Raw genomic sequence first — 42,117 nt, forward strand, 5'->3', positions numbered from 1 at the left:
GGGCTGCCCGCTCGGCATCGCTGAAATAGGGCGAGTCGCGCCAGGCGCCGATGGCAAAGAGCCTTTCGTCGGTTTCGCCGAGCTTCTTTGCAATGCGGGGATGACCGTCGACACAGACGCTGCAGCCGTTGATCTGGCTGGCGCGCAGGTTGACGAGTTCGAGCAGCTTCGGTGAAAGACCGGTTTCGGCCGGCACCTTGCTGAGAGCATTGAGCGCCTGCATGGCTGCGGGAAGAACCAGGGCGGGATTTCCCATTCGCTCCTGCATGACCATTTTTTCCTGCATGGTATGTCTCCTTGATGCGTTTATGGTTCGACGATCCGCCGGCGCTGTCACATCGGCCGGGTTTCATTCGTCATGGCCTTGACGGAACGCAGCGGAGGAATGTGACAAATGGACGAGAAAAAATGGCTGGCCGATGAGTTCGAGGCGAACAGAGCGCATCTGAGGGCCGCAGCCTATCGCATGCTCGGCTCGCGCAGCGAGGCGGAGGATGCTGTTCAGGAGGCCTGGCTGCGGCTCAGCCGCACGGACACGACAGGGGTCGGCAATCTCGGCGGCTGGCTGACGACGGTGGTGGCGCGCATCTGCCTCGACATCCTGCGCACCCGCAAGACCCGGCGCGAGGAGCCGCTGGAGGCGCCGGTTCATGGCGGGATCGCCGATCCCGCGAACGATCCCGAGCGCGAAGCCGCCTTTGCCGATTCGGTCGGTCTGGCGCTGCTCGTCGTGCTGCAGACGCTGGCGCCCGCCGAACGTGTCGCCTTCGTGCTGCATGACATGTTCGATCTGCCCTTCGACGAGATCGCGCCGATCATCGGCCGTTCGTCCGGTGCCACCCGTCAGCTCGCAAGCCGCGCCCGCCGCCGGGTGCAGGGGGTGGACGAAGCGCCTGATGTCGATTTCGGCCGCAAGCGGACGATCGCCGAGGCCTTTCTGACGGCCTCGCGCAACGGCGATCTGGAAGGGTTGCTCGCGGTGCTTGCCCCTGATGTCGTCTTCCGGCCGGATGCGACGGCGGCCCGCTTCGGCACCATTGGCGAAACCCGCGGCGCGGCTCACGTGGCCGAAGCCTTCAAGGGTCGGGCGCAGGCGGCAGAAATCGCCATCGTCGACGGCGATCTCGGATTCGTCGTGCAGATCAAGGGCCAGCTCCGCGTCGTGGTGGCGCTGACGATCGCCGATGGCAGGATTGCCGCGATCGACGCCATCGCCGATCCGGATCACCTGGAACGGCTTGACTATTCGATTCTTCGGGATTGAAAACAAACAGGAATTTATCGGATCTTCGAGACAGGTGCGCTTCGCAAGGAGCGTGCCGTTTACGTTTCCTCGATGGCGACGACCGCGTCATTTTCCTTGACAGCTTCGTCTTCGGCTTTATTCTATTATAAAGCCTTATGTATCATAGTTATGGAATTTCCGGTACGGCGCCCTGAGAGGCCATCTCTAGCTTCCCCATTACTCTTCCATAATGACCCGCAGACGGATGGCCGAGGCGTGATCCCGGTCCGAGACTTCGAAAGGAATGCATGTCATGCCCGGCGACCAGACGAAGAAGCCGCTTCTCCTCACCAATGTCAAACCGATGGCTTTTGGTGCGGGCACACAAGAGGGGGCAATCGACATTCTCGTCAATGCCGACGGTAGGATCGCCGAGATCGGTCCGTCGCTCGCGGTTTCGCAGGATGTTGCGCGCATCGACGGCAAGGGCGCCTTCATTTCGCCGGGCTGGGTCGATCTGCACGTGCATATCTGGCACGGCGGCACCGATATTTCCATCCGTCCGTCCGAATGCGGCGTCGAGCGCGGCGTCACCACGCTGGTCGATGCCGGTTCGGCCGGCGAGGCGAACTTCCATGGCTTCCGGGAATATATCATCGAGCCCTCGCGCGAACGCATCAAGGCCTTCCTCAATCTCGGCTCGATCGGTCTTGTGGCCTGCAACCGGGTTGCGGAATTGCGGGATATCCGCGATATCGATCTCGACCGCATCCTTGAAGTCTATGCCGAAAACAGCGAGCACATCGTCGGCATCAAGGTGCGCGCCAGCCATGTCATCACCGGGTCCTGGGGCGTCACCCCGGTCAAGCTCGGCAAGAAGATCGCCAAGATCTTGAAAGTGCCGATGATGGTGCATGTCGGCGAGCCGCCGGCGCTCTATGACGAAGTGCTTGAGATCCTCGGCCCCGGCGACGTCGTCACCCACTGCTTCAACGGCAAGGCCGGTTCGAGCATCATGGAAGACGAGGACCTCTTTGCTCTCGCAGAGCGCTGCGCCTCCGAAGGCATCCGCCTCGACATCGGCCACGGCGGCGCCTCCTTCTCGTTCAAGGTCGCCGAGGCGGCGATCGCGCGCGGGCTTCTACCGTTCTCGATCTCGACCGACCTGCACGGCCATTCGATGAATTTCCCGGTCTGGCGACGACGATGTCGAAGCTGCTCAGCGTCGGCATGCCCTTCGACAAGGTGGTGGAGGCCGTCACCCATGCGCCGGCATCCGTCATCAAGCTGTCGATGGAGAACCGGCTTTCGGTCGGCTCGCAAGCGGAATTCACCATTTTCGACCTGGTCGATTCCGATCTCGAGGCGACGGATTCCAACGGCGACGTCTCGGTCCTCAACAAGCTGTTCGAGCCGCGCTATGCAGTGATGGGCGCCGATGCCTTCACCGCCAGCCGTTACGTGCCGCGGGCGCGTAAGCTGGTGCGCCACAGCCACGGCTATTCCTACAGGTAGGATCGGCTGACGCGGCAAGCGTCAGCGGTTGCGCCAGCCCATCAGCTTTTCGATCCGTTCCGCTGAACTGCGCACATGCGCCGTATAGTGGTTCTCGTCGGAAAAGGCCTTCTGTTCCGGCAGCACGATGGAAATGGTGGCGATGCACTGGCCGTCGCGATCGCAGATGGGCGAGGCGATGCAGGCAACCGCGTAATCCGATTCCCCCGCCTGAATCGACAGGCGCGACTCGAAGGCCTTGCCGGCGGCTTCCGACAGCGTGCCCGGATCGATCTCGGCGCGGCCGGTCGGTGAAGAGCGGGCACAGCGCTTGAACAGTTCGATGCGCTCCTCCTCCGCCAGGTGGCCGACGAGCAGGCGACCGGAGGCCGTCCAGTTCAGCGGCACCCTTGTGCCGACGCGGGACGCCACCTGAAAATGGCTCGGGCCGTCGGCCATGGCCAATACCAGCATATAGTCCCCGTCGCGGCCGCAGACCTGCACGGTTTCGCCAGCCTGGCGGCAGAGATCGTGCATTTCGTGGGTGGCGATGCTCATGAAATCCAGGGACCTGGCATAGGCAAGGCCGTAATGGTAGAGCCGCGCGCCGAGCCAGATCGAGCCGTCCGCCTGACGTGCCAGCATGTTCTTCTCGACGAGATCGTCGACGATGACGTAAACGGTCGATAGCGGCGCCTTCACCGCCTTGGCGATGGCATAGACGCCGGCAGGCGATCCGGTCTCGTAAAGATGGTCGATCACTTGAAGCGCCCGGTCGATACCGCTGACACGCGCGCGGCGCGCGCCCTTGCCAGCAGCCTCGTCGGCAACGCCCTCATCTTCGGAGTAAACCGCGGGGGATGTCTTTCCGTCCAATTCCACGCACCTCATGAAAAATGCCATTATGTTACATTACTATGGCATAGTTGTCGCTGTGGCAAATCGCAACATCTTGTAGGTTGATCGTGTGGGCTAATGTGACGGCGGTTGAATCCCGGAGGCTGTGTGATACCCACGACACCGTCCATTTCATAACAACCGATGATATGCGCCGGCGATGCCGCAAGCTTTTGCCAGCCCCTTGTCCAGGGTGACGAGCGTGGCGTCGCTGCCGATCGCGACAGCGAGATGCAGAGCATCACCGGCGCGAAGACCGATATTAAATTGATCGGTCATTCGTGCCGCTTCGACAAAGTGCGACCGCGATATCGGCAGAAGTTCGAAGGTCGTCGAACATAGTTCCTTGAACAGCGCCAAAGCCTTGCAGCGATCGTCCGGATCGATCTGTCCGTTTCTCGCCTTAAGCGCGATGGCGCTCGAAAACTCGGTGATCGTCCAGCCGCTGACCGCGATTTCTTCGGATCGAAGCGTTGCCAGCCATTGCTGCACGTCGTCCGTGCGGGTTTCGATCGTCCAGGCGGCGACGAGGACTGACGTGTCGATATAAAGCATCAGTAACGATCAGTGTCGCGCATGTCGCGTATGAAGGTCGCGGAATCGACCGGTTTGGCCGGCTTCATCGAGGCGGTTAATGCCTTCAGCTGCTCGACATCGATCGGTTTTTTGCGCGTCTTGACAGGCACGAGCTGCGCCACCGGTTTGCCATGCCGCAAAATCTCGACGGTCTCGCCGGCTTCGACGCGATTGAGCAACTCGCTTAGATGAGCCTTGGCTTCCGCTAGATTGACACTTGCCATCACGGCCTCTCGATGACCAATTTCTAGTCATTTTAATCTGAAAACCAAACTGCCGCAAGACCGCTGGAACAACAAGTCCTGGACCGAGTTTGACCCCCTGAACCCAGGAGGTCATGATGCCAAATTATCCCACACCACCTTTCCCCTCTCAGAAACAGCCGATGCCGGGTTTCACGGCACAGATGGACCCCGTTCCCGATCATGGCGAAAAAAGTTATCGCGGTTCCGAGCGGCTGAAGGGCAAACGTGCGATCATCACTGGCGGCGATAGCGGTATCGGCCGGGCCGTGGCGATCGCCTATGCCCGTGAAGGGGCCGATCTGGTGATCTCCTACCTCGACGAGGACGAGGATGCCGACGAGACCAAGCGGCTCGTCGAGCAGGCCGGGCGCAAGGCCATTCTCGTCAGCGGCGACATCCAGGATCCCGCCCACTGCAGGCAGATCGTCGAGACGGCGGTCAAGGAGCTCGGCGGTATCGACATTCTCGTCAACAACGCCGCGCATCAGGCGAGTTTCAAGAGCATCGACGAGATCAGCGACGAGGAATGGGAATTGACCTTCAAGGTCAACATCCATGCGATGTTCTATCTGACCAAGGCAGCCGTCGCCCACATGAAGCCCGGCAGCGCCATCATCAACACGGCCTCGATCAATTCGGACAATCCGAACCCGACGCTGCTTGCCTATGCGACGACCAAGGGCGCGATCCAGAATTTCACCGCCGGCCTTGCCCAGCTTCTGGCCGAGAAAGGCATTCGTGCCAATGCGGTGGCGCCAGGGCCAATCTGGACGCCGCTCATCCCTTCGACACTGCCTGAAGAAAGCGTCAGCAATTTCGGCAAGCAGGTGCCGATGAAACGGCCGGGCCAGCCGGCCGAGCTTGCGACAGCCTACGTGATGCTGGCCGATCCTTTGTCGAGCTATGTCTCCGGCACGACAATCGCGGTCACCGGCGGCAAGCCGATCCTCTAAAGCGCGTCGCGGTCGTTCAGATTCGCTGGCTGCACACTTTTGCGCGACATGCTTTAAAGCGGCAAGGGCCGCCGTCTGGTTGTGACGGCAGCCCTTGACGGGGGCAGGGAGAGATCCCCAAGCTGTTCAGGCGGCTTCTTCAGCCAAAGCAGGGCATTGCCGGTAGATTGGCGCGGCTTGCAAGTGCTCCGATCATATTGCCCACCGAAGTCGAGCGCGGTTCGCGTTTGCGGGCGGCCGTCTCCAGGAGTTGCTTGAAGTCTTCAAGCTTTACGCCGTCGGCGCGCAACACCATGGCGATCAGGGGGTCGTGAAGGGCTTCGGATATCGTCAGGTCGTCTCTGGTCTTTCTCATGGTGGTCCTCCTTTCGTGGGCGGTCGCCCGTGTTCCACTTTCCGCCGCCATGCCCTCGGCATTGACTTTCGCGTTTCGTGGTGTTACCGGTAAGTAACAATGCATTTGTTACCGATCGGTCACATTGATGTCAAGGACTACGTCCGCAAAAAAATCAGAAACTTCGAATGAAATCTCCGCAGCCGTTCCAGAAGATCGCATCCCGCCGCGGGAGCGTATCGTCTCGACCGCCTCGGAGCTTTTCCGCGAACGCGGCATCCGCGGCATCGGCGTCGATGCCATTGCCGACGCGGCTCTGACCAACAAGATGACGCTCTACCGGCACTTCGGCTCGAAGGACGAGCTGGTCTGCGAAACGCTGCGCCGGGCCTCCGAAAAGGCGGGTGCCATCTGGCGCGATCTGGAAGCGGCCTATCCCGGCAATCCGCGCGCCCAGCTGGACGCGTGGGTGGAGCTGCGGGCGCAATGTCTGAACGGCGAGCCCGCCGGCTGCGATCTCGCCAATGCCGCCATCGAGCTGAAGGGCGAGGGCCATCCCGCCCACGAAATGATCGAGCGGCACAAGGCCGAACAGCGTGATCGCTTGGCCGCGCTCTGTTCGGCGGCCGGCGCGCGCGAACCCCAGCTTCTTGCCGATACGTTGACGCTGCTGCTCGAAGGCGCGCGCGTCAGCCGCCAGGCCATGGGCGCTGCCGGCTGCTGCGGCCATTTCGCCAAGGCCTGCCACGCGGCGATCGCGTCTTTCGCCTGACCGCCGCTTTCGGGGGAACCTTACCGCTTCCATGCCGTTTTTCCATCACCGGGGCGATGTGGAGGCAGGGAGATGAACTACGTCTATCTCAAGCGCCTATATGACAAACGCGCGGAACTCGAAGCCAAGCTGGAACTTCATGATGCGCGTTATTGTTTCGGCGAGGAAGAGGTCGATGATGGCACCGACAGCGATCTGCGTCAGCGGTTGAGCGAGATCTCCGAGGAAATCGCCACGCTGGAGAGCAGGCCGGGCCGCTAACTGTTTCATTTGGGAACGGGTTCAGATTTCAGGCCGGCCTGGCTTAAAGTCATCCTGTGTTGGCACTGAGGATTTCCATCGTCCGTTCGTCGAATTTTCCCTGATAGAAATGCACGATCACCCGGTGGAAGGGCGAACCGTGATCGCTGATCGCGGCAAACAAGGTCATCGACGAGCGCAGCTTGAGGTCGTCGGGCGAGCCCAGGATTTCGTGCGCCGATCTGCCGCCAACAGACAGGATCGCCTCGACGCAGCGCAGCAGCCGGCTTGAGAGAATAGGATCGGCGAGATAGGCGGTGGCTTCCTCGGCCGAGCGGATCGCATATTTTTCGGCCATCACCGACGTGCCGAGACCGGCGATCTGCGGGAAGATGAACCACATCCAGTGGGACGTCTTGCGTCCCGCTTTCAGCTCTGAGAGCGCCTGTTCATAGACGCCGTTCTGGGCATCGATGAAGCGATCGAGATTATAATCGATTTCACCGGCCATGGTCCTTTTCCCTTTTCCTGCTGTCGATGCAGCCTGGGCCAAGGTCTCCATGCCCGGCGATCTACAGCGCCGCGCGTCTTTTGAGACGCGCAAAGGACGCTGTAGCACTTTAAATTACCGCATAATTTTATCCTTAAATCGATTCCGATTTAAGGAATGATGCGGTGGCTTTCCTGTTAGCAGACCCTCTCAGCGTAGGGGCTGCTGTCGCGGCAATGGCCGTAAGCCGGATGCGGCGGCGTGTTATCGCCGGCGGGGGCGGCAATGGCCGATGTCGTCATCGGGTCCGTATTGCCGGAAGAATAGGCGGCAAAACCCGCAAAGCTCAAGAGAACCAGCGCTCCGACCACGACAATGCGCTCGAAGGCCGAAAGTTTCTGGGCGCTGACATGGTCCACATAATCGCGCTCGCCTAAACCGGCGGTTTCATCCTCTTTTACATGGAGGGTCACCATATCCTGGCGACGGCTTAAAGTTTCACAATCTGTCATTTCAATTACTCCTGCAACACATGCGGCGCCGGTCTCTTAAGAGCAAACTCTCACCCTCGTGCCGAACCGCGTCCGCATGCGAGCAGCATGTGTGTCTTCGATCGTGGCAATTGAAGGGGCGATATTCAAACTCAGTGTTCAAAAAATCGTACCAATAAATGCAAAATATCGTGAAGCTCTGGTTCACCGGAATGATCCGGGGTAGTCCAGAGAGGAACATCTTTCTTCTGGATAGTCTCATGAGCAAATCCTTCGGCGCGATGTCGGTCGCGCAACTTTCCGCCCTCATTCAAGCTGGCGCGGCCGATCCGACCGAGGTGGCCGAGGCGATCTTCGAGTCCATCGCGAATTATGCCGACAAGGCGGTCTTCACCACACTGCTCGAAAGCCGGGCGATGGCAGAGGCGCGTGCCTCTTCGCGACGTCTGCGGGAAGGGCGCTCGCTTGGATTGCTGGACGGCATTCCGATTGCCTGGAAGGATCTTTTCGACATTGAAGGCCTGCCAACGACAGCGGGTTCCGTCGTTCTGGCAAAGGAGATGCCGGCCAAGCGCGATGCGGTTGTCGTCGCTTTGCTCAGGCAGGCGGGCATGGTCGCCGTCGGGCGCACCAATATGAGCGAATTCGCCTTTTCCGGCCTCGGCATCAATCCGCATTACGGCACGCCGGTAAATCCGCGCGGCGCCGATCTCCCACGCATTCCGGGCGGCTCGTCCTCAGGTGCTGGTGTCGTCGTCGCGGCTGGGTTGGTTCCGGTCGCCATGGGCACCGATACCGGCGGCTCGGTGCGTATTCCCGCCGCCTTCAACGGCATCGTCGGCTACAAGGCGACGCGCGGCCGCCACGCGATGGCAGGCGTCTATCCGCTGGCAAAGAGCCTGGATTCGTTGGGACCGCTCTGCCGCAGCGTCAGGGACGCGGTCTGGATCGATGCGGCGATGCGCGGCTTGACGGCGCCTGATGTCGCCACGCGTCCCCTGCAAGGGCTGGAACTCATCGTGCCTGAAAACGTCGTCTTCGACGGAGCGGAAGCCGGCGTCGTTGCCGCGTTCGAGGCAGCAGTGGAACGTCTTCAAAGGGCCGGCGCCCATGTTGCCCGCACCGTTATCCCCGCCTTCGACGAGATATTCGAGCTGATGACGAAATATGGTCCGCTGGTGACGGCGGAGGCTTTCGCACTTCACCAGGAACGCTTGGCCGGACCGGACGCGGACAGGATGGACCACCGTGTCGTCATGCGTACTCGTCTCGGAAGCAAGACGACGCTGCCCGATTACCTCAGAATCCTCGAGGCGCGCAGCCGCCTGATCGCCGATGTCGAGCGCCTTGTCGGCGACCGGCTGCTTGCCTTTCCCACCGTTGCCCATGTCGCGCCGCCGATCGGGCCGCTGGCGCAGGATGACGAGCTGTTCTTCGCGACGAACAACAAGACGTTACGCAACACTGCGCTCGGCAATTTCCTCGACTGGTGCGGCGTTTCCATTCCCTGCGGCACCGGCGAGGTTGGCATGCCGGTCGGCCTGCTGCTTTCGGCCGCCGCCCATCGCGATGAGGCGCTGCTGGGGATTGCCCTTGTCGCCGAGCCGGTCATCCGCGACGATTTTGTCTGAATTGGCAATTGAACCGCCGGGATTTAGTTGCCATTGATGGCATGAGGAGATCCCGGAGGAAAGCAAGTGCAGGTTTTGCAAAACGGACGTTTCGCGGTTTCGACATGGTCGCTGCATCGACTGCTTGGCGCCGTTCATGCCCATAGTCCCGATCCTGACAAAAGCGCTGCGGCGAAAGAACCCTATGGCCCGGGTGCTGCGGCACTGATCGACGTGCCGGCGGCGCTCTCGGCACGCGGCGTCAACCGGTTGGAGGTCTGTTCCTTCCATCTGCCGAGCCTCGATGCCGCCTATATAAGCGAATTGCGCGAGGCGATGGCGGCCTCGAACGTGCTGTTCCAGACGCTTCTCATCGAGGACGGTGATCCGAGCCATCAGGAGACCGCCGAACGCGACGTCAGATGGATGGCGGAGTGGATCGACATCGCCGCGGCCCTCGGGGCGCAGAGGATGCGCGTCATAGCCGGCAAGCAGAAGCCGACGGAAGAAAATCTCACCCGCGCCGCCCGCCATCTGAACTGGCTGGCCGAAAAGGCGGAAGGCAGCGGCGTGCGTATCGTCGTCGAGAACTGGTTCGACCTGCTGCCGTCGCCCGTTGAAATGAACTGGCTGCTGGACCGGCTGGACGGCAAGGTCGGGCTCAACGGCGACCTCGGCAACTGGCCGGCGCCAGCCAAATATGAAGGCCTTGTCGATATCATGGGCCGGGCGGAAATCTGCCATGCCAAGGCCGACTACGGCGTTACCGGCCTCGATGCCGAGGATTACCGCACGTGCCTGGAGATGTGCGAGAGAGCCGGTTACGCCGGTCCCTTCACGCTGATCTACGACTCGCCCTTCTTCCCTGATGAATGGGACGGCATCCTGCTGCAGAAGACGTTCATCGAGGACTTCCTGCGCGAGGCGCCACGCGTAAGACGGCTCAAATCAGAAGCACTTCTTGCTCATTCCTAGAGCATGATGCCGAAAAGTGTAAGCGGTTTTCGGACGACATCTGCTCTGACTACATAATGTAGAACAGGATTCAGATTTTAGGCCGACCCGGCCAAGAATCATCCTGTTCTAGCGCGGGAACCTTTGGTTTTCCTCCAGCACGTTCAGATCCATGTGATTGCGCATGTAGCGTTCCGAGGCTTTTTGCAGCGGCTGATAGTCCCATGGATAATAGGCCCCGTTGCGCAGCGCCGCATAAACCACCCAGCGGCGCGCCTGGCTTTCGCGCACGGCTGCGTCGAAATCGGAAAGATTCCAGCGCAGGCCGGCCTGTTCGACAAGCCTTGCCAAGATCTCGGCATGCGCCGGGTCGGCCGCCAGATTGTCGAGTTCCTGCGGATCGGTCTCGAGATTAAACAGCATCGGCGGGTCCTTCTCGCAGAGCGAGAGCTTGTATCGTCCGTCCCGGATACAGACGAGCGGTGCCTCGGAACCCTCTGCGGCATATTCCATCGGCACCGGGCTGCGGCTGCCGGTGCCTTCGGCAAGCGCTGCGAGATCCTCGCCCTCGGTCCATGCCTTCAGCGAGGCGATATCGATCCCGGCCAGACCCGCCAACGTCGGCGTCACGTCGAGGGTAGAGACAGGCTGGTCGATCCGTCTCGGCTTCCAGCCGGGTGCCGCGATCATCAGCGGCACGCGGGCTGATCCTTCGAAGAAGTTCATTTTGAACCAGAGGCCGCGATCGCCGAGCATGTCGCCATGGTCGGAGGCGAAGAGGATGATTGTGTTTTCGGCCATGCGGGTCCGTTCGAGGACGCCGAGAATGTCGCCGATCTTCTCGTCGACATAGGAGATATTGGCGAAATAGCCTCGCCTTGCCCGCCTGATCTGCTCATCGCTGATGTCGAAAGCGTCGTGGTCGCAGGCTTTCATCAGACGCTGCGAGTGCGGGTCCTGCCGCTCAAAGGCAATCGGCGCTACCGCCGGGCCAAGTGCCGGGCAATCCTCATAGAGGTCCCAGAATTTGCGGCGCGCGACATAGGGGTCGTGCGGATGGGTGAAGCTGACGGTCAGGCACCAGGGACGCTCGTCATGGCCGCGCGAGAGATCGAACAGCTTGCGGCCGGCGTGGTAGGCGACCTCGTCGTCATACTCCATCTGGTTGGTGATCTCGGCAATGCCGGCGCCGGTGACCGAACCCAGATTGTGATACCACCAGTCTATGCGCTCGCCGGGCTTGCTATAATCCGGCGTCCAACCGAAATCGGCCGGGTAGATGTCCGTCGTCAGGCGCTCCTCGAAACCATGCAACTGGTCGGGGCCGACGAAATGCATCTTGCCGGAAAGTGCCGTCTGGTATCCGGCGGCGCGTAGATGATGCGCATAGGTCGGAATGTCAGAGGCAAATTCCGCCGCATTGTCATAGACGCGGGTTCGGCTCGGCAATTGTCCGGACATGAAGGAGGCCCGCGCCGGTGCGCAGAGCGGGCTTGCGGTATAGGCGTTGGTGAAACGCACGGAACGCTCCGCCAATGATTTCAGATGCGGCGCATGCAGAAAATCGGCCGGGCCATCGGGAAAGAAAGTGCCATTCAACTGATCGACCATCAGGATGAGGATATTCGGACGCGTCATGTGAAATTGTCTCCTGTGGTCTCAGAGGCCGGGGGCCGATGAAGGGAACGTCCCCCTAGCTATTTGCAGATCTTATCAAAGCCAGTATCATCCTGCCTGTAAAGCCGGCTTTTTTCGATGATTGCCAAAAGGAAATTTTATGCCAGACCGCCCGCCTGAACTCGGATGGATGCGCATCTTCGCGGAGGTCGCAAGGCTCGGCAGCTTTTCGGCCGCGGCGGCAGTTCTCGGCTTTACGCAGCCGGCTGTCAGCTATCAGATTCGGCGGCTGGAAGAGCAGTTCGGAGTCGCTCTGCTGCGCCGCCAGCATCGCGGCGTCGAGTTGACCGCGGAGGGAGAGCGGCTTTTCCAGGTCGCGGCCAAGGCGGTCGGTGACATCGATGCCCTGGCGCGCAGTTTCCGCACTGAGGCTCAAAGGCCGGTCGTCAGACTGAGAACCGACTATGCTTTTTCAGCGCTTTGGCTGATCCCGCGCATGCACGGCTTTCGCCTGCTTCACCCCGAAACGGATATACAGATCGTCGCGACCCAGAGGCTCGAGCCCGGCTTTCGTGACGACGCAGATGTGGTTGTGGTTTTTGGCACGCGGACGGAATTCGGCGCCATCGGATCTCTCCTGCTGCAGGAAAAGGTCGTGCCCGTCTGCACGCGAGGCTTTCTCGATCGCAACGGCCCCTTCGACGATCCGCAGCAGCTTGCCAAAGCGATCCTGATCCATCTCGACTCGCCAATGCCATCGCCCTGGTTCGATTGGCGAAGCTATTTTGCCGAATTCTCCGTCATTCGCGATCTCCATGCCGGCTGCGGGGATATCAGCTTCAACACTTACTCGTTGGTCGTCCAGGCCGCGCTCAGCGAACAGGGCGTGGCGATCGGCTGGATGGGGCTGGTCGATGCGCTTCTCTCCACACATATGCTGGTGGAAGCCGGGCCGCCGCTCGATGCACCCGACCGCGGTTACTGGGTGATACCGCCGCGATCGGCAAACATTCACAGCGAGAGGCTCAGCACTTGGCTGGTGGAGGAAGTCCGCAGGACCTGACATTCAGACCGAGCCGGCGCGTCATTGCATCCGGAATATGTTCGCGCTCAGGAGAGAAGCCTTGTCATGACCGGCGCCGATCGACATTGTGGCATCGATTCATATGGAAGGGCCGAAGCATGTCGCGAACCGTCGGATACGCCGTTGGATTGCTCATGATCCTCTTGGGACTGATCTGGATCGCACAGGGAAGCGGTTATTTTCCCTATCCCTCATCCAGTTTCATGATCAACCAAAGCATCTGGGTTCTTTGGGGAAGCATCATGGCTGTCGCGGGGATCGCCGTGACGGTCATTATTTCACGGCTGCGCCGGAGAGGATGAGCCGGCAACCCGTGCATTTGAGGGAATTCGACATCGAAGAGTTCCCCGAGGTGAAATATCTGGCCGCAGGCGGCCTGTCGAATTGAGGAGAATGGCATGAGCGCAGCTGAAATCGACGGCTTTGCGGACCGGATCAGGCAACACCGGGGCGGCATGATCTCCGCCGACTCTTAGCCGATTTTTCTCGTCACAAAGAAACTCATCGCAACTTTTTCGTCACCATTTGGCATTGACGTGAACGGCGCTCGAAATTCCTTCCGTCCTAGTCCGTCCGTGCGGACGTACTGGAGTTCCGCAAGGATTTCGAAGCCGCTCTCCTGCATCAGATTGATGTGATGGCTGCGCCACTTCCGATTTATCAGGTAGGGTCGTCGTCCACGCATCATCGTCCACGTGGGCGCGCTCAAAACCCAGTGCCCATTCCAGTCGCTTGACAGACCGTGAGATTGGAAGTCGATCAGGTGCGTCGCAAACCCTCCTGGCTTCAGCCACCGGGCAATAGCGATATAGGTATCAACGAGGTTGTCCACGTGTTCCATGACTGAATGCGTCATCAGCCAGTCAGCCACACCCGCCTGCAGTACGTTGAAATCGGTCCATGGTGCGACGAACTTTAATCGTTCGCTGCCATTCACGAGGTCCGCCTTCAGCGCGTCGATTGCCTCCGCACTGAGGCGCTGTTGCACGATCCCATCTATCCGAGCCCAGGCGAAGTTTGTCGGTGACGGCGGAAAAAAGATGTCGCCCGATACGGTGTTATCCCAAAATGCGGCCCGCTCGCCGAAGAGTTCAATCAAACCGTTCAGGACTTCAAGATCGTGCTCGATGCTCCGGTGGTCTTGCAAATCCAGCCCGATGTACGTGTCGACGCCCGCAAGCAGTGCGGCAAGCCCAACGCCAAGCGAACTTCCGGGGCCGACCTCGACCAATACTTCAGGTCTTTTGCCGTTCAGCCAAGGCGCTAGGTGACCGTAGTGGCGAAAGAAAAGGTCATAACAGTGGCGCGCAGAAGCAGTGCCCCCTTCTACGTGCGTATTTCGCAGTTGCGGAAGGACAAAGGAACCCACTCCCTTGGCTAGGGAGCGAAGTGCAATATGGGTCATGGCGCCACCTTTTTCATCGAAACTCCAGCACGGCAATGTCCGGCGTACTCTACCCAGCAGAATTCGCGTGCAACATCATCAGAGATCAAAGAAAAGCCAAGCAATATGGTTCGGCCTTGGACTCGATAGTTGGGATTGTACGCGGCTCATAGTGATTGATATTTTCACGAATCTAAAGTCATTCATTGGGCGTACAGCAATAATCACTATGACCATGGCTGGGTTGCTGAAGCGCATGAGAGGCTGCCTCAAAAAGAATTGAGTGATTTCAGCGAGTTGTGATTCCTTCGGATTTGCGAGATTCGATGGAGTTCTTCCTCCCGTACTGGATCGTGGCTTGCTAGCGATCTATGCAACATGAGTAATAGAGAGGGCATTCGGTAAGTGGGCGGGTGTATCTCGTTCTCCTGGTCTATATCGGGATTTCAAAAGCGCCGCATGGATGCCTGCCGATCTGGGTGGCTAGCAGCAGCCTTGCGGCTCACCACGCCTCAACGCCGACGTTTGTGCCCAGGAGAAGCCTTGTCATGAACGACGCCGGTCGCCATTGTGGGATCGAATCGATAGGGAAGGCGGCTGAAGCATGTGGCGAACGATCGGATATGTTCTCGGAGTGCTTATGATCATCTTCGGACTGATCTGGATCGGCCAGGGAAGTGGCTATTTTCCCTATCCGTCGTCCAGCTTCATGATCAGGCAAACGATCTGGATCCTTTGGGGAGCCATCCTGGCGGGACTGGGAGTCGTGGTCATGATCGTCCTTTCGCGGCTACACCGGAGAGGATGAGGCCGTGAACCCTTCTGATCGAGCCAATGAACTGAGGAGAATGGCATGAGCGCAGCTGAAATCGACGGTTTCGCGGCGCGGATCAGGAACCACCAGGGCGGCATGATCTCCGCCTGGGTGGGTATTCCCGACGCCACGCTCGCCAACCACCTGGCGCAGGAGGCCTTCGACACTATCGTGCTGGATATGCAGCACGGCATGTGGGACATGCCCTCGGCCGCGAACGCCGTCGCCCAGGTGCGGCTTGCCGGCAAGCCAGCGCTGGCGCGCATACCGGTCGGTGATTTCGCCTCCGCCTCGCGCCTGCTCGATGCCGGAGCCTCCGGCATCATCGCGCCGATGATCAATTCGGCCGAAGACGCGCAAGCCTTCGTCAAGACCGCCAAATACCCCCCTCTCGGCGAACGCAGCTGGGGACCGTCGCTGGCGCTCAACCATACCGGGCTGTCGGCCGATGATTATCTGAAGAACGCCAACGCGCTCACCGTCGCCATCGCCATGGTCGAGACCAGGGCGGCACTCGAGGCGATTGACGGCATCCTCGGCGTTGCCGGCATCGATGGCATTTTCATTGGTCCTTCCGACCTTTCGATCGCACTCTCGAACGGCGACCAGGTGGCGCCGAACGCCGCCGAGATCGACAGCGCCATGCAGCATGCGGTTTCTCGCTGCCGCGCCCACGGCAAATTCGCCTGCGCCTTCGCCGGCGACGGCGAGCGGGCCGGAGAACTGCTGAAATTCGGCTTCGATCTGGTCATTGCCGGCGCGGAAACCGCGCAGCTGCGCTCCGGCGCCAGGCGTGCCATCAATGCCGCCCGCCGGATCGCTTCGGCTTGAACGTCATTTCACCGCCTTCACCGCCAGCCAGATGACGTGGCGGGCGCCACCGCGTTTGCCGTTGGCGCGCGTGTTGACCGCATCGACGGCAAAACCGCTGCCCTTGAGACGCCGCGTGAAATCGGGGTCCGGACCGGACGACCAGACGGCGAGCACGCCGCCGGGGCGCAGCGCGTCGCTGGCGGCGCGAAGGCCAGCAAATTCGTAGAGCCGGTCGTTGGATTTGCGGGTCAGGCCATCAGGACCGTTGTCGACATCGAGCAGGATTGCGTCATAGGCGCCGTTACTGGAACGGATCGCCTCGCCGACATCGCCCTGATGGATGCCTACCCGCGGATCGTCGAGACAGCCCTTGAAGACCGCGGCCATCGGCCCGCGGGCCCAGGCAACGACGGCCGGCACCAGTTCGGCGACGGTGACGCCGGCATCTTCGGGAAGGACGGCGAGAGCGGCGCGCAGGGTAAAACCCATGCCGAGCCCGCCGATCAAAATCCTTGGCTTGGTGTGCGACTTGATCCGATCCCAGGAAAGGGTCGCCAGTGCTTCTTCCGAGCCGCTCAGGCGGCTGTTCATCAGCTCGTTGGCGCCGAGCATAATCGAAAATTCGCTGCCGCGCTGCTTCAGCCGCAGTTCACCGTTTTCACCGGGAATGGTCGCGGAATCGAGCTGGATCCAGGGCAGCATGACGGTATCGCCTCATATGAAAGAGACCGTCCCCTAGCATGGGCCGCTGGATGAGGCCAGCAAGCCGGCTTCAGATCATCCGCACCGACAGGTCCACCCAGCTCTTGTAAAGCTCGCCCAACGGCGGGCCGTTCGATCGGCATGGTTGGTTGAGCGAGTGCCTATTCGCCGTCTTTCCAGAGTGCATGAAAATGCTGCACCGGGCCGTGACCGGAGCCCACGGTGAGGTGTCCGGCAGCCGCGACCGCGCCGGCGAGGTAATCCTTGGCGATGGCGACGGCCTCCTGCGCCGAGGCGCCCTTGGCGAGCTCGGCCGCCAGGGCGCTGGAGAGCGTACAGCCGGTGCCATGGGTGTTCTTGGTCGGCACGCGCCTGGCTTCGAACCAGTGCAGGCCGGCGGCGGTGGCAAGCACGTCAGGGCTCTCGTCGCTATCGAGATGGCCGCCCTTGACCAGCACTGCGGCCGGGCCAAGCGCCAGCAGGCGTTCTGCCTGCGCCGCCATCTCCGCCCGGTTTGTCGCCACCGGCTGGTGCAGCAGCGCGGCGGCTTCGGGCAGGTTCGGGGTCAGCAGCGTGGCAAGCGGCAGAAGCCGGCGGGTCAACACGTCGACCGCTTCAGGCGCCAGCAGGGCGGCTCCGCCCTTGGCGATCATGACCGGGTCGATGACGATCGGCATGTTGCGGTGGTTAGTCAGCACACCGGCAACGGCGTCAGCGATCCCGGCATTGGCGATCATGCCGATCTTGACGGCATCGACGCGGACATCGGCAAGGACGGCATTGATCTGATCGGCGACGAATTGCGGCGGCACCAGATGCACGCCGCTCACTCCTTGCGTGTTCTGCGCCGTCAGCGCGGTCAGCACCGCCATGCCGTAAACGCCGCGGGCGGAAAAGGCCTTGAGATCGGCCTGGATGCCGGCGCCGCCGGAGGGATCGGAGCCGGCGATCGAGAGAACGTTGCGGATCATGCGCGCACCTTTCGAATTTCTGCAGCGATGCGGCGCGAGGCCGCTTCGGGGTCGGGCGTGCCGCAGATGGCGGAGACGACGGCAAGCCCCCTGGCGCCGGCGGCGAACACTTGGGCAACATGATCCGCCTTGAGCCCGCCGATCGCCACCGACGGCACCGGCGAGGCCTTCACCAGCTTGGCAAGACCGTCAAAGCCGATCGGCTGCTTGTGATCGGCCTTGGTCGGCGTCGCAAACACCGGACCGACGCCGGTGTAATCGACCAAGCCAGGATCGACCGCGCCGGCAAGCGCCTCGCTCTCGACCGAAAGGCCAAGGATCACCTCAGGGCCGATCATCGCCCGTGCTCTCATCGCATCCACGTCCTCCTGGCCGATATGCAGGCCGTCGGCGCCGATGGCGATGGCCGCCTCCACGTCATCGTTGACGATGAGGAGGGCGCCGGTTCCATTCAGCGCCTGTCTCAAGGCGCGGCCGGTCTCGATCATCCTGATGGTGCCGGCATGTTTGTCACGCAGCTGCACCATGGTCGCGCCGCCGGCAACGGCGAGGCGCGCCGTTTCGACCATGCCGATCCCGGCGCAGAGATCGGGGTCGAGGACGAGATAGAACGAAAGGTCGAAGGCCTTCATGCCGCCGATATCCTCGCCCGGGCGTCTAGCGTTTCGGCGTCGAGCGCAGCCAGCGCATCGAGGAAGCGCCAGGAGAAGGAGCCGGGGCCGGCGGCGCCGAGTGCGGCCTCTTCGCCGGCGATGGCGAAGGTTGCAAGTGCTGCGACCGTCGCGTCGAAGATATCCTCTGGCGCCGTCGCGGCAAAGGCGCCGACGAGGCAGGTGAGCGAGCAGCCGAGTGCGGTGACCTGAGGCATCAAGGCCGATCCGCCTTCGATGCGCACAGCACGCTCGCCGTCGGTGACGAAATCGACGGCACCGGTGACGGCGACGACTGCCTGCTGCCGCTCAGCCAGCCATCGCGCCGAACCTTCCGCCTGTTCGACCGGGTCGCGGCTGTCGACGCCCTGGCCGCGGCTCTCTCCGCCGGCAAGCGCGATGATCTCGGAGGCGTTGCCGCGGATGATCGTGGGCTTGAGGGCCAGCAGTTCGGCGACCGCATTGCGGCGGAAGGCCGTCGCATAATGGGCGACCGGATCGAGCACCCAGGGCTTGCCGGCTGATGTCGCCGCCTTCGCCGCCGCCTGCATGCCGTCGATCCACTGCGTCGACAACGTGCCGATATTGATGGTCAGCGCACTGGCGATCGCGGCGAATTCGCCGGCTTCTTCGGCGGCATGCACCATGGCGGGCGAGGCGCCCGCGGCGAGCAGGACATTCGCGGCGATATTCATGGCGACGTAATTGGTGATGCACTGAACGAGCGGTGGCTTCTCGCGCATCGCCTTCAGCATCGCTCCTGGTGTGGTCATGGTCTGCATGTGGCCCCTTTCAGGCGGGGGCGGGCACGGGGCGGTTCGTGCGGGCGATGCCGCGACCCCGAGCGACTCCCTCCGCCGGCATTATCCGGTTCAGGTTCGAAGGGTGCTTCTCAGCCCGTCTGTCGACGAACGCCCCTGTCTCTCATCGCGCTCTTTTTCGCAGAGAACGGGCCCGATGTCATCCTGAAAATGACAATCCTGCGACCGACGCGGCGGCGCGTCTCTATTACGAAACGCGGTCAGCCGACGAGGCGCTCCTCGTCGCACATTCTAGTCAGTCTAAAACCTTCAGTCACGCATGCGCTTCCCTGCCGCGATAGGCCTCCGGATCGGGGATCGGAACCGCGGCGATTAGTGCGCGGGTGTAGCCATCCCTCGGGTTCTCGAAGATATCCCGCCGTGTGCCGGTTTCGATGATGTGGCCGGCGCGCATGACGGCGACGTTGTGGGACATGAGCTCGACCACCGCCATGTCGTGGGAGATGAAGAGATAGGCAAGCCCCATGGTTTCCTGCAGTTCGAGTAGCAGGTCGAGCACTCGGGCGCGGACCGAGACGTCAAGGGCTGCGACGCTCTCGTCGGCGACGATCAGCTTGGGCTCCAGCGCCAGCGCCCGGGCGATGCAGATGCGCTGGCGCTGGCCGCCTGAAAACTCGTGCGGATAGCGCGTCGCCGCATCAGGCGTCAGGCCGACCCGGCGCAGCAGTTCGGCGACGCGGTCCTGCCGTTCGCTGTGGTTGCCGATGCCGTGGATGAGCATCGGTTCGCCGATCGCCTTGCCAACGGCCATGCGCGGGTCGAGCGAGGCATAGGGATCCTGGAAGATCATCTGCGCCGAGCGGCGCACGGGTCGCATCTCGCGCTGGCTGAGCCCGGCGATATTGCGGCCGTCGATCAGGACATTGCCCTTGAAGGGAATGAGACCGAGCACGGCCTTGCCGGTGGTCGATTTGCCGGAGCCGCTTTCGCCGACGAGGCCGAGCGTTTCGCCCGGCAGGATATCGAAGGAAACGCCATCGACGGCTGCAACTGGCGGCTTGCCCTTGAAAAACCGGCTTGCGGCGTTGCCATAGGTGACGGTGAGGTCGCGCACGTTGAGCACCGGCGTGCGGTCCGGATGCAGCGTCTCGACGGCGCGCTGGGTGATGCGCGGCGGACGGTCGGTGCCTGCAAGCGCGCCGAGCCGCGGGACGGCGGCCAGCAATTGCTGCGTATAGGCCTCCTTCGGCCGCTGGAAGACGGCGAGTGCCGTTCCCTGCTCGACGATCCTGCCATTCTGCATGATGACGACGCGATCGGCCATTTCGGCGACGACGCCCATGTCGTGCGTAATGAGGATGATCGAGGCGCCGAATTCGCGCTTCAACTGGCGCATCAGCCTGAGGATCTGCGCCTGCACGGTGACGTCGAGGGCGGTCGTCGGCTCGTCGGCGATCAGCACCTTCGGCCGGCAGGAGAGCGCCATGGCGATCATCACCCGCTGGCGCATGCCGCCGGACAGCTCATGCGGATATTGCTTCAGCCGCCGGGCCGGCTCGGTGATCTGCACGGCATCGAGCATCTTCAGCGCCACCGCCTCGGCATTGTCGCTGCCCTGGTGCGCTCGGATTGCCTCGGTTAGCTGGTTGCCGACCGACATGACCGGGTTGAGCGAGGTCATCGGCTCCTGGAACACCATGGCGATATCGCCGCCGCGCACTGTGCGCATCGCGCGATCGGAAAGCGTGAGCAGGTCGCGCTCGCCAAGCAGCACGCTGCCGGAAGCGACCCGCAGCGAGGCCTTCGGCAAGACCCCCATGATCGACAGCGACGTGACCGACTTGCCGGAGCCGGATTCGCCGGCGATGCAGAGCGTTTCGCCGCTTGCAAGTTCGAAGCTGACATCCTGGAGCACCGGCTTGCGGCCTTCGGGTGTGCGGGCATCGACGCTCAGATTGCGAAGGCTGAGCACCGGTGCTGCGGCGGGCATGGCTTCGTTCACGCGAACACGATCCTCGGGAAGTAGAAGGAAACCACCCAGTTCGGCTGGTCGACGATCTCGCTGATGCGCAGATCGCCGCAGACCGAGCAAAGCAGATAGGCATCGACGGGGCTCATGCCATGTTCGGCGCCGAGAAGATCGATCATCCGCATGACGCTTTCGCGCGCGCCGGTCATCAGGTCAGGGCCGATGCCTGTCGTGACCTCGTAGCCGGCGCCGTCGAGATGGCGGGTCACCGGTTCGGTCGTAGTGAAGCGCGGCGTCTGCAGCTTGGCGTCCTTGACGAGCTCGATCGTCGCTTCGACGTTCATCTGGCTTTCGATCGCCGTGCCGCAGACTTCACCATCGCCCTGGGCGGCATGGGTATCACCGATCGAAAACAGCGCGCCGTCGACCTCGACGGGCAGATAGAGCGTCACGCCGGCCGTCAGGTCGCGGATGTCCATATTGCCGCCGACGCGACGTGGGGGAACGACGGAGTGGGTGCCGGGCTCGGCGGGTGCGACGCCGATCGTGCCGGCAAAAGGCTTCAGCGGCACGCGGCCGCCCGGACCGTAAAGAGCGGGCACCATGCTATTGGCGTCATAAGACCAGACATGCAGCGCCGGGTCCTTGAACTGATCGGCAAGCAGGCCGAAGCCTGGAATATTGGCCGTCCAGCCGACACCCGAGGGAATGAATTTCCGCAGCGTCACCTTCAGCGCATCGCCGGGTTTCGCGCCTTCGATATAGACCGGGCCGGAGACCGGGTTGATCTTGCCGAAATCGAGCGCGCTCAGCGTTTCCAGCGTCGCGTCGCTTCCGAGCTGGCCACCTGATGAATCCATGCATTCGAAGTGGATCGTCTCGCCAGGCTTGGCGACGACGGCGGGGGCGAAATCCTTGTTCCAGCCGAAATTATGCTGGGCGCGGTGAATGGTGTGGGTGCAGGCGATGCACATGTCATGTCTCCCTCGATTTTATGATGCCTTCCCGGCGTGGACCGGGAAGGCTTTGTTTCTTCAGGGCTTATTGCTTCACGTAGATCGCGTCGTAATTGATGACGCGGGTCGGATCGATGTAGATGTTGTCGGCACCGCCCATGCGCAGCGACTTGGCGACGACGCGGCGTTCGTTGATGACAGGGATCCACGGCGCATCGGCCATGATGTCGGTAAAGATCTTGCCCCAGGCGGCGGTGCGCTCGGCTGCCTTTGCCGGATCGGACATGGAGTCGGCGGCAACGGCGCGCTTGTCGAGATCGGCGTTGCAGTACCATGACCAGTTCCAGCCGCCCGGAACCGCGCCGGAGCAACCGAGGATCGGGCCGTAGAAGTTGGACGGGTCCGGGAAGTCGGCGATCCAGGCCATGCCGCCCGACCAGATCATCGGCGCTTCGCCGTCCGTGCCGCCGGCCGAGATGACGTTTGCCTGGGCCAGCGCCCGGACTTCGGCCTTGACGCCGACAGCGGCCAGATCCTGCTGGATCGCCTGGGCGATACGCGGCTGCGGGTCGGTGTTGGTGGAGTAGAGCACGGTCTCGAAGCCATCTGGATAACCGGCTTCGGCAAGCAGCGCCTTGGCTTTCGCCACGTCATAGGCATAGCCGGTGAAGGCCTTGTCGTAGCCCGGCATCAGCGGAGGCAGCGGCTGGTTGGCAGGCGTTGCGCGGCCGTTCAGGATGCGGGTGATGCGGTCCTTGTTGATTGCCATGTTCAGCGCCTGGCGAACCTTGACGTTGTCGAAGGGCTTCACCTTGGTGTTCAGCGTGATGTAGCCGGTGTGCAGCTGTTCGCCGTCGACGATCATCTGTGCGCCGTCGGCCGAGTTCTTGATTTCGAGGAATTTCGCCGGCGGAATGCCGTCGCCGGCAATGTCGACCTCACCCTTCTGCAGGCGCAAGAGCGCCACAAGCGGCTCCTGGCCGACCTCGACCTTGAAGCTGTCGATATAGGGAACGCCCTTGACGAAATAATCCTTGTTGCGCTCGAAAACGAGCTGCTGGCCGATCGTCCAATCCTTCAGGATGAAGGTGCCGGAGCCGACGGGCTTCTTGCCGAAGTCGCCGGCGGCCGCCTCGACGGCTTCCTTCGGCACGACCGAGGCGAAGTTGATCGCAAGCACGTGCAGGAAGGTGGCGTCGGGACGCGAGAGGTTGAAGATGACGGTGCTGTCATCCGGCGTCTCGATGCCGGAGAGCGTCGTCGTCTTGCCGCCGGTTTCATCCTCGAAGCCCTTGATGGCGCCGAAGAAGCCGGCGCCGGGACCTTGCGTCTTCGGGTCGACGGCGCGTTCGATCGAATATTTCACGTCGGAGGCGACGACCTCGCGGCCGTTCGAGAACTTCACGCCCTTGTGCAGCTTGAAGGTATAGATCAAGCCGTCGGGCGAAACGGTGAAGCTCTCGGCAAGCGAGGGAACCGGGTTCGGCGTGCCGGGGGCATAGTCCATCAGGCGGGAATAAAGGCTCTTGATCATCGACCAGTTGACCCAGTCGTAGCCGATCGCCGGGTCGAGCGTGGTGATGTCGTCCTTGTAGGTGACGACGACATCGCCACCCTGCTTGGGCGTTTCCTCAGCCATGACGGACAATGGCGCGAGCGCCACCATCGTTGCCATGATCGTCTGTTGCAGCCAGCGTTTGAACATCTTGGTTCCCCTTCTTTGGTTGCTGTCAGCGTGTGCGGATGCGCGGATCGATGACCGGCGCGATGAGGTCGGCAAGCAGGTTGCCGATGATGATGGCAAGCGCCGAGGTCAGCGTGACGCCCATGATGATCGGGATGTCGATCTGCTGGATCGCCTGCCAGGCGAGCTGGCCGATGCCGGGCCAGCCATAGACCGCTTCGACGACCACCACGCCGCCCATGAACTGGCCGATATCGATGCCGATCATGGCGATGATCGGCAGCACGGCATTGGGCAGCGCGTGGCGCAGGATGACTCGCTTCGAGGAAAGACCCTTGGCGCGCGCCGTGCGGACATAATCCTGGTTCAGCACGTCGATCATCGACGAGCGCACCATGCGGGCGTACCAGCCGGCGCCGCAGATGCCGAGTGTTACGGCCGGCAGGACGAGATGCGAGAAGCTGCCGTAACCGCTCATCGGAAACCAGCCGAGCGTTGCCGCCAGCAGGTAGAGCAGCAGCAGGGCAACAAGGAACTGCGGCGCCGAGGTGCCGACAAAGGAGGCCATCATCACCAGCCGGTCGACGAAGCCGCCGCGGCGCACGGCGGCGATGGTGCCGAGCGTCAGGCCGAGCACCACCTCCACGACGATGCCGGCAAGCATCAGCGTCAATGTTGCCGGCAGGCGGGCAGCGATCAGCGTCCAGACATCGGTTTTCTGCGCATAGGAGCGGCCGAGATTCCCGTGCAGCAGATTGCCGAGATAGGTGCCGAACTGGACCAGCAGCGACTGGTCGAGGCCGAGTTCATGGCGGATGTTGGCGACCGTCTGGGCGGTGGCGCTGCGGCCGGCGATCATGCGGGCCGGGTCGGCCGGAAGAGCATAGAGCAGCACGAAGGTGATTGCCGCGACGCCGAGCAGGATGAGGGCCGCCTGCGCCAGCCTGCGGAGAATGAGTGACGCCATCAGCCCCTCCCGCGCTGGGTCGGGTCGAGAATGTCGCGTAGCGCGTCGCCCACCAGATTGAAGGAAAGCGCCGTCAGAAGGATGATCGCGCCCGGAATGAAGACCAGCCAGGGGGCGGCCTGGAAATAGCTTTGGCTCTCGAAGATGATGTTGCCCCAGGAGGGCTGCGGTGGCTGGACGCCGACGCCGAGAAAGGAGAGTGTGGCCTCGAGCAGCACCGTCGTGGCGATGCCGAGCGTGCCCCAGACGATTGCCGTCGGCATGAGGTGCGGCAGGATATGCATGAAGAGCACACGCATGTGGCCGGCGCCGAGCGAGCGCTCCGCCATGATGAAATCGCGCTCCACCAGGCCGCGAGTCTCGGTATAGACGATGCGGGCGACCTGCACCCAGTTGACCAGCGCGATCACCATGGCGACGATCCAGAGGCTCGGCTTCAGCATTGCGGCAAGCACGATGGCGAGCAGCAGCGCCGGAAAGGCCATCATCAGATCGGTGAAGCGCATCAGGATGTTGCCCGGCAGTCCGCGGAGATAACCGGCGACGATGCCGACGAAGAGGCCGATCGCCACCGCGATGCCATTGGCGACAAGGCCGATGATCAGCGAGGTGCGGGCGCCAAAGAGCAGGCGCGAGAAGAGGTCGCGGCCGAGCGTGTCGGTGCCCAGCAGATAGGGACCACCCGGCGGCAGCGGCGCGCCTTCGAGCGAGAGGCCGTCAAACATCTGCTCGTCGGGGCTGAACGGCGCGATCCACGGCGCAGCAATTGCGAGCCCGATGACGAGGGTGACGACGATCAGGCCGAAGAGCGCCGTCGGCTGGCGGATCATCTGTTTCAGCACATGCATCAGCCGGCCTCCGGCAGGGGTTCGGCACCCGCCAGGATGAAGGCTGATATCTGCTCCATCGGCAGGCGGCGGCGCATGGCAGAATTGCGCAGGATTGCGTAAGCGCTCTCCTCGTCGATGCCGTGTGCGGCCTGAAGCTTTTCGACGGCGGCGTGAACAAGCGGCCGCAGCCGGACGCGCTCTTCGAGATATTGCAGCTTTTCCGCAGTCGCCTTGCGCTCCTGATGAATGGAGACGGCCATGACAAGCGCCGGATAGACGGCCGATGTGGCGATCGGCTTGGCGATGATCGCGCCGGCGCCCTGTCCGAGCGCCCAGGCGATGCGGCCGGGCGCTTCCGAACCAAGCAAGGCGACGACGGGGCAAGCAGGCGTTTCGCCCTTCCAGGGCAGCAGATCGTCCCAGCCCTGGTCGGCATCGACGATGACGAGATCGGGCAGTGCCGCAGCCGAAAGCGGCGCCCATTGCAGCGTTGCATGGATGCCGAGCAGGCGAAGCTGGCGGATCAGCTTTTCGGTGTTGCCGTCCTCGCGATGCAGGACCATCGCCTGCCAGCCGGTGAAATTGGGTGTCTCTCTCATGACACCACCCTTAACCGCGGAAAGGCCTGTCGGTTGCGGCCGGTCAGATAGGGGTCGGCGGCGAGCGGCGGCCGCGAAGCGACGACATCGAAGCCGTTGTCGGCGTTGATCCGACCGAGATGGAAGGGCAGGGCGGCATGATTGGTCTCGCGGTCGATCGCCAGCGCGCCGAACAGGGTCGGCCAGAATCGATTGTGGAGCTCACGCCGGACGGCGTCGGGCTCGTCACCGCCGGCAGCGACGATCGCGCCGACGCAGAGCCGGACGGCGGTATAGGCGCTGGCAAAGACGCTGGAGACACGCCGCTCGGCGCCGTGACGCTCTGTGACGCGGGCCTTGAAGGCGGCATTTTCGGGGGTCGCGATACTGTCGAAATAGGAAGCGGCGCAAAGCTGGCCGGCGGCAGCGCCGGCGGCGATATCTTCGAGTTCGCATTCCATCAGGTCGCAGCTGACCACCGGGCAGTTTTCCGCGCGAAAGGCCGGGTCGCGATCACCGAGGGCCTTGATCGCCTCCAGGAAGGCGTAGCTCGAGGGGCCGATCAGATTGTTGAGGATGAAGCTCGGGCGGCGTTGCGCGATCTCGGCGACGATGCGTTCGACGGCGGTTTCCTCGAGCGGAAGATAGCGTTCGCCCAGCACCTCGCCGCCGGCATTGGTAATGAGTTCGCGGGCGAGCCGGTTCATCTCCCAGCCCCAGACGTAGTTGGCGCCGACGAGATAGGGCCTTGCCCCGTACCGCGGGATCAGGTGCTCAAAAAGCGGCAGCAGATGCTGGTTCGGGCAGCCGCCGACATAGATGACGTTCTCATTGGCCTCGAAACCTTCATAGGGGCACATATACCAGAGCAGGCCGTCATGTTTCTCGACGAGCGGGATGACTTCCTTGCGTGCCGCGGACGTGATCGTGCCGACGATATGGCGGCAGCCGGCGCGCAGAAGATGGCGGGCGCCATCGAGATAGGCGGCAAGATCGGCATGCGGATCGAAGAAGACGGGCTCGATCGCCAGCCCTTCGACGCCGGCATATTCGGCCATCGCAAAATCGGCGCCGTCGCGCGCGTCGCGGCCCATCGAGCCGTAGGGCCCGGTGGTCGAAAAGAGGATGCCGATTTTCAGCGCGTCGTTCATGAAGTGACCACATCAAAAAACCCCACGACGCTGGTCCCATCGAGCGATGAGGCGTCATGGGGCGAAACTGCCCAGAGACTATCGGAGTCATGTCAATGCGGCCGGCATTTTGCCTAATCCGCAGGCTTGAGTAAAATACAGGCAGCTTGTCTTTGTCAAGTGTGCTGCGCTGCACTCGCAGTCATTTGATCTTGTTCTTTCGTTAGAGCCGCGAAAGGACGCTCTTCTAGCTCAAGTCATGCAGATCCTTGGCAGTCGCCGGCCCAATCGAGAATTCGCAAAAGCGGACCGTTAGTCCGCTACGCTCCGGCGTGCAGGCCGTGGGTCCGACCTCGTAGTGCGCTGCAGCCGGGAAGGGCGCTAGCCGCAGCAGCGGCCAGAAACTGCCGTCGCGCGAGGCCTGGATGCGCATCGCGCCGTTGGCGACGGTGACGCGGATGTAGAAATCCTCCAATTCCCTGAAGGGCTGGGCGACGGACCAGTCGGACTTGCCGTCGGTGACGACGGTGCTGAGGAAGGGCTCGCCGTCCGTGAATTCGACGCCTGTTTTCACCCAGCGTTTCTCATCAATGCGCACCATCAGTCCGGCTTGATCGTAGAGCGTTCGGAATTCGCCTTGGATGCGAATTTGCGCGGTGAAACCGTCATCGGTGGGAAAGCCGAGGAAATGGCCGCTGTTGCGGGTGAAGCCGTAATGGGTCTCCCGCCAGAAATCGGTTTTCTCGTCGGTCGTCAGGGTGAGGCCGGCGTCGTTCGCCAGCCACTGTGCCGGCTCGTTCAGCCATTTTCCGTCGTTGAAATCAATGCTCATCCTGTTCTCCCGTTCCCTTGAAGCCTGACTCAGGGCGATCGCCTCACCATGGCACAATGCGCGGCCGTGGTGCAGGTGGGTGCAGCCGAAGATTGTGTATTTTTCCGGCGTCCGGGTATCCGCCCCGGCATAATCCGTCGCTCGTGCTTGACAGGATCGATCCATCTCATATTCTGTTACAAAAAGATGAGTTACATAATTGTGGAACTAAACGGGAGACCTCACATGAAAAAACTGGTCGCATTCCTTCTCGGCACTGCGCTCGTCGCCCTGCCTTCGACACTTCTTGCCCAGGAAAAAGGCGGCGTCATCAACGTCGCGACGATCGGCGAGCCGCCGACCCTCGATCCGATGTCGTCGACGGCCGATCTGGTCGGCATCGTCACGCAGCACATTTTCGAAACGCTCTACACCTTCGACAGGAGCTGGAACGTTACGCCGCTTCTCGCCGAAAGCCTGCCAGAGATCAGCGCCGACGGCAAAACCTATACGATCAAGCTCAGGACCGGCATCAAGTTCCACGACAATACCGACATGACCTCGGAAGATGTCGTCGCCTCGCTTGGCCGCTGGATGAAGATCGCTTCGCGCGGCAAGCAGGTGGCCGGCTTCATCGATAAGGTCACCGCCGTCGATCCGGCAACCGTCACGATCACGCTGAAGCAGCCCTATGCGCCGCTGACCTCGCTGCTCGCCTTCAACAATTCGGCCGCCATCATCATCCCATCCGAGAAGCAGGACGAGCCGATGAAGGACTTCATCGGCACCGGTCCCTACATGCTGAAGGAGCGCAAGGCCGACCAGTATATCCAGCTTGTCCGCTTCGATGGCTACAAGTCACGTGAAGGCGACAGCGATGGCTATGGCGGCGCCCGCCACCAGTATCTCGATGAGATCCGCTTCGTGCCGGTGCCGGATCCGAACACCCGCGTCGAGGCCGCCGTTTCCGGCCAGTACGACTACGTCGACTCGATCCCGGTCGAATCCTACGACAAGCTGAAGGCCTCCACCGCCTCGCAGCCGATCATCCTGAAGCCCTTCGGTTATCCCGTCTTCGTCTTCAATACGAAGGAAGGTATTGCTGGGAATGTCGAGGTCCGCAAGGCGATCCGCCAGGCGCTCAGCATGGAAGACATGCTGGCCGCGGCTTTCGGCAGCACGGATTTCTACGCGCTCGACGGCGCCATCTATCCAAAGACCTTTGCCTGGTCGACGGATGCCGGCGTCGAGGGCGCCTATAACGCCGCCGATCCGGAAGGGGCTGCCGCCGCCGCCAAGAAGGCCGGTTACAACGGCGAACCGATCCGTATCCTGACCAGCCGCCAGTATGAGTTCCACTATAAGATGGCGCAGGTCGCCGCCGAATATCTGAAGCTTGCCGGCTTCACCGTCGATATGCAGGTTGTGGACTGGGCAACGCTGACGCAGCGCCGCACCGATCCGAAGCTTTGGGATATCTACATCACCCATAGCCCCTTCCTGCCGGAGCCTGCTCTTATCGGCTCGCTTTCGACCAGCTCGCCGGGCTGGTGGGATACTCCGGCCCGCAAGGCCGCCGTCGATGCCTTCACCTCGGAAGTCGATCCGAAGAAGCGCGTGGCGCTCTGGGCCGATGTCCAGAAGGCGATCTATGCCGACGCACCCTTCATGAAGATCGGCGACTTCAACGCCGTTTCGGCGGAATCGACCAAGCTCGAAGGCGTCGATCCGGCTCCGTGGCCGTATTTCTGGAATGCTTCGATCAAGAAGTAAGCATCGCCACCGATACCGGCCCGCCGTGGCCGGTATCGATCTTCTTTTTTGTCGCATCTGCAAGGGTTTGCCAGGCATTCATGATACGCTACATCCTCCAGCGCCTGTTCGGCATGATCGTCGTGATGTTTCTCGTCGTCACGATCGTCTTCGTCATCGTGCGCGTGACGCCGGGAGATCCGGCCGCCGTCATGCTCGGGCCGGATGCGACGCCGCAGGATATTGCCGACCTCAGGGCTCGCCTCGGCCTCGATCAGTCTCTCGGCCTGCAATATGTCTATTACATCGGCCAGATGCTGAGAGGTGATCTCGGCCAGTCGATCTTCCTCAACATGCCGGTCACCTCGGCCTTGCTCGACCGGGCCGAGCCGACCTTCTTCCTGACTTTGTTTTCGCTCGCAATCGCCAGCATCATCGCCCTGCCGATCGGCATTTATGCCGCTTATCGGCGCGGCTCCTTCATCGATCAGGCGGCAACGACGCTCGCGATGTTCGCCGCCAGCATTCCGAGCTTTTGGCTCGGCCTGATCCTGATGCAGTTCTTCGCCGTCAGGCTCAATCTCTTCCCGGTCTCGGGTTATGGCGGTCCGGGCTCGACCTTCTTCGAGCGCATGTATCACCTGACGCTGCCTGCCTTTGCGCTCGGCATCGTCTCCTCGGCGCTGATCCTGCGTTTCACCCGCGCGTCGATGCTCGATGTGCTCGGCGACGATTATATCCGTACCGCCCGCGCCAAGGGATTGATCGAGCGAAGGGTGATCCTCAAGCACGCGCTGAAGAATGCGCTGATCCCGATCCTGACGGTGATCGGCCTGACGGCAGCGGTGCTGATTTCGGGCGCCGTCGTCACCGAGACCGTCTTCGGCCTGCCTGGTGTCGGCAATCTCGTCGTCTCCGCGGTTCTGCGCCGCGACTATCCCGTCATCCAGGGGGCGCTGCTCGTCATCGCCGCCCTCTATGTGCTGATCAATTTTGCGATCGACATGCTCTATCTGCTGATCGATCCGAGGGTGCGCTACTGATGGCCGATATCGCAATCAAGCCAGTCGAAGGCGAGGGCAGCAAATTCGCCAGGCGCCTGCTGAAGCGCAAGACGGTCGCCTGCGGCCTGCTGATCCTGACGATCTTCGTGCTTCTGGCGGTCTTTGCACCTGTTGTCGCGCCCTATTCGCCGTCGAAGCTTTCCATCGTCAACCGGCTGAAGCCGCCGAGCGGCATGTTCTTCTTCGGCACCGACGAGTTCGGCCGCGACGTCTTTTCGCGTACGATCTTCGCCGGCCGCCTGTCGCTGCTCGTCGGTGTTGCGGTTGTGACCTTGTCGGCAGTGATCGGCGTGACGCTCGGCCTGCTTGCCGGCTTCTTCCAGAAGCTCGACACGCCGATCGCCCGGCTGATCGACGCGATGATGGCGTTTCCGGATATTCTGCTGGCGATCGCGCTCGTTGCTGTCCTCGGCCCGTCGTTGACGACAGTCATCATCGCGCTGTCGATCGTCTATGCGCCGCGGCTTGCCCGCATCGTGCGCGCTTCGACGCTGGTCATTCGCGAGCTGCCCTATGTCGAGGCGGCGAGGGCGCTTGGCATTTCGACCTTCCATATCATGACGCGGCATGTGCTGCGCAATCTGCTGTCGCCGATCCTGGTGCAGGCGACGTTCCTTTTCGCCAGTGCCATGCTTGCCGAAGCCGGCCTGTCTTTCCTCGGCCTCGGCGTCAGCCCTGAGATCCCGACCTGGGGAACGATGATCGCCGCCGGTCGGCAGTATATCGGCCAGGCCGACTGGATGACGCTGTTTCCGGGTGTCGCCATCATCCTCTCCGTGCTGTCGCTGCAGATGGTCGGCGATGGCCTTAGGGACATGCTCGATCCAAGACTGCGCAAGGATCTTTAATCCGCCGACCAAGCGTCGGCCCAATCGAAATTCGCCAAATCGAAAATTGCATGACAGGAGTTTGCGTGAATCAGTTTCCCACCGCCGCCGGTAAGGTCGAGAACTCGCCTTACGAACGGCTTGCCGCCCTCGGCATTGCGCTGCCGCCGCCGCCGCCGCCGATCGCTAATTTCGTCACGCACGTAATCGAAGGCAATATGCTCTATCTCTCCGGCCAGGGACCGCGTGAGGCCGACGGTTTCATGCATGCCGGCAAGGTCGGCGGTGGAGTCAGTATCGACGAGGCCTACGGCCATGCGCGGCTGACGGGCATCAACCTGCTTGCCGTCATGCAGGATGCGCTTGGCGATCTCGCCCGGGTCAAGCGGGTGGTGAAATTGCTCGGCATGGTCAATGCCGTGCCTGAGTTCGAGGATCATCCGAGCGTCATTAACGGCTGCTCGGATCTGCTGATTGAAGTCTTCGGGCCGGCCGGCGAACATGCCCGCTCGGCCGTCGGCTTCGGCTCGCTGCCCGGTAACATCACCGTCGAGATCGAGGCGATCGTCGCCTTGCACGGCTGACGGGAGCTCGACACAGTTGATCGACCGCCCCATGTTTCGTTTTTCGACCCAGAATCCTGGAGATCTCCATGTCCACTGATATCCGCCCGTCGCTCGGACTTCGCCCTGTCATCAATGTATCGGGCACGATGACCAGCCTCGGCGCCTCGATCGTCGTTCCCGAAGCGATCAGCGCGATGGCATCGATCCTGCCGCACTTCGTCGAGATCAACGACCTGCAGCGCAAGGCAAGCGGCGTCATCGCCCGGCTGACCGGCGGCGAGGCGGGCTTCGTCACCGCCTCCTGCTCGGCCGGCATTTCGCTGGCTGTTGCCGGCGCCATCACCGGCAACAATCTGCTGGCGATCGAGAGGTTGCCGGATGTCGTGCCGGAGAAGAACGAAGTGCTGGTGCAGATGGGGCATGTGGTCAGCTACGGCGCCCCGGTCGACCAGGCGATCCGGCTTGCCGGCGGCAAGGTCGTGCTTGTCGGGCAGGCGACCTCGACGCATCGCTTCCACATGGAAAACGCCATCACCGACAAGACCGCGGCTGCCGTCTATGTCGTCTCCCACCATGTCGTCGATTACGGCCTTTTGAACCTCAAGGAATTCGTCGAGATTGCCCATGCCAAGGGCGTGCCCGTCATCGTCGACGCCGCCTCGGAATATGATCTCAGGATTTTCCTGGAGCAGGGGGCCGATATCGCCCTTTACTCCGGCCACAAATTCCTCGGCGGTCCGACTTCGGGCATCGTTGCCGGCAGCAAGGAGCTGGTGCGTCATGCCTTCCTGCAGAACATGGGCATCGGCCGCGGCATGAAGGTCGGCAAGGAGAGCATCTTCGGCGTCATGGCGGCACTCGAAGCCTGGGAAAATCGTGACCATGCCGGCATCCGGGAACGCGAGACCGGCTATCTCAACTTGTGGAAGCGCACGCTCGACGGCCGCCCTGGCCTTACCGCGCTGATCGAGCCCGATCCGACCCACAATCCGCTCGAGCGGCTGCGCCTGATCGTCGATCCCGAGCAAGCCCATATCACCGCCTGGGATCTGGCCGATGCGCTTGCCAAGGGCAGCCCGCCGATCATCGTGCGCGATCATGAGGTGGAGCACCGCTATTTTTATCTCGACCCCTGCAACCTGCACCCGGGCGAGGAGACGGTCGTCGCGGAGCGCCTGGCGCAGGAGCTCGACAAGGCGCGCGCGTCCAATGAGATCATCGCAACGCCCATCGAGAACCGTAGCAGGCACCGCTTCGACGGTGCGCTGCGCTGGCCGGATTGATCCGCCGCTTACCTGTCGCAAGAGGAACCACCATGGCCAGTGCCCAAACCCAACCGATCCAGGCGACGACCGACGTTCTTTCCGTCGAAGGTCTGACGACATCCTTCCTGGTGGACGGTGTCTGGAAACCGGTCGTGCGCGATGTGTCTTTCACGGTGGCGCCAGCGGAGACGGTGGCGATTGTCGGCGAATCCGGCTCGGGCAAGAGCGTCACCTCGCTCTCGATCATGCGGCTGCTGCAGGCGGATACGAGCCGTGTCGAGGGCCGCGTCATGCTCGGCGGACGCGACCTTCTGGCCTTGCCGGAAAATGCCATGCGGCAGGTGCGCGGCAACGAGGTGGCGATGATCTTCCAGGAGCCGATGACATCGCTCAATCCGCTCTTCACCATCGGCGACCAGATTTCCGAAGCGCTGCTCTGCCATTCCGACATGAGCAAAACCGATGCGAAGGCGGAGACGATCCGGCTCTTGGAAAAGGTCCGCATCCCCTCGGCCGCCTCGCGCTTCGGCGAATATCCGCACCGTTTTTCCGGCGGCATGCGCCAGCGGGTGATGATCGCCATGGCGCTCGCCAGCCGGCCGAAACTGCTGATCGCCGACGAGCCGACGACGGCGCTCGACGTCACCATCCAGGGCCAGATTCTCGACCTGATCAAGATGCTGCAGGATGAGGAGGGGACCTCCGTTCTCTTCATCACCCACGACATGGGCGTCGTCGCCGAGATCGCCGACCGGACGGTGGTGATGTATCGCGGCGAACAGGTCGAAAGCGGCGCCACCGCCGATATCTTCCACCGCGGCAAACACCCCTATACGAGAGCGCTACTATCAGCCGTGCCGGTGCTCGGCTCGATGCATGGCAGGCAAAGGCCGCTGCGCTTTCCCGTGGTCAATACCGCAACGGGTGAATCGGATATTCCCGCCGAGGTCACCGATACGGTGGCAGCGACGCCTGTCCTACAGGTGAAGAACCTCACCAAGCGTTTCGACATTCATTCCGGCCTGTTCGGCCGGCTGACCAGCAGGGTGCATGCGGTCGAAAACGTCTCCTTCGATCTTCATGCCGGCGAGACGCTGTCGCTCGTCGGCGAATCCGGCTGCGGCAAGTCGACGACCGGCCGCGCCATCATGCGCCTGATCGAGCCGCAGGCCGGTTCCGTTCTCGTCGAGGGCAGGGAGGTGCTCGGCCTCGACAGGAAGGATCTGCGCGAGATGCGCAAATCCGTACAGATGATCTTCCAGGATCCCTTTGCCAGCCTCAATCCGCGCATGACCGTCGGTGCCGCGATCGCCGAACCCTATCTCGAACACAGGATGGGCAGTACGAAGCAGGCGAAAGACGTCGTCGCCGATCTTTTGGTGAAGGTCGGCCTGTTACCGGAGATGGCCGCGCGTTATCCGCATGAGTTTTCCGGCGGCCAGCGCCAGCGCATCTGCATTGCCCGCGCGCTTGCCTTGCAGCCGAAGGTCATCGTCGCCGATGAAAGCGTCTCGGCGCTCGACGTCTCGATCAAGGCACAGGTCATCAACCTGATGCTCGACCTGCAGCAGAGCCTCAACCTTGCCTTCCTGTTTATCTCGCACGATATGGCGGTGGTCGAACGCGTCAGCCACCGTGTGGCGGTGATGTATCTCGGCGAGATCGTCGAGATCGGCCCGCGATCCGCGGTCTTCGAAAATCCGCAGCACCCCTACACGAAGAAACTCATTGCGGCGGTGCCCGTGCCGGATCCTGACCGCCGCCATGAGAAGCGGATGGTGGCGAATGACGAGATCAAGAGCCCGATGCGCCCGGTCGACTATCAGCCTGCAGGCACGTCCTATCGCGAAGTCGGGCCGGGCCACCTGGTGATGGCCGACCGGTAGACTTGCCATCGCGTTTCGGATCTGACGGCGCTACTCCATCGCCAGGATCATGTTGCGCACGACGGGGTAGATTTCCCCCTCCCAGCGGCGGCCGCTGAAGACCCCGTAATGTCCGACATTGGCCTGAAGATGATGGCGCTTCAGATGAGGGCGCAACGAACGACAGAGATCGTGCGCGGCCGACGTCTGGCCGAGCGCGCAGATGTCGTCGCGGCCGCCCTCGACGGTCAAAAGCGCCGTGTTGCGGATCTGGCCCGGGTCGACCTTGCGGCCATGATGGGTCAAGTCGCCGGTCGCGAGTTCCGCCTTCTGGAAGACGCGTTCGATGGTTTCGATGTAGAATTCTTCGGTGAGGTCGAGCACGGCGAAATATTCGTCATAGAACTTCTTGATCTTGCCGGCCTCGGCCGTCTCGCCCTTCGCCAGATGGTCGTAGAGCCTGCGATGGGCGTCCTGGTGGCGCTGCATGTTCATCGACATGAAGGCGACGAGCTGGAGGAAGCCGGGATAGACCCGCCGCCCGGCGCCCCGATAACGCCAGGGAACGCCCGCGATCAGCGAGTTCTCGAACCAGGCGAGCGACTTTGATACGGCAAGTTCGTTGACCTTCGTCGGGCTCTCGCGCGGGTCGATCGGCCCGGCCATCAGCGTCATGGTCCGTGGGGTGGCGGGATGCCGCTCTTCCGACATCACGGCAACGGCGGCCAGCGCCTGTACGCAGGGCTGGCAGACGGCGAGGATATGAGCGCCGGGGCCGATTTCCTCCAGGAAATGCATGATATAATCGACGTAATCGTCCATGCCGAAGCGTCCGGCCGACAGCGGCACGTCGCGGGCGTTCGCCCAGTCGGTGATGTAGACGTCGTGATCGCGCAGCAGGGTCTGCACCGTGCCGCGTAGGAGCGTCGCGAAATGGCCGGACAGCGGGGCGACGACCAGCACCCGCGGCCGCTTTGCATCGGTGTCCGTTGCAAAGCGCAGCAGCGTGCCGAAGGGCATGTCGAGTACGGTCTCGACGGTGACGGGCACCACGCGATTGCCGATCATGACCGAGTCTATGGCGAAATCCGGACGTTGGTGGGTGATCTCGAAGCGTGAGATCATCTCCAGCGCGGCGGCGAAGTGCCGTCCCATTTCGCTGCCGGATCCCCAGAGCGCTGTCGCGGAGAAGGTTTGCAAGCGCCGCGCCAGATCGCGCAGCGGCGCGATGAGATCATCCTGGAACTGATAGGCCTGGTAGAGCATGGCCGAAGTCTCCCGCACTGCCGCATCGATGCGGCGGTGCAAAAAATGCTAGTGGAATATGTCCTGCCATGCGAGAAGATTATCGAGGAAGAAGCAACATTGTCCGACAAGGATACGAGCCCGATGTCGCAAGCTGCACTGACGATTTCCTCGAAGAACTACTCCTCATGGTCTCTGCGCGGCTGGCTGCTATGCCGGATGGCGGGGCTAGACTTCGCCGAAGTTCTCGTGGAGCTGGATGACGAGGCGCGCCAGGAACTGCTTCTGCTTTCACCGTCGGTCCTGGTGCCGAGGCTGACGCATGACGACGTGACGGTCTGGGACACGCTGGCGATCGCCGAATATCTCCACGAAGTGACGCCCACTGCCGGGCTCTGGCCCGCCGAGCGGGCGGCGCGCGCCCGCTGCCGGTCGGTCTCGGGCGAGATGCATTCGGGTTTCCATAACCTGCGTTCGGCATTGCCGATGAACCTCAAGGCGCGGCATGCGAGCTTCAAGATATTCTCGGGCGCGCGGCCCGATGTCGAGCGCGTCAAGGCGATCTGGGCCGAATGCCTCGAGGCAAGCGGCGGGCCGTGGCTTTTCGGGACCGCGCCGACCGTGGCCGATGCGATGTATGCGCCGGTCTGCACCCGCTTCCGCACCTATGCGGTGGAGCTCGAACCGCAGCTCGAAGCCTATGTCGAAACGGTGCTGTCCTGGCCGCTGATGGGCGAGTGGACCGAAGGAGCGATGGTCGAGCCGGACGAGATCGTCGAACTGGAAGTCGAGTTCTGACGGAAACCCGGCCGGGCGGCTCCCCATCGATTTTCACGGGCCGAATTAAGAGTTGCCTGGACGATGAGCGGCGCATAAAGCAGATGCAGTGCCACATGCCGCGAAGCCTGGACCGATGAACAGAGATTATTATTCCAAACTCGGCGGATTGCCGCCGCAAACCGAGCTGCTTTCCAGCAAGGCCGTCTTCACCACGGCCTATGCGATCATCCCGCGCAGCGTCATGACCGACATCGTCACCAGCGTCCTTCCGCATTGGACGGGGACACGGGCATGGGTTCTCTCCCGGCCGCTCTCCGGTTTCTCCGAGACCTTCTCGCAATATGTGATGGAGGTTGAGCCCGGCGGCGGAAGCGATCGGCCGGAGCCCGACAAGCGGGCCGAAGCGGTTCTGTTCGTCGTCGAAGGCGAGATGACAGTGGAGCTCGATGGCGTCAGTCATGCGCTGCGCTCCGGTTCGTTCGCCTATATTCCGGCGGGTTCGGTCTGGCGCCTGAACAACGGCGGTTCGACGGCGGCGAAATTCCACTGGATTCGAAAGGCCTTTCAGGAGGTCGAGGGGCTGGAGCCGCCGCCGGCGATCGTAACCCATGAGGATGAACACGCCATCTCGGCAATGCCCGACACCGATGGACGCTGGGGGACGACCCGGTTCATCGATCCGGCCGATGTCCGCTACGACATGCACGTGAATATTGTGACTTTGGAGCCGGGTGCCGTGATCCCCTTCATGGAAACCCATGTCATGGAGCATGGTCTCTATGTGCTGGAGGGCAAGGCCGTCTATCGGCTGAACCAGGATTGGGTCGAGGTCGAGGCCGGAGACTTCATGTGGCTGCGCTCCTTCTGCCCGCAGGCATGTTACGCCGGCGGCCCCGGCCGTTTCCGCTACCTGCTCTACAAGGACGTCAACCGTCATATGACGCTCTGGTAGGAGCGATGGTGAGGGATGATGCAGCTCGAAACTGAGCGCCTGATTTTGAGACCCTGGCAGCAACAAGATCGCAAGCCCTTCGCTGCGATCAATGCCGAACCCGACGTTGTCAGATATCTCAATCCTCTGACCGACGAACAGTCGGATGCGATGCTCGACCGTATCGACCGGCACTTCGAGGATCATGGCTGGGGGTTTTGGGCGCTGGAGGAGAAGGCAAGCCGCCAGTTGATCGGCATGTGCGGCCTCGCCAAGGTTTCACCTGCTTTGCCATTTGCTCCGGCAGTCGAAATCGGTTGGCGGCTTTCAGCCTCTCGGCACGGCGCCGGATATGCGCGCGAGGCCGCGGAACGGTCTCTCGACTTTGCATTCAACGAGCTGAAGCTTGATCGCATCGTCAGCTTCACAGTGCCCGCAAACAGCAATTCCTGGGGTTTGATGACGCGACTGGGGATGAGCCGGATCGGGGAGTTCAATCACCCCAATTTGGCCGAGGGGCATCCATTGCGCTATCACGTGCTCTACGAGAAGGTCAGCTAGAAAGAGGGCTTTCATGAAGTGATGAGAAGGCGCAGATCGTTTCCGAGGGCCTTCGGCCCGGCGCGATGGTGAATGTTTACCGCCAATCGAACCACGGTGTCAGCAAGCCCGTCTTGCGCCGATAGGCTTCGTATTCGGATGCCAGCGGTGATAGGGAGAACTTCCTCTCCTCATTGCGGGCTGCAATCACGTAGACAACCGTAAAAAATAGGACCGGCACGATCGACGATATCGACCAAGATGCCAGCGCCCACCCCGACCAGAAGAGCAGGTAGGACGTGTAAAAAGGGTGCCGCAGGTAGCGATAGGGACCGTCGGTGACAAGACTATCTGGGTGATCGGGGTCGAACACAAAGCGCAGCCTGGCCTCTCGCGACGCCGACACCGCCCACCAGAACAAGCTCGCCGCGCCGATTTCAAATCCCAGTCCTGCTACCTGTACCCATAGCATCTGCGTCTCGGACCAAATCAGGTACAGGAAAAACGCCGTCGTCGCGATGACGCCGACGGTGATCAGCTTTGCTCCGGCTTCCATCTTCGGTGAGTTGAAGTGGCCTCGCAACGACCACGCCCAGAACCCGACGATAGTCAGGCTGGTGATCGAAATAATGAAGTCCAGAAGAAATTGCATCTCGATGCCCACCTTGAAAGGCTGGTTACAATTGCTGCTGCGACAGACCTAACCCGTATACAACGCCTAGGCAAATGATTGATGTATGATACGCAACCGCACTGAAACGTGTCGTGGTTGCACGACCTGGTTTAGATCTGGTTTACGATAATCATGCACCTGCCGTAGATATTTTCGTGCAAGACTTTGGCTGCGCTTGAGGGGTCGCAGCTTATGGACGTATTTCACTGTACAATCGACACCAGCCACGGCGCTGTGTGCATCAGTGACACCATTGATGGCGCTGCACCACTGGTTATGATACACGGTTCCGGCAGCTCACGGACGGTCTTTTCACGGCAACTACACAGCCATTTGTCCCGGAATTGGCGTCTGATTGCGCTCGATCTTCCGGGACATGGCGAATCGAGCGACGCTCGAGATCCGCAGTCAACTTACACCGTCACCGGTCTTGCCGACTGCATAGGAGAGGTGGCAGCCCGCCTGGGGCTTCATCGCTTTGCCGTGCTGGGATGGTCGCTTGGCGGTCACGTCGCGATTGAGATGGCGGGCAGCGGCAACGGCATTTCGGGCCTGATGTTGTGCGGCACGCCACCGGTCCCCAGTGGCCTCCTCGGAATGCTGCGGGGATTCCATCCGTCATTTGATATTCTTCTGGCATCAAAACAGAACTTTACATCGCGTGACGTGGAGCGGTTTCAGTCTCTTTGCTTTGGAGACACGAGCAACCTCTCCTTTCGCGATGCTATAGAGCGCGCAGACGGGAGACTAAGGAGCGTTTTTTCTCACGCAATGTTGCGGGGGCAGGGGGTGGATCAGCGCCGCACCGTCGAACAGGCTGATATACCCATTGCTTTTGTGAATGGATTTCATGATCCCTTTGTCAAACTCAGCTATTTTTCGGGCCTGAAGATCCCGTTGCTCTTCGAAGGCAAAGCGCATGTAATGGAAGGTGCTGGTCACGCACCCTTCTGGGAAAAGCCGGAGAGCTTTAACTCGATGCTCGACCGGTTCCTGAACACAGTCGCCGCTCATGAAGCCAATATCGATCTGAAAAATCATCACTTTCTTTCGAACAGATCAGTGTTCTAAAAGCGATACGCTCGGCAAGCTTCTCGGCCGCCAATGTCGGCCTGAGGTCCGCATAGCGTTCATGAACCAGCGTCACCGCATAATCCTGAACACCGTCGCTGATCCGGTTGTTCGACGGCCGGCCGATCGCCTTGTGCCGGATCGACGCCGCACCCCCAGTGCTGATCCGATCCAACAGCCGTCGCACTTGGCGCGTACTCAGATCAAGCACATGCGCCGCCGACACCAGCGTCATCCGGCCGGCGATCACCTTCGATAGAATCTCGATCCGTTGCAGGTCGCGCTCGCTCATCGCCGTCAGTCCCATCGGCAATCTCCACCGTCATCAAACCCGGGGAGAGTGACATTCCAACTTTGCAGAAACAGGACACTTCAACTTTGCAACTACTGTAGTATCAAAGCTGGTTAGAGCCGCGACGGTTCCAGCCAATTAGAAACGCGACACTTGTTCCTCGGATCAGCCCCCGATCCGACCGGCTGGGCCGGGTTGCTAGGGAGGAGCGGGGGCGGATGATAACATTCCCCTTCGGCTTTAGCTTTCTCACTGGCAATTGTTCTTTTGCCGCTCGATACTCTCTGGCGCCTGCATGGCGCAGGATGGGGATCAAAGCCGCACGATGCTTCCGGAGATCAAGCTGCAGGGTGACATCGACGTCGCCGCGCTGTCACCACTTCTTCGCGGGATGATCCTTTCGGTTGCCTTGCTGACGGTGAAGGTGGCATAAGATTGACGGCGACCGGCGCCATGAACCGCAAGTTCGTGCATTGGGCCGCTGTGCACTTCCTCTGGCCAGGGTTCACAGCCGAGGACCTCTACAGCATGAACAAGGTGCTCAATGAAAGCGACATGCCGCCGCTTTGGGTCGTGCGCGACATGACCCGCAACCTGAAGCTTCTTCGCCGGAAAAAGGATGTGCTGCTGCCAACCAGACGAGGCCGGGAGTTTTTGGCAAAACCGCAAGCCTTCTTCGATCTGATCGCCACGGATTATCTCTACTCGTATGTCCACGAAACCGATCGTGAAGAGGAGGTGCGGGCGCGGTTACGCTGGTGGCGCCTGTTCCTCAATCTTCTCAATATCACGGCCAGAGAAGGTTGCACACCAATGGACGTTGTGAAGATCCTCTATCCAGACCTGGCGCCTCTGTCGGACACCGAAATAACCCTGGAAGCCTGGGAGTTGAAATCCGATCTCCAGTACGGCGTCTTTCGACGCTTATGCTGGCTCGGCTTGCTCTATGAGGCACGCGAGGGGCTCACTCTTCTCCAGGACGGATCCTTCCACAAGACGCCACTTTGGGCCGCCTGCCTGCAATTGGAATTGGATACCCAAAGCGACATCGGCGTGCATTGACGAACTTCATTCCGCTGGCTGCCTCACCAACGCCTTCTGCCTTTTGGCAATCACTTCCGGATCATTCATGAAGTCCGTCCGCCGGCCAGGCTTGCGGCCACGCTTCTGATAACCATTGCCCTGGCTGCCATCGGGAATACCGAACATATGATCCGTCTGGCCAGTGCGGCGAGGGCCGCTCT

Annotated in this window: 43 protein-coding genes, 4 pseudogenes and 1 riboswitch (1 of these 48 only partly in view); of the genes and pseudogenes, 22 read left to right on the forward strand and 25 right to left on the reverse strand. The window is 61.7% G+C overall.

Annotated features, from left to right (window positions below):
* Nucleotides 1-268, reverse strand: the 5' portion of a protein-coding gene (locus HFO99_RS07775) for a carboxymuconolactone decarboxylase family protein (RefSeq protein ID WP_024320017.1). 191 nt of this gene lie to the left of the window's left edge; only the first 268 of its 459 coding nucleotides appear in the window; its start codon is at nt 266-268; its stop codon lies beyond the left edge, outside the window.
* A gap of 126 nt (nt 269-394) precedes the next feature.
* On the opposite strand from HFO99_RS07775, the gene HFO99_RS07780 reads away from it, so the two are divergent.
* Both HFO99_RS07780 and HFO99_RS07785 read left to right on the forward strand, forming a co-directional pair.
* Nucleotides 395-1,264 (forward strand): sigma-70 family RNA polymerase sigma factor, encoded by an 870-nt coding sequence (locus HFO99_RS07780; RefSeq protein WP_222360352.1) that lies wholly within the window; start codon nt 395-397, stop codon nt 1,262-1,264.
* Nucleotides 1,265-1,538: 274 nt separating this feature from the next.
* Nucleotides 1,539-2,740 (forward strand): annotated as a pseudogene (locus HFO99_RS07785) (amidohydrolase/deacetylase family metallohydrolase).
* A gap of 21 nt (nt 2,741-2,761) precedes the next feature.
* Here HFO99_RS07785 and HFO99_RS07790 read toward each other — a convergent pair.
* The 3 genes from HFO99_RS07790 to HFO99_RS07800 all read right to left on the reverse strand — a co-directional run bounded on the left by HFO99_RS07790 (nt 2,762) and on the right by HFO99_RS07800 (nt 4,416).
* The gene (locus tag HFO99_RS07790) at nt 2,762-3,610 is read right to left on the reverse strand and encodes an IclR family transcriptional regulator (protein ID WP_222360354.1); all 849 of its coding nucleotides are present in this window, start codon (nt 3,608-3,610) and stop codon (nt 2,762-2,764) included.
* Between the two features lie 138 nt (nt 3,611-3,748).
* Entirely contained in the window at nt 3,749-4,171 is a 423-nt protein-coding gene (locus tag HFO99_RS07795) for a type II toxin-antitoxin system VapC family toxin (protein WP_222253425.1), read from the reverse strand.
* Entirely contained in the window at nt 4,171-4,416 is a 246-nt protein-coding gene (locus tag HFO99_RS07800; RefSeq protein ID WP_222360356.1) for a type II toxin-antitoxin system Phd/YefM family antitoxin, read from the reverse strand. Before HFO99_RS07800 ends, HFO99_RS07795 begins: the two co-directional genes overlap by 1 nt.
* Before the next feature lie 116 nt (nt 4,417-4,532).
* On the opposite strand from HFO99_RS07800, the gene HFO99_RS07805 reads away from it, so the two are divergent.
* Nucleotides 4,533-5,390 (forward strand): SDR family oxidoreductase, encoded by an 858-nt coding sequence (locus HFO99_RS07805; protein WP_222333597.1) that lies wholly within the window; start codon nt 4,533-4,535, stop codon nt 5,388-5,390.
* Nucleotides 5,391-5,529: 139 nt separating this feature from the next.
* On the opposite strand, the gene HFO99_RS07810 is transcribed toward HFO99_RS07805, so the two are convergent.
* Nucleotides 5,530-5,745, reverse strand: coding sequence for a hypothetical protein (locus HFO99_RS07810; RefSeq protein ID WP_222360358.1), 216 nt, complete (start codon nt 5,743-5,745; stop codon nt 5,530-5,532).
* 127 nt (nt 5,746-5,872) lie between these two features.
* On the opposite strand from HFO99_RS07810, the gene HFO99_RS07815 reads away from it, so the two are divergent.
* Both HFO99_RS07815 and HFO99_RS07820 read left to right on the forward strand, forming a co-directional pair.
* Nucleotides 5,873-6,496, forward strand: coding sequence for a TetR/AcrR family transcriptional regulator (locus tag HFO99_RS07815; RefSeq protein WP_222360360.1), 624 nt, complete (start codon nt 5,873-5,875; stop codon nt 6,494-6,496).
* Between the two features lie 72 nt (nt 6,497-6,568).
* A complete protein-coding gene (locus tag HFO99_RS07820; RefSeq protein ID WP_018071149.1) occupies nt 6,569-6,757 on the forward strand; it encodes a hypothetical protein in 189 nt (62 codons plus the stop codon).
* 49 nt (nt 6,758-6,806) lie between these two features.
* Here HFO99_RS07820 and HFO99_RS07825 read toward each other — a convergent pair whose 3' ends face one another.
* Both HFO99_RS07825 and HFO99_RS07830 read right to left on the reverse strand, forming a co-directional pair.
* Entirely contained in the window at nt 6,807-7,247 is a 441-nt protein-coding gene (locus tag HFO99_RS07825) for a DUF1810 domain-containing protein (protein WP_222360362.1), read from the reverse strand.
* A 176-nt stretch (nt 7,248-7,423) separates the two neighbouring features.
* Nucleotides 7,424-7,702: a hypothetical protein gene (locus HFO99_RS07830; RefSeq protein ID WP_018071151.1), complete on the reverse strand. Its 279-nt coding sequence runs from the start codon at nt 7,700-7,702 to the stop codon at nt 7,424-7,426.
* A gap of 275 nt (nt 7,703-7,977) precedes the next feature.
* Here HFO99_RS07830 and HFO99_RS07835 point away from each other — a divergent pair, with 275 nt between their 5' ends.
* Both HFO99_RS07835 and HFO99_RS07840 read left to right on the forward strand, forming a co-directional pair.
* Complete coding sequence (locus HFO99_RS07835) at nt 7,978-9,348, forward strand: amidase (RefSeq protein ID WP_222360364.1); 1,371 nt, start codon at nt 7,978-7,980, stop codon at nt 9,346-9,348.
* A 66-nt stretch (nt 9,349-9,414) separates the two neighbouring features.
* Nucleotides 9,415-10,302, forward strand: a complete 888-nt coding sequence (locus HFO99_RS07840) for a sugar phosphate isomerase/epimerase family protein (RefSeq protein WP_222360366.1) — start codon at nt 9,415-9,417, stop codon at nt 10,300-10,302.
* A gap of 108 nt (nt 10,303-10,410) precedes the next feature.
* On the opposite strand, the gene betC is transcribed toward HFO99_RS07840, so the two are convergent.
* Nucleotides 10,411-11,919, reverse strand: a complete 1,509-nt coding sequence (gene betC / locus HFO99_RS07845) for a choline-sulfatase (protein WP_222360368.1) — start codon at nt 11,917-11,919, stop codon at nt 10,411-10,413.
* Between the two features lie 139 nt (nt 11,920-12,058).
* Between betC and HFO99_RS07850 the strand changes: the two genes are divergently transcribed.
* Nucleotides 12,059-12,961, forward strand: a complete 903-nt coding sequence (locus HFO99_RS07850; protein ID WP_222360370.1) for a choline sulfate utilization transcriptional regulator — start codon at nt 12,059-12,061, stop codon at nt 12,959-12,961.
* A gap of 119 nt (nt 12,962-13,080) precedes the next feature.
* The gene (locus HFO99_RS07855) at nt 13,081-13,284 is read left to right on the forward strand and encodes a hypothetical protein (protein ID WP_222360372.1); all 204 of its coding nucleotides are present in this window, start codon (nt 13,081-13,083) and stop codon (nt 13,282-13,284) included.
* A 170-nt stretch (nt 13,285-13,454) separates the two neighbouring features.
* Here the strand turns inward: HFO99_RS07855 and HFO99_RS07860 are convergent, their stop codons facing one another.
* The gene (locus tag HFO99_RS07860) at nt 13,455-14,387 is read right to left on the reverse strand and encodes a hypothetical protein (RefSeq protein ID WP_222360374.1); all 933 of its coding nucleotides are present in this window, start codon (nt 14,385-14,387) and stop codon (nt 13,455-13,457) included.
* A 583-nt stretch (nt 14,388-14,970) separates the two neighbouring features.
* On the opposite strand from HFO99_RS07860, the gene HFO99_RS07865 reads away from it, so the two are divergent.
* Nucleotides 14,971-15,174, forward strand: a complete 204-nt coding sequence (locus tag HFO99_RS07865) for a hypothetical protein (RefSeq protein WP_025397500.1) — start codon at nt 14,971-14,973, stop codon at nt 15,172-15,174.
* 45 nt (nt 15,175-15,219) lie between these two features.
* Nucleotides 15,220-16,011 carry an HpcH/HpaI aldolase family protein gene (locus HFO99_RS07870; RefSeq protein WP_222360376.1) on the forward strand — a complete coding sequence of 264 codons (792 nt, stop codon included), beginning with the start codon at nt 15,220-15,222 and terminating at the stop codon, nt 16,009-16,011.
* Between the two features lie 3 nt (nt 16,012-16,014).
* Here the strand turns inward: HFO99_RS07870 and HFO99_RS07875 are convergent, their stop codons facing one another.
* From HFO99_RS07875 to HFO99_RS07930, 12 genes are all read right to left on the reverse strand, one after another.
* Entirely contained in the window at nt 16,015-16,695 is a 681-nt protein-coding gene (locus tag HFO99_RS07875; protein ID WP_222360378.1) for a spermidine synthase, read from the reverse strand.
* A gap of 161 nt (nt 16,696-16,856) precedes the next feature.
* Nucleotides 16,857-17,666, reverse strand: a complete 810-nt coding sequence (gene thiD, locus HFO99_RS07880) for a bifunctional hydroxymethylpyrimidine kinase/phosphomethylpyrimidine kinase (protein ID WP_222360380.1) — start codon at nt 17,664-17,666, stop codon at nt 16,857-16,859.
* Complete coding sequence (thiE, locus tag HFO99_RS07885; protein ID WP_222360382.1) at nt 17,663-18,298, reverse strand: thiamine phosphate synthase; 636 nt, start codon at nt 18,296-18,298, stop codon at nt 17,663-17,665. The genes thiD and thiE overlap by 4 nt, the downstream gene beginning before the upstream one ends.
* On the reverse strand, nt 18,295-19,098 hold the full coding sequence (gene thiM, locus HFO99_RS07890) for a hydroxyethylthiazole kinase (protein WP_222360384.1): 804 nt from the start codon (nt 19,096-19,098) through the stop codon (nt 18,295-18,297). The genes thiE and thiM overlap by 4 nt, the downstream gene beginning before the upstream one ends.
* Before the next feature lie 50 nt (nt 19,099-19,148).
* Nucleotides 19,149-19,245, reverse strand: a riboswitch (TPP riboswitch).
* A 145-nt stretch (nt 19,246-19,390) separates the two neighbouring features.
* Entirely contained in the window at nt 19,391-21,079 is a 1,689-nt protein-coding gene (locus tag HFO99_RS07895) for an ABC transporter ATP-binding protein (protein WP_222360386.1), read from the reverse strand.
* Complete coding sequence (locus HFO99_RS07900) at nt 21,076-22,020, reverse strand: acetamidase/formamidase family protein (protein WP_222360388.1); 945 nt, start codon at nt 22,018-22,020, stop codon at nt 21,076-21,078. Before HFO99_RS07900 ends, HFO99_RS07895 begins: the two co-directional genes overlap by 4 nt.
* Before the next feature lie 67 nt (nt 22,021-22,087).
* On the reverse strand, nt 22,088-23,707 hold the full coding sequence (locus HFO99_RS07905) for an ABC transporter substrate-binding protein (protein WP_222360390.1): 1,620 nt from the start codon (nt 23,705-23,707) through the stop codon (nt 22,088-22,090).
* A gap of 25 nt (nt 23,708-23,732) precedes the next feature.
* Nucleotides 23,733-24,653 carry an ABC transporter permease gene (locus HFO99_RS07910; protein WP_222360391.1) on the reverse strand — a complete coding sequence of 307 codons (921 nt, stop codon included), beginning with the start codon at nt 24,651-24,653 and terminating at the stop codon, nt 23,733-23,735.
* Nucleotides 24,653-25,501: an ABC transporter permease gene (locus tag HFO99_RS07915; protein ID WP_222360393.1), complete on the reverse strand. Its 849-nt coding sequence runs from the start codon at nt 25,499-25,501 to the stop codon at nt 24,653-24,655. The genes HFO99_RS07910 and HFO99_RS07915 overlap by 1 nt, the downstream gene beginning before the upstream one ends.
* Nucleotides 25,501-26,082, reverse strand: coding sequence for an ANTAR domain-containing response regulator (locus tag HFO99_RS07920; RefSeq protein WP_222360395.1), 582 nt, complete (start codon nt 26,080-26,082; stop codon nt 25,501-25,503). The genes HFO99_RS07915 and HFO99_RS07920 overlap by 1 nt, the downstream gene beginning before the upstream one ends.
* Nucleotides 26,079-27,212 carry a transporter substrate-binding protein gene (locus tag HFO99_RS07925; protein WP_222360397.1) on the reverse strand — a complete coding sequence of 378 codons (1,134 nt, stop codon included), beginning with the start codon at nt 27,210-27,212 and terminating at the stop codon, nt 26,079-26,081. Before HFO99_RS07925 ends, HFO99_RS07920 begins: the two co-directional genes overlap by 4 nt.
* A 226-nt stretch (nt 27,213-27,438) precedes the next feature.
* On the reverse strand, nt 27,439-28,023 hold the full coding sequence (locus tag HFO99_RS07930) for a DUF1349 domain-containing protein (protein WP_222360399.1): 585 nt from the start codon (nt 28,021-28,023) through the stop codon (nt 27,439-27,441).
* A gap of 225 nt (nt 28,024-28,248) precedes the next feature.
* On the opposite strand from HFO99_RS07930, the gene HFO99_RS07935 reads away from it, so the two are divergent.
* The 6 genes from HFO99_RS07935 to HFO99_RS07960 all read left to right on the forward strand — a co-directional run bounded on the left by HFO99_RS07935 (nt 28,249) and on the right by HFO99_RS07960 (nt 35,362).
* Nucleotides 28,249-29,775: an ABC transporter substrate-binding protein gene (locus tag HFO99_RS07935; RefSeq protein ID WP_222360401.1), complete on the forward strand. Its 1,527-nt coding sequence runs from the start codon at nt 28,249-28,251 to the stop codon at nt 29,773-29,775.
* Between the two features lie 80 nt (nt 29,776-29,855).
* Nucleotides 29,856-30,797, forward strand: a complete 942-nt coding sequence (locus HFO99_RS07940) for an ABC transporter permease (RefSeq protein WP_003547937.1) — start codon at nt 29,856-29,858, stop codon at nt 30,795-30,797.
* On the forward strand, nt 30,797-31,666 hold the full coding sequence (locus tag HFO99_RS07945) for an ABC transporter permease (protein ID WP_222360403.1): 870 nt from the start codon (nt 30,797-30,799) through the stop codon (nt 31,664-31,666). Before HFO99_RS07940 ends, HFO99_RS07945 begins: the two co-directional genes overlap by 1 nt.
* 50 nt (nt 31,667-31,716) lie before the next feature.
* On the forward strand, nt 31,717-32,229 hold the full coding sequence (locus HFO99_RS07950) for a RidA family protein (protein WP_017996429.1): 513 nt from the start codon (nt 31,717-31,719) through the stop codon (nt 32,227-32,229).
* Nucleotides 32,230-32,297: 68 nt separating this feature from the next.
* Entirely contained in the window at nt 32,298-33,494 is a 1,197-nt protein-coding gene (locus HFO99_RS07955; protein WP_012763229.1) for an aminotransferase class V-fold PLP-dependent enzyme, read from the forward strand.
* Nucleotides 33,495-33,526: 32 nt separating this feature from the next.
* Nucleotides 33,527-35,362: an ABC transporter ATP-binding protein gene (locus tag HFO99_RS07960; protein WP_222360405.1), complete on the forward strand. Its 1,836-nt coding sequence runs from the start codon at nt 33,527-33,529 to the stop codon at nt 35,360-35,362.
* A 30-nt stretch (nt 35,363-35,392) separates the two neighbouring features.
* Here HFO99_RS07960 and HFO99_RS07965 read toward each other — a convergent pair whose 3' ends face one another.
* Entirely contained in the window at nt 35,393-36,607 is a 1,215-nt protein-coding gene (locus HFO99_RS07965; RefSeq protein ID WP_222360428.1) for a polyhydroxyalkanoate depolymerase, read from the reverse strand.
* A gap of 123 nt (nt 36,608-36,730) precedes the next feature.
* Here HFO99_RS07965 and HFO99_RS07970 point away from each other — a divergent pair, with 123 nt between their 5' ends.
* The 3 genes from HFO99_RS07970 (at nt 36,731) to HFO99_RS07980 (ending at nt 38,858) form a co-directional block, all read left to right on the forward strand.
* Nucleotides 36,731-37,384, forward strand: a complete 654-nt coding sequence (locus HFO99_RS07970; RefSeq protein ID WP_222360426.1) for a glutathione S-transferase — start codon at nt 36,731-36,733, stop codon at nt 37,382-37,384.
* Between the two features lie 115 nt (nt 37,385-37,499).
* On the forward strand, nt 37,500-38,318 hold the full coding sequence (locus tag HFO99_RS07975) for a bifunctional allantoicase/(S)-ureidoglycine aminohydrolase (protein ID WP_222360407.1): 819 nt from the start codon (nt 37,500-37,502) through the stop codon (nt 38,316-38,318).
* Nucleotides 38,319-38,336: 18 nt separating this feature from the next.
* Nucleotides 38,337-38,858, forward strand: a complete 522-nt coding sequence (locus HFO99_RS07980; protein ID WP_222360409.1) for a GNAT family N-acetyltransferase — start codon at nt 38,337-38,339, stop codon at nt 38,856-38,858.
* 76 nt (nt 38,859-38,934) lie between these two features.
* Here the strand turns inward: HFO99_RS07980 and HFO99_RS07985 are convergent, their stop codons facing one another.
* Nucleotides 38,935-39,489, reverse strand: coding sequence for a methyltransferase family protein (locus tag HFO99_RS07985; protein ID WP_222360411.1), 555 nt, complete (start codon nt 39,487-39,489; stop codon nt 38,935-38,937).
* A gap of 213 nt (nt 39,490-39,702) precedes the next feature.
* Here HFO99_RS07985 and HFO99_RS07990 point away from each other — a divergent pair, with 213 nt between their 5' ends.
* Nucleotides 39,703-40,581: an alpha/beta fold hydrolase gene (locus HFO99_RS07990; protein ID WP_222336580.1), complete on the forward strand. Its 879-nt coding sequence runs from the start codon at nt 39,703-39,705 to the stop codon at nt 40,579-40,581.
* On the opposite strand, the pseudogene HFO99_RS07995 reads toward HFO99_RS07990, so the two are convergent.
* Nucleotides 40,577-40,888, reverse strand: a pseudogene (locus tag HFO99_RS07995) (helix-turn-helix domain-containing protein); the annotation flags it as partial. The gene HFO99_RS07990 and the pseudogene HFO99_RS07995 sit on opposite strands and share 5 nt — an antisense overlap.
* 310 nt (nt 40,889-41,198) lie before the next feature.
* Here HFO99_RS07995 and HFO99_RS08000 point away from each other — a divergent pair.
* A pseudogene (locus HFO99_RS08000) lies at nt 41,199-41,935 on the forward strand (hypothetical protein).
* Nucleotides 41,936-41,941: 6 nt separating this feature from the next.
* Here HFO99_RS08000 and HFO99_RS08005 read toward each other — a convergent pair.
* Nucleotides 41,942-42,117 (reverse strand): annotated as a pseudogene (locus HFO99_RS08005) (ISNCY family transposase); the annotation flags it as partial.

This window comes from Rhizobium leguminosarum (assembly GCF_019798305.1).
Classification (GTDB): domain Bacteria; phylum Pseudomonadota; class Alphaproteobacteria; order Rhizobiales; family Rhizobiaceae; genus Rhizobium; species Rhizobium leguminosarum_U.

Coding starts and splice junctions, on each gene's coding strand:
- HFO99_RS07855 (WP_222360372.1), top strand. CDS start 13,081: ATGTCGCGAACCGTCGGATACGCCGTTGGATTGCTCATGATCCTCTTG.
- HFO99_RS07920 (WP_222360395.1), bottom strand. CDS start 26,082: ATGAGAGAGACACCCAATTTCACCGGCTGGCAGGCGATGGTCCTGCAT.
- HFO99_RS07810 (WP_222360358.1), bottom strand. CDS start 5,745: ATGAGAAAGACCAGAGACGACCTGACGATATCCGAAGCCCTTCACGAC.
- HFO99_RS07980 (WP_222360409.1), top strand. CDS start 38,337: ATGCAGCTCGAAACTGAGCGCCTGATTTTGAGACCCTGGCAGCAACAA.
- thiM (WP_222360384.1), bottom strand. CDS start 19,098: ATGCAGACCATGACCACACCAGGAGCGATGCTGAAGGCGATGCGCGAG.
- HFO99_RS07950 (WP_017996429.1), top strand. CDS start 31,717: ATGACAGGAGTTTGCGTGAATCAGTTTCCCACCGCCGCCGGTAAGGTC.
- HFO99_RS07865 (WP_025397500.1), top strand. CDS start 14,971: ATGTGGCGAACGATCGGATATGTTCTCGGAGTGCTTATGATCATCTTC.
- HFO99_RS07860 (WP_222360374.1), bottom strand. CDS start 14,387: ATGACCCATATTGCACTTCGCTCCCTAGCCAAGGGAGTGGGTTCCTTT.
- thiD (WP_222360380.1), bottom strand. CDS start 17,666: ATGATCCGCAACGTTCTCTCGATCGCCGGCTCCGATCCCTCCGGCGGC.
- HFO99_RS07780 (WP_222360352.1), top strand. CDS start 395: ATGGACGAGAAAAAATGGCTGGCCGATGAGTTCGAGGCGAACAGAGCG.
- HFO99_RS07945 (WP_222360403.1), top strand. CDS start 30,797: ATGGCCGATATCGCAATCAAGCCAGTCGAAGGCGAGGGCAGCAAATTC.
- HFO99_RS07985 (WP_222360411.1), bottom strand. CDS start 39,489: ATGCAATTTCTTCTGGACTTCATTATTTCGATCACCAGCCTGACTATC.
- HFO99_RS07935 (WP_222360401.1), top strand. CDS start 28,249: ATGAAAAAACTGGTCGCATTCCTTCTCGGCACTGCGCTCGTCGCCCTG.
- HFO99_RS07830 (WP_018071151.1), bottom strand. CDS start 7,702: ATGGTGACCCTCCATGTAAAAGAGGATGAAACCGCCGGTTTAGGCGAG.
- HFO99_RS07975 (WP_222360407.1), top strand. CDS start 37,500: ATGAACAGAGATTATTATTCCAAACTCGGCGGATTGCCGCCGCAAACC.
- HFO99_RS07900 (WP_222360388.1), bottom strand. CDS start 22,020: ATGTGCATCGCCTGCACCCACACCATTCACCGCGCCCAGCATAATTTC.
- HFO99_RS07795 (WP_222253425.1), bottom strand. CDS start 4,171: ATGCTTTATATCGACACGTCAGTCCTCGTCGCCGCCTGGACGATCGAA.
- betC (WP_222360368.1), bottom strand. CDS start 11,919: ATGACGCGTCCGAATATCCTCATCCTGATGGTCGATCAGTTGAATGGC.
- HFO99_RS07930 (WP_222360399.1), bottom strand. CDS start 28,023: ATGAGCATTGATTTCAACGACGGAAAATGGCTGAACGAGCCGGCACAG.
- HFO99_RS07925 (WP_222360397.1), bottom strand. CDS start 27,212: ATGAACGACGCGCTGAAAATCGGCATCCTCTTTTCGACCACCGGGCCC.
- HFO99_RS07825 (WP_222360362.1), bottom strand. CDS start 7,247: ATGGCCGGTGAAATCGATTATAATCTCGATCGCTTCATCGATGCCCAG.
- HFO99_RS07905 (WP_222360390.1), bottom strand. CDS start 23,707: ATGTTCAAACGCTGGCTGCAACAGACGATCATGGCAACGATGGTGGCG.
- HFO99_RS07990 (WP_222336580.1), top strand. CDS start 39,703: ATGGACGTATTTCACTGTACAATCGACACCAGCCACGGCGCTGTGTGC.
- HFO99_RS07960 (WP_222360405.1), top strand. CDS start 33,527: ATGGCCAGTGCCCAAACCCAACCGATCCAGGCGACGACCGACGTTCTT.
- thiE (WP_222360382.1), bottom strand. CDS start 18,298: ATGAAGGCCTTCGACCTTTCGTTCTATCTCGTCCTCGACCCCGATCTC.
- HFO99_RS07820 (WP_018071149.1), top strand. CDS start 6,569: ATGAACTACGTCTATCTCAAGCGCCTATATGACAAACGCGCGGAACTC.
- HFO99_RS07970 (WP_222360426.1), top strand. CDS start 36,731: ATGTCGCAAGCTGCACTGACGATTTCCTCGAAGAACTACTCCTCATGG.
- HFO99_RS07910 (WP_222360391.1), bottom strand. CDS start 24,653: ATGGCGTCACTCATTCTCCGCAGGCTGGCGCAGGCGGCCCTCATCCTG.
- HFO99_RS07965 (WP_222360428.1), bottom strand. CDS start 36,607: ATGCTCTACCAGGCCTATCAGTTCCAGGATGATCTCATCGCGCCGCTG.
- HFO99_RS07955 (WP_012763229.1), top strand. CDS start 32,298: ATGTCCACTGATATCCGCCCGTCGCTCGGACTTCGCCCTGTCATCAAT.
- HFO99_RS07940 (WP_003547937.1), top strand. CDS start 29,856: ATGATACGCTACATCCTCCAGCGCCTGTTCGGCATGATCGTCGTGATG.
- HFO99_RS07805 (WP_222333597.1), top strand. CDS start 4,533: ATGCCAAATTATCCCACACCACCTTTCCCCTCTCAGAAACAGCCGATG.
- HFO99_RS07790 (WP_222360354.1), bottom strand. CDS start 3,610: ATGAGGTGCGTGGAATTGGACGGAAAGACATCCCCCGCGGTTTACTCC.
- HFO99_RS07915 (WP_222360393.1), bottom strand. CDS start 25,501: ATGCATGTGCTGAAACAGATGATCCGCCAGCCGACGGCGCTCTTCGGC.
- HFO99_RS07800 (WP_222360356.1), bottom strand. CDS start 4,416: ATGGCAAGTGTCAATCTAGCGGAAGCCAAGGCTCATCTAAGCGAGTTG.
- HFO99_RS07850 (WP_222360370.1), top strand. CDS start 12,059: ATGCCAGACCGCCCGCCTGAACTCGGATGGATGCGCATCTTCGCGGAG.
- HFO99_RS07815 (WP_222360360.1), top strand. CDS start 5,873: ATGTCAAGGACTACGTCCGCAAAAAAATCAGAAACTTCGAATGAAATC.
- HFO99_RS07835 (WP_222360364.1), top strand. CDS start 7,978: ATGAGCAAATCCTTCGGCGCGATGTCGGTCGCGCAACTTTCCGCCCTC.
- HFO99_RS07870 (WP_222360376.1), top strand. CDS start 15,220: ATGAGCGCAGCTGAAATCGACGGTTTCGCGGCGCGGATCAGGAACCAC.
- HFO99_RS07875 (WP_222360378.1), bottom strand. CDS start 16,695: ATGCTGCCCTGGATCCAGCTCGATTCCGCGACCATTCCCGGTGAAAAC.